Origin of the sequence: Thermogemmatispora sp. (assembly GCF_019683635.1) — a bacterium.
Classification (GTDB): domain Bacteria; phylum Chloroflexota; class Ktedonobacteria; order Ktedonobacterales; family Ktedonobacteraceae; genus Thermogemmatispora.
In genome coordinates, this window is the sequence record NZ_JADGIA010000006.1 from 1 (window position 1) to 57,024 (window position 57,024).

Annotated in this window: 49 protein-coding genes (1 of these 49 only partly in view); 30 read left to right on the forward strand and 19 right to left on the reverse strand. The window is 61.0% G+C overall.

The window, feature by feature from the left end:
• The 3 genes from IRZ31_RS01510 to IRZ31_RS01520 form a co-directional block, all read left to right on the forward strand.
• The coding region (locus IRZ31_RS01510) for an undecaprenyl-diphosphate phosphatase (protein WP_297148802.1) at positions 1–631 on the forward strand (631 nt) is incomplete at its 5' end.
• A gap of 201 nt (positions 632–832) precedes the next feature.
• The gene (locus IRZ31_RS01515; RefSeq protein WP_297148803.1) at positions 833–1,012 is read left to right on the forward strand and encodes a hypothetical protein; all 180 of its coding nucleotides are present in this window, start codon (positions 833–835) and stop codon (positions 1,010–1,012) included.
• A 281-nt stretch (positions 1,013–1,293) separates the two neighbouring features.
• Complete coding sequence (locus tag IRZ31_RS01520; RefSeq protein ID WP_297148805.1) at positions 1,294–1,506, forward strand: hypothetical protein; 213 nt, start codon at positions 1,294–1,296, stop codon at positions 1,504–1,506.
• Positions 1,507–1,671: 165 nt separating this feature from the next.
• On the opposite strand, the gene fmt is transcribed toward IRZ31_RS01520, so the two are convergent.
• Positions 1,672–2,664 carry a methionyl-tRNA formyltransferase gene (gene fmt / locus IRZ31_RS01525; protein WP_297148807.1) on the reverse strand — a complete coding sequence of 331 codons (993 nt, stop codon included), beginning with the start codon at positions 2,662–2,664 and terminating at the stop codon, positions 1,672–1,674.
• 133 nt (positions 2,665–2,797) lie between these two features.
• Between fmt and IRZ31_RS01530 the strand changes: the two genes are divergently transcribed.
• The 7 genes from IRZ31_RS01530 (at position 2,798) to IRZ31_RS01560 (ending at position 13,650) form a co-directional block, all read left to right on the forward strand.
• Positions 2,798–4,966, forward strand: coding sequence for a tetratricopeptide repeat protein (locus IRZ31_RS01530; RefSeq protein ID WP_297148809.1), 2,169 nt, complete (start codon positions 2,798–2,800; stop codon positions 4,964–4,966).
• A gap of 895 nt (positions 4,967–5,861) precedes the next feature.
• On the forward strand, positions 5,862–7,949 hold the full coding sequence (locus IRZ31_RS01535; protein ID WP_297148811.1) for an LCP family protein: 2,088 nt from the start codon (positions 5,862–5,864) through the stop codon (positions 7,947–7,949).
• A 520-nt stretch (positions 7,950–8,469) separates the two neighbouring features.
• Positions 8,470–9,675: a hypothetical protein gene (locus IRZ31_RS01540; protein WP_297148814.1), complete on the forward strand. Its 1,206-nt coding sequence runs from the start codon at positions 8,470–8,472 to the stop codon at positions 9,673–9,675.
• 91 nt (positions 9,676–9,766) lie between these two features.
• Positions 9,767–10,732 carry a protein kinase gene (locus IRZ31_RS01545; protein ID WP_297148815.1) on the forward strand — a complete coding sequence of 322 codons (966 nt, stop codon included), beginning with the start codon at positions 9,767–9,769 and terminating at the stop codon, positions 10,730–10,732.
• Between the two features lie 93 nt (positions 10,733–10,825).
• Positions 10,826–11,224 carry a RidA family protein gene (locus IRZ31_RS01550; protein ID WP_297148818.1) on the forward strand — a complete coding sequence of 133 codons (399 nt, stop codon included), beginning with the start codon at positions 10,826–10,828 and terminating at the stop codon, positions 11,222–11,224.
• A 5-nt stretch (positions 11,225–11,229) separates the two neighbouring features.
• Positions 11,230–12,771, forward strand: a complete 1,542-nt coding sequence (gene dnaA / locus IRZ31_RS01555) for a chromosomal replication initiator protein DnaA (RefSeq protein ID WP_297148820.1) — start codon at positions 11,230–11,232, stop codon at positions 12,769–12,771.
• A gap of 81 nt (positions 12,772–12,852) precedes the next feature.
• A complete protein-coding gene (locus tag IRZ31_RS01560) occupies positions 12,853–13,650 on the forward strand; it encodes an HAD-IIA family hydrolase (RefSeq protein WP_297148822.1) in 798 nt (265 codons plus the stop codon).
• 259 nt (positions 13,651–13,909) lie between these two features.
• On the opposite strand, the gene IRZ31_RS01565 is transcribed toward IRZ31_RS01560, so the two are convergent.
• Positions 13,910–15,082, reverse strand: coding sequence for an acyl-CoA dehydrogenase family protein (locus IRZ31_RS01565; protein WP_297148824.1), 1,173 nt, complete (start codon positions 15,080–15,082; stop codon positions 13,910–13,912).
• A gap of 228 nt (positions 15,083–15,310) precedes the next feature.
• Between IRZ31_RS01565 and IRZ31_RS01570 the strand changes: the two genes are divergently transcribed.
• From IRZ31_RS01570 to IRZ31_RS01610, 9 genes are all read left to right on the forward strand, one after another.
• Entirely contained in the window at positions 15,311–15,889 is a 579-nt protein-coding gene (locus IRZ31_RS01570) for a hypothetical protein (RefSeq protein ID WP_297148826.1), read from the forward strand.
• 325 nt (positions 15,890–16,214) lie between these two features.
• Positions 16,215–17,507 carry a pitrilysin family protein gene (locus tag IRZ31_RS01575; protein ID WP_297148829.1) on the forward strand — a complete coding sequence of 431 codons (1,293 nt, stop codon included), beginning with the start codon at positions 16,215–16,217 and terminating at the stop codon, positions 17,505–17,507.
• 309 nt (positions 17,508–17,816) lie between these two features.
• Positions 17,817–18,770, forward strand: coding sequence for a Phenylacetic acid catabolic protein (locus IRZ31_RS01580; RefSeq protein ID WP_297148830.1), 954 nt, complete (start codon positions 17,817–17,819; stop codon positions 18,768–18,770).
• Positions 18,767–19,120, forward strand: coding sequence for a metal-sulfur cluster assembly factor (locus IRZ31_RS01585; RefSeq protein WP_297148832.1), 354 nt, complete (start codon positions 18,767–18,769; stop codon positions 19,118–19,120). Before IRZ31_RS01580 ends, IRZ31_RS01585 begins: the two co-directional genes overlap by 4 nt.
• Complete coding sequence (locus tag IRZ31_RS01590) at positions 19,117–19,395, forward strand: hypothetical protein (protein WP_297148834.1); 279 nt, start codon at positions 19,117–19,119, stop codon at positions 19,393–19,395. Before IRZ31_RS01585 ends, IRZ31_RS01590 begins: the two co-directional genes overlap by 4 nt.
• A 184-nt stretch (positions 19,396–19,579) precedes the next feature.
• Positions 19,580–20,377, forward strand: a complete 798-nt coding sequence (locus IRZ31_RS01595) for a Phenylacetic acid catabolic protein (RefSeq protein WP_297148836.1) — start codon at positions 19,580–19,582, stop codon at positions 20,375–20,377.
• 245 nt (positions 20,378–20,622) lie between these two features.
• Entirely contained in the window at positions 20,623–21,432 is an 810-nt protein-coding gene (locus IRZ31_RS01600) for an enoyl-CoA hydratase/isomerase family protein (RefSeq protein ID WP_297148837.1), read from the forward strand.
• Between the two features lie 261 nt (positions 21,433–21,693).
• Complete coding sequence (locus IRZ31_RS01605; protein WP_297148839.1) at positions 21,694–22,308, forward strand: enoyl-CoA hydratase/isomerase family protein; 615 nt, start codon at positions 21,694–21,696, stop codon at positions 22,306–22,308.
• A 237-nt stretch (positions 22,309–22,545) separates the two neighbouring features.
• Positions 22,546–23,094: a hypothetical protein gene (locus IRZ31_RS01610; RefSeq protein ID WP_297148841.1), complete on the forward strand. Its 549-nt coding sequence runs from the start codon at positions 22,546–22,548 to the stop codon at positions 23,092–23,094.
• Positions 23,095–23,262: 168 nt separating this feature from the next.
• On the opposite strand, the gene IRZ31_RS01615 is transcribed toward IRZ31_RS01610, so the two are convergent.
• Entirely contained in the window at positions 23,263–24,612 is a 1,350-nt protein-coding gene (locus tag IRZ31_RS01615) for a sodium:proton antiporter (protein ID WP_297148842.1), read from the reverse strand.
• A gap of 543 nt (positions 24,613–25,155) precedes the next feature.
• Here IRZ31_RS01615 and IRZ31_RS01620 point away from each other — a divergent pair.
• Entirely contained in the window at positions 25,156–25,872 is a 717-nt protein-coding gene (locus tag IRZ31_RS01620) for a carbon monoxide dehydrogenase subunit G (protein WP_297148844.1), read from the forward strand.
• 447 nt (positions 25,873–26,319) lie between these two features.
• On the opposite strand, the gene IRZ31_RS01625 is transcribed toward IRZ31_RS01620, so the two are convergent.
• Positions 26,320–26,826, reverse strand: a complete 507-nt coding sequence (locus tag IRZ31_RS01625; protein WP_297148846.1) for a hypothetical protein — start codon at positions 26,824–26,826, stop codon at positions 26,320–26,322.
• Between the two features lie 140 nt (positions 26,827–26,966).
• On the opposite strand from IRZ31_RS01625, the gene IRZ31_RS01630 reads away from it, so the two are divergent.
• A complete protein-coding gene (locus tag IRZ31_RS01630) occupies positions 26,967–28,733 on the forward strand; it encodes an NAD+ synthase (protein ID WP_363325622.1) in 1,767 nt (588 codons plus the stop codon).
• A gap of 469 nt (positions 28,734–29,202) precedes the next feature.
• Positions 29,203–31,074, forward strand: a complete 1,872-nt coding sequence (glmS, locus tag IRZ31_RS01635; protein WP_297148850.1) for a glutamine--fructose-6-phosphate transaminase (isomerizing) — start codon at positions 29,203–29,205, stop codon at positions 31,072–31,074.
• 290 nt (positions 31,075–31,364) lie between these two features.
• On the opposite strand, the gene IRZ31_RS01640 is transcribed toward glmS, so the two are convergent.
• The 3 genes from IRZ31_RS01640 to IRZ31_RS01650 all read right to left on the reverse strand — a co-directional run bounded on the left by IRZ31_RS01640 (position 31,365) and on the right by IRZ31_RS01650 (position 34,613).
• On the reverse strand, positions 31,365–32,462 hold the full coding sequence (locus IRZ31_RS01640; protein WP_297148852.1) for a lytic transglycosylase domain-containing protein: 1,098 nt from the start codon (positions 32,460–32,462) through the stop codon (positions 31,365–31,367).
• A 351-nt stretch (positions 32,463–32,813) separates the two neighbouring features.
• Positions 32,814–33,824: a hypothetical protein gene (locus IRZ31_RS01645; RefSeq protein ID WP_297148854.1), complete on the reverse strand. Its 1,011-nt coding sequence runs from the start codon at positions 33,822–33,824 to the stop codon at positions 32,814–32,816.
• Positions 33,825–34,040: 216 nt separating this feature from the next.
• A complete protein-coding gene (locus tag IRZ31_RS01650) occupies positions 34,041–34,613 on the reverse strand; it encodes a TetR/AcrR family transcriptional regulator (RefSeq protein ID WP_297148856.1) in 573 nt (190 codons plus the stop codon).
• A 268-nt stretch (positions 34,614–34,881) separates the two neighbouring features.
• Here IRZ31_RS01650 and IRZ31_RS01655 point away from each other — a divergent pair, with 268 nt between their 5' ends.
• Positions 34,882–36,189 carry a cytochrome P450 gene (locus IRZ31_RS01655; protein ID WP_297148857.1) on the forward strand — a complete coding sequence of 436 codons (1,308 nt, stop codon included), beginning with the start codon at positions 34,882–34,884 and terminating at the stop codon, positions 36,187–36,189.
• Here the strand turns inward: IRZ31_RS01655 and IRZ31_RS01660 are convergent.
• Entirely contained in the window at positions 36,186–37,649 is a 1,464-nt protein-coding gene (locus IRZ31_RS01660; protein WP_297148859.1) for a glycoside hydrolase family 57 protein, read from the reverse strand. The genes IRZ31_RS01655 and IRZ31_RS01660 overlap by 4 nt on opposite strands.
• Before the next feature lie 11 nt (positions 37,650–37,660).
• Complete coding sequence (locus tag IRZ31_RS01665) at positions 37,661–38,974, reverse strand: glycosyltransferase family 4 protein (protein ID WP_297148861.1); 1,314 nt, start codon at positions 38,972–38,974, stop codon at positions 37,661–37,663.
• A gap of 1,017 nt (positions 38,975–39,991) precedes the next feature.
• On the opposite strand from IRZ31_RS01665, the gene IRZ31_RS01670 reads away from it, so the two are divergent.
• Complete coding sequence (locus tag IRZ31_RS01670) at positions 39,992–40,852, forward strand: serine/threonine-protein kinase (protein ID WP_297148862.1); 861 nt, start codon at positions 39,992–39,994, stop codon at positions 40,850–40,852.
• A 143-nt stretch (positions 40,853–40,995) separates the two neighbouring features.
• Here IRZ31_RS01670 and IRZ31_RS01675 read toward each other — a convergent pair whose 3' ends face one another.
• On the reverse strand, positions 40,996–41,847 hold the full coding sequence (locus tag IRZ31_RS01675; protein ID WP_297148864.1) for a PIG-L family deacetylase: 852 nt from the start codon (positions 41,845–41,847) through the stop codon (positions 40,996–40,998).
• 445 nt (positions 41,848–42,292) lie between these two features.
• Here IRZ31_RS01675 and IRZ31_RS01680 point away from each other — a divergent pair, with 445 nt between their 5' ends.
• From IRZ31_RS01680 to IRZ31_RS01690, 3 genes are all read left to right on the forward strand, one after another.
• A complete protein-coding gene (locus IRZ31_RS01680) occupies positions 42,293–43,102 on the forward strand; it encodes a PhoU domain-containing protein (protein ID WP_297148866.1) in 810 nt (269 codons plus the stop codon).
• A 240-nt stretch (positions 43,103–43,342) separates the two neighbouring features.
• Entirely contained in the window at positions 43,343–43,930 is a 588-nt protein-coding gene (locus IRZ31_RS01685; RefSeq protein ID WP_297148867.1) for a carbonic anhydrase, read from the forward strand.
• A 261-nt stretch (positions 43,931–44,191) separates the two neighbouring features.
• On the forward strand, positions 44,192–45,373 hold the full coding sequence (locus tag IRZ31_RS01690) for a HEAT repeat domain-containing protein (protein WP_297148869.1): 1,182 nt from the start codon (positions 44,192–44,194) through the stop codon (positions 45,371–45,373).
• On the opposite strand, the gene IRZ31_RS01695 is transcribed toward IRZ31_RS01690, so the two are convergent.
• Positions 45,360–45,794 carry a 6-carboxytetrahydropterin synthase gene (locus tag IRZ31_RS01695; protein ID WP_297148870.1) on the reverse strand — a complete coding sequence of 145 codons (435 nt, stop codon included), beginning with the start codon at positions 45,792–45,794 and terminating at the stop codon, positions 45,360–45,362. The two genes, IRZ31_RS01690 and IRZ31_RS01695, sit on opposite strands and share 14 nt — an antisense overlap.
• A 147-nt stretch (positions 45,795–45,941) precedes the next feature.
• Positions 45,942–46,655 (reverse strand): SDR family oxidoreductase, encoded by a 714-nt coding sequence (locus IRZ31_RS01700; RefSeq protein ID WP_297148872.1) that lies wholly within the window; start codon positions 46,653–46,655, stop codon positions 45,942–45,944.
• A 259-nt stretch (positions 46,656–46,914) separates the two neighbouring features.
• Here IRZ31_RS01700 and IRZ31_RS01705 point away from each other — a divergent pair, with 259 nt between their 5' ends.
• Both IRZ31_RS01705 and IRZ31_RS01710 read left to right on the forward strand, forming a co-directional pair.
• On the forward strand, positions 46,915–48,186 hold the full coding sequence (locus tag IRZ31_RS01705; RefSeq protein WP_297148874.1) for a glycosyltransferase: 1,272 nt from the start codon (positions 46,915–46,917) through the stop codon (positions 48,184–48,186).
• A 171-nt stretch (positions 48,187–48,357) separates the two neighbouring features.
• Complete coding sequence (locus tag IRZ31_RS01710; RefSeq protein ID WP_297148876.1) at positions 48,358–49,623, forward strand: DUF4388 domain-containing protein; 1,266 nt, start codon at positions 48,358–48,360, stop codon at positions 49,621–49,623.
• Positions 49,624–49,785: 162 nt separating this feature from the next.
• Here IRZ31_RS01710 and IRZ31_RS01715 read toward each other — a convergent pair whose 3' ends face one another.
• On the reverse strand, positions 49,786–51,282 hold the full coding sequence (locus tag IRZ31_RS01715) for an aldehyde dehydrogenase family protein (RefSeq protein ID WP_297148877.1): 1,497 nt from the start codon (positions 51,280–51,282) through the stop codon (positions 49,786–49,788).
• A gap of 8 nt (positions 51,283–51,290) precedes the next feature.
• Positions 51,291–51,425 (reverse strand): hypothetical protein, encoded by a 135-nt coding sequence (locus IRZ31_RS01720; protein ID WP_297148879.1) that lies wholly within the window; start codon positions 51,423–51,425, stop codon positions 51,291–51,293.
• A gap of 239 nt (positions 51,426–51,664) precedes the next feature.
• Here IRZ31_RS01720 and IRZ31_RS01725 point away from each other — a divergent pair, with 239 nt between their 5' ends.
• Complete coding sequence (locus IRZ31_RS01725) at positions 51,665–52,195, forward strand: peroxiredoxin (RefSeq protein WP_297148881.1); 531 nt, start codon at positions 51,665–51,667, stop codon at positions 52,193–52,195.
• A gap of 235 nt (positions 52,196–52,430) precedes the next feature.
• Here IRZ31_RS01725 and IRZ31_RS01730 read toward each other — a convergent pair whose 3' ends face one another.
• From IRZ31_RS01730 to uvrC, 5 genes are all read right to left on the reverse strand, one after another.
• Complete coding sequence (locus IRZ31_RS01730; RefSeq protein WP_297148883.1) at positions 52,431–52,730, reverse strand: hypothetical protein; 300 nt, start codon at positions 52,728–52,730, stop codon at positions 52,431–52,433.
• A 516-nt stretch (positions 52,731–53,246) separates the two neighbouring features.
• On the reverse strand, positions 53,247–54,026 hold the full coding sequence (locus tag IRZ31_RS01735; protein ID WP_297148884.1) for a HAMP domain-containing sensor histidine kinase: 780 nt from the start codon (positions 54,024–54,026) through the stop codon (positions 53,247–53,249).
• A 236-nt stretch (positions 54,027–54,262) separates the two neighbouring features.
• The gene (locus IRZ31_RS01740; RefSeq protein ID WP_297148886.1) at positions 54,263–54,475 is read right to left on the reverse strand and encodes a hypothetical protein; all 213 of its coding nucleotides are present in this window, start codon (positions 54,473–54,475) and stop codon (positions 54,263–54,265) included.
• 161 nt (positions 54,476–54,636) lie between these two features.
• Positions 54,637–54,954: an FmdB family zinc ribbon protein gene (locus tag IRZ31_RS01745; RefSeq protein WP_297148888.1), complete on the reverse strand. Its 318-nt coding sequence runs from the start codon at positions 54,952–54,954 to the stop codon at positions 54,637–54,639.
• Positions 54,955–55,267: 313 nt separating this feature from the next.
• Positions 55,268–57,024: the 3' portion of an excinuclease ABC subunit UvrC gene (gene uvrC, locus IRZ31_RS01750; RefSeq protein ID WP_297148890.1), read on the reverse strand. It continues 232 nt past the right edge of the window; 1,757 of the gene's 1,989 nt are visible here — the last part of the coding sequence; its start codon lies beyond the right edge, outside the window; its stop codon occupies positions 55,268–55,270.

The window sequence follows — 57,024 nt, forward strand, 5'->3', positions numbered from 1 at the left end:
AGGCACCGAGGAATGGGTGAGCTGGTTGATCATTATCGGCTCGATCCCGACGGGGATTCTGGGGGTCTTTCTGGAGAAGCCGCTGAAGCAGCTCTTCGCATCCCCTGTTATTGCCGCCACCTTCCTGGTGGTCAATGGTTCCCTGCTCTTCTTTGGTGAGGCCTTGCGCCGCTATCGAACGGCACAAGAGGAGCGTCGTCAGGCTAGTAAGGATGCGAAGACTCTGCTGCGTCCTCTGGCCTCGCTCTCCTGGAAAGAGGCGGTGCTGGTGGGCCTGGGCCAGTCCCTGGCCTTGATCCCGGGTATCTCACGCTCTGGCGCTTCGATGGTGGCCGGTCTAGGGGTACGCCTCAGCCATGAGGACGCGGCGCGCTATTCTTTTCTGCTGGGAACGCCCATTATCTTTGCGGCGGCTGTTCTTGAAATCCCTCAGCTCTTTGGCCTTTCAGGCTCCGTCTTACTGCTGGTCTTTACGGGCATGGTACTCTCGGGGCTAGCAGCTTACCTCAGTACTAAATTCTTACTGAAGTATTTTGAGACGGGTAACCTCTATCCTTTTGCCGTCTATTGCTGGATCGCTGGCCTGGTTGGGCTTGTTTTGCTCTTCTTCGTATTGCACACCGCTTCCTGATTAGGTAGAATTGCTTAGAGGCTGTGGAGGGAAGGAAGCTGCTGTCGGCAGGGGTTTGCCCTATCGGTGGTGGCTCCCCCCAGCCTGGCAATGGTCCCCGTTCTGGAGGAGAAGAGTCCTGTCGTCAGCCCCGACAGGGCTTGACCCCGCGAACCGAGGTCCCTATTTTGAACTTTTGAGGAAAAGGTAGGAACACCGCGTATGAAGAACCAGTATCTCTTTTATGCCGCTCTTGCTGTAGGTATTATTCTGCTCATCCTCGGCGCTGTGTTCGAGGTAACTCATCATCCTACGCGCGGCCTGGTCGGCCTGATCGTCGGTGCGATCCTGCTGATCGTTGGGATCGTCGGTATGGTGATGGGGCGGCCCAAGACGGCCTAGTTGGGCCGGCCTGGCTTGTTGTCGGCGTGTGCTTGCTGCCGCCTCTTTCCGACTGGATGGACGGGGTGGGCGTGCCTTGAAACGCTAGGCAGGCAGGGGGGACAGGAGTAGCCCCGGAAAGTAGAGGGCTGGTTATCCGGCTAAGGCTTCCTGTTGCCCCCTGGCCTCTTTCCTGGCCAGGTAGGGCTGCGGCCTATCTCGTAGGCCCAACCAGAGCCAGATCTTTCTTTGCCACAAAACAAGTGACCTATTTCTTTTTTCTCTCAGGAAAGGGTGGAACGATGAAGAACTCTTCCAGTCCTACAGTCTTTATCCTGGCGATCGTGGTGGCGATCCTGGCGTTGATTGCCGGAATCTATTATCTGATCCCGGGCATCCCCCATCTGCTCGCCTCGCCGCCGACCGCCGTCCATGTAAAGCATGCGGTGCTCTTTTTTGCGATCGCCGTTATCTGCGTCATTGGCGCTCTGGTAACTCGTCCCCGGGCTGCCTGATTGCTGGCTCACGGAGCGGGGCAGGGAAGAAAGATTTCCCTCCATCGGCGTCCATAGCAGCGGCAGGCAGAGAGAAGCGATTGATAGCTCTCTCTGCCGGTTTTTGTTGGTGTTTCCCCGTTTCAGTTCTGTCTGCCTCCCAATGGGGCGCTGGCCGGAAGCAGTTTAGCTGGAAGACCCGAGCACGCTGCCGACGATCTGAGGGTAACCGCGGAGGAACTCAGCAGCACTGACCGCTTTGCGCCCTTCCAGCTGCAGGTGGCTCACCAGGAGCCAGCCTTCCCCACAGGCGATGGCCAGCAGCTCCTCGCCGGCATGCGTGTGCCGATGCACTGTTCCAGGGGGCAGGCCCGTTGGAAGGCGGCTCTGCTCCTCGCTCAGGGCCGTGGCCTTTAGAATCTTGAGCAGCTTGCCACGCCAGAACGTGTAGCTGCCCGGCCAGGGGGTATAAGCGCGCACCATGCGCTCCAGCCAGATTGCAGACCGCTGCCAGTCGATCTGGCCATCCTCCTTGCGCAGCATGCGGGTATAGCTTGCCTGGCTCTCGTCTTGGGGCTGAGGCGTGATCTCGCCGGCGATCCAGCGTGGCAGTGTCTCCAGCAGAGCCGTTGCCCCCAGCTCTGCCAGTTTCGCGCTCAGCGTCTCCGCGGTATCATCGGGGGCGATCGGCAGACGGCGCTGGTGGAGAATGGGACCGGTATCGATGCCAGCATCGAGCAGCATGATGGTCACGCCGGTCTCGCTCTCCCCCTGCAGAATGGCCTCGCTGATCGGCGAGACGCCGCGGTATTTAGGCAGCAATGAGGCATGGATATTCAAAGTGCCATAGCGCGGCTGATCGAGCACGGCCTGCGGCAAAATCTGGCCGAAGGCCGTGACAATGTAAAGGTCGGCGCGATAAGCCGCCAGGGCCTCAATCGTTTCAGGGCGCTTGAGCGAGCCAGGCTGCCAGACGTGTAAGCCATGAGCAAGCGCAACCTGTTTCACTGGCGAAAAAGCCAGGTGGTGACCACGGCCAACCGGTTTGTCGGTGCGCGTGATCACCGCCACAATCTCGTAGCCCTCTGCTAAGACGGCCCCAGGTCTGGCTCCGCGGATCAAGGCTTCCAGGGGAGGCACGGCAAACTGGGGGGTGCCCATGTAAATCACTCGAAGCATAGGTCGACTCATCCTTCTCCCTTCTACGCGAATTACGTCCCTATAATAGCATTTTCAGGCTATCCGCCCCTTGAGGCGTGCCAGTATGGTATACTGCACTCACCACAAGTGAAACGTCGAGGTACAACGTTGTATGCAAGGGTGGGAATACAACAACCTGGTCTCGGGGGGCGGACAGACAGGCGGGGGAACGCCGCCCTTATCCGCTGCTCTTCAGCCAACACCTCAGCGTCGGCAGCAGTTCACATTCGGGATCTATTCGACAACACCTCCAGCGACAGAGCCTGAGTGCATTCTGCAGCGCGCCGATGAGGTGAATGCGGTGAGGCGCATGCTGAGCAACCCCAATACCAGCGCTGTCTTTCTCACTGGTGAGCCGGGGGTCGGTAAATCGACGCTGGCCGCGCTCGTCTATAAGAGTATCCAGACAATGGCCCAGGTGGCAAAGGAGCCTCCGCTGCAGCCGCGTTACTTTGTCTGGCTGAGCATTAGCTCGTTTGCCAATCTACCAGATGTCATTGCCGCTATCCTGCGCAGCATCAACGTTGACACCTCTACTTTCTTTCTGCTCAAGCCTGAGCAGCAGATCGCGGCGCTGGTGCGCGCCTTGCGCCGTCCACATGAGAGTGCCTTCATTGTCCTTGACCAGTTTGAGCAGCTGCTGGACCCGGAGACGGCCCAGGGACTGGTCGGGCGCGGAGCTTTGGCGGCCTTCTTTGAGATGCTCCAGATGGATTTGGGCACAAGCCGCCTCTTGCTGACGAGCTATCTGTCGCCCTATGGACCCCTCAACGACGATGAGAAGCGCGTGCGCTCGTATCTGGTCTCGCGGGTCAGTATTCCCGAGGGGGTTTCCTTGCTGCTGCAACGCGGCCTGCAGGGCAGCTATGAGGATCTCTCTCTGGTCTGGCAGCGCTGCGGTGGCCATGTCTTTGCCTTGTTGCTCGTCTGCGCCCTTGTACAGCTCTCGGGAATTTCTCTGTCCTATCTCTTGCACGCCGCCGAGTATCAGCCGCTCTGGAGCGGCGATGTAACCCTCCAGACTATCGCGGCGCTCTATCGCCATCTCTCTCCACTGCAGACCTTGCTCTTGCGCGCCCTGGCGCTCTTCTCCGAGCCGGTCCCACTGACGGGAATCGTCACTACAGTCACGGGCCAGTATGCTTCAGCACATGCCCTGCGCTTTGAGCAAGAGCTGCTGCAGCTGGCGCAGCTTTCGCTGGTGCAGTGCTCTCTGAATGAGGCAGGGATCACCTGCTACGATCTGCATAGCCTGCTGCGCCAGTATGTACTCGCTGCCTACCTGGAGGGGAACGATCTTCTCCATAGCGAGGCGCTGGAGAACATGCTGGGCCTGCGTAGCCCTTTGCTGGAGGCCCTGGCCGGCCTGAAACCAGATGAGCCGGAGGCCCGCGAGATCGCTCTGGCGAACAGCCATTTGCAGGTTGCGGCCTACTACCGTCGCCTGGCTCTGGAGCAGTGCCCGCCTCGGGAACAACGCACGGGCCTGCAGGACGTGGTGCCGCTGTTACACGCTATTCGCCACCTCTGCCTGGGCTGGCGCTGGCAGGAAGCCTGCGATCTGCTTTTCGACGAGAGCTTGCATGAAAGCCTCATGCGCTGGGGAACGTGGAATACATTGATGAGCATGTATACGGGGATGCTGCCACCCAGCGGCTTGCTGACACGCCACGATGAGGGCCTGGTCAATAGTCATCTGGGCTTGCTCTATGCTCGCCTGGGTGAGTATGAGCAGAGCCAGCTCTGCTATGAACGCGCGTTCAGCATTCAGCAGGCCCTGGGCGACCAGCACGATGCGGCGGTAACGCTGGTCAACATGGGCGAGCTGTATCGCAGCATGGGGGCGCTCCAGCAGGCCCAGACCTATTTCGAGCAGGCGCTGCTACTCAATCGCCAACTCGCAGAGCCTGACCCTGAGATCGAGTGCGTGGCGCTGCATAATCTGGGCCTGCTCTGCCAGACGCAGAAGCAGTATCAGCAGGCTCTGAGTTATTATCAGCAGTCGCTGAAGCTGGCGCTGCACACCCAGGAGCGCTATGATATTGGCATGATTGTCACCAACATGGGCATGCTGCTCTATGAGCAGGGAAGGCAGGTCGAAGGACTGGCCTTGCTCTTCTTTGCTGTACAGTGGCGCCAGGCTCTGCAGGACCCAACGGTGAGCACAGTCGAGCTGTTTCTCAATACCCTGGAGCAGCGCCTGGGGGCGGAGACCTTTGCCGGTTTGCGCCAGGCTGCCCTGCTGCAACAGGAACAGTTGCTTAGCCAACTCTTTGCCTGACCTGAGCTGAGCATGCCTGCTGGGCTGACGATCGCGAGTTGGTGCCGGCGCCGCCGTTCATAGCCCAACGGGTTCCTGGAGAGACCTGGCCGGTTGCCTCTGGCCAAAAAGGTTCTGTTTGCAAACTTGCTGGAATAGCATGCGTTATAGTAAGTGACTACGAATCAGCGACGCTTTCCTATCCGGGACCAGGGTGGCGTCCATCAGCGCTGCTGCGTTGGCTTTGCCGGGCTGTTCCGCTGCCAGGGCTATAGGGCTGTGGGCTGGCGAGAGAGGCTATTGCCCTGGTGGGCGCTGGATGGCCGTCCCGCGCAATAGGGTTCGCTGGCACCTGCTCGTTTGACGCGCTTGCTTGCTCGGGCAGGTTGCAACCTGAGACAGACGATACCTCGCTTTCTGGCTAGCCATTGGCCAGGAGCAGCTTCTTTCACGGATGGGTCTATTCTGCCGATACGGGGTCCAGTCAGCAGGAGGGTAGGTCAGGCTAGAACGCCTGCTTTGGCTGACCAGTCTGCTTGTTTACCGTGAGCAGTAACACTTGCTTTCTCCTTACGGGGTTGCTTTTGCTATCCTGCAGGATAGCCATATTTGACGACGGCCACGGGAAACGACTTGCCAAAGCGTTGTACTTAACAGTACGCAAAGAAGAGGTAAGGCCCTGTCACAGAAGGAGGGCTACGACTTACTGAGGAAGCAGATAAACGAGCCAGCGAGACTAGAAACTGCTGCTAGGAAATTAGGAGAATGAGGTGGGCGGTAGCAGGGCCGGAGAAGCACAAGACTCCTGTACTGGAGTGAAGTGAATTGGAGCAGCATCAGTGCTGTGCGCATGTGAGAATGTAGCGCGCATGCCAACAAGGCTCTCTGCTAGGAAGTTGTCAGGAAGTGAGTTTGAATGACTGCGAAACGCCAGTTTATCAAGAATCCGGCTCAGATTCTCAATGAGCCTGTTGAGCAGGAGCCTCAGTCGGGTCTGTGGTCGCCGAACGGCGGGCAAAGGGGGGGAGAAGCCGCGGCGCAGGATCAGCAGGCGGGACCGACTGCCACACGGTCAACAGGTTCGGGTCTCTGGCAGAAGAATCCTATGGGCGGACCGCCGATGCTCTCTCTGCCTGGTATTGCCGGGCCTGGGGCCTCTTCGCCTCTTGCAACGCCTGCTGGCCAGTCACCAAACGGAACCGGCGACCTGCCTCTGCCACTTTCTCAACAGGGTCTTCCGCCCTTCTCTCTGAATCAGGTTTCGTCGCATCAAACGGACGCCAATGTTCCTCTGAATCGCCTGCCCGATCTGTTGCAGCAGGGGCTGGCTCAGTCGCAGCCCTCGTCTGCCTTCGGAGGGCCACTCAGCTCGCCGGGCCTGGGTCCCTGGCCAGCCGCACCAGGTCTTAGTGGCCCCGGCTCCATGCCTGGTGGAATGCCGGGTTATCCTGGTCAGGGGGCTGGCCTGGCCTCGGGTCCAGGAACGGGGCCGCTAGCTATGGGAGGGGCGATGACGGCTCCTCCGACGACACCATCAGCTACTCATCCTGTGTCGTTGCCGGGCCTGGGTAATGGTCTGCCAGCAGTGGGTGCTACGCCGGGCGCTGACTGGCCGTCCTCGGGCGGTTGGGGAGCGCCTCCTCAACCGGTACCCCACCACTCAGCTCAGCCAGCCAGTCCCTCGCTTCCTCGCCCTGCCAGGAAGGGACAGGCACGGCGGCGCCGCTTCCCTCTCTGGGCGCGGATCGTGGCCGTGGCCTGCCTGGTGATCTTCCTTCTCACAGGTGTGGCGGTGGCTTACTATTACTATGCCTTCGCTGGAACTGTCAATAATATTGTCGGTCAGCAGGTCCCGCGCCTGCGCGGAGATAGCGGTTCCGATACGTCGCAAAGCCAGAGCGGTGGCTCGATCCTGAGCGGAGGGCGCTTTAACATTCTCTTGCTCGGCAGTGATACCGATGAGAAATTCGCTGGTCACTATATTGCCCAGACGGATATCGTGGTGACTATTGATCCGGCCACCCATAGCGTCGGCATGCTCTCGATCCCCCGTGATTTCTGGCTGCCAATCCCCGGGGTCGGCATGGGCAAACTGGATGAAGCCTATGGCTACGGAGGCGTGGCCCTTTCGCGCGCTACGATCCATGCCGATTTTGGTATCCCGATTGATTACTATGCCTGGGTTGGCCTCGATGGCTTTGTCAAGGTGATCGATACGGTCGGCGGGGTCGATGTCGATGTTATGCACCCCATTACCGACGATACCTACCCCGATGATGTCGGCAATACGACCGGCGATATCCATGCCTACAAGCGCCTCTATATTGCGCCAGGACCGCAGCATTTGTCAGGTATCCAGGCCCTGGAATATGTCCGCTCGCGCCATGCCGATCTGGTTGGCGACTTTGGCCGTTCGGCCCGTCAACAGCAGGTGCTGACGCAGCTGAAAACCAAACTTGATAACCCCGAGATTTTTGGGAAATTGCAGGAGATCGCCCAGGACCTGAATGGATACGTGAAGACCGACCTCTCTTTGACTCAGGTGCTGGAGCTGATGAATTTCGCTCGTACGATCAATGCGGCGAGCGTGCAGCGTGTGACCCTCGGCCCGCCTTACTCACATGCCGCTACAGTGACGCGCAGTGGTCAAGCAGTCGATGTCGAGATCCCCAACTGTGATGCTCTGCTGCCGGTGATTGCCAAGATGTTTGCTCTGGGTGACAAGGCTCAGTGCAATATTGGGACAGCCAGCAATCCTTCGTCGTCAACTGTGGCTCAGGCGACGAGCAAGACCAGCAACAGCGCACTCTCGACGGTGCAATCTACCTCGGCTGTGGCTGACAGCGCACAAGCTAGCAATCCGCTCTCCACTGCTGGTCAGATGGCTAATCTCGGCCTGATGAGCCTGCAGGGCGGCAGCAGCGATAACCTCTTAGGTATACGCAGCCTGCTTGACTTGATGCTGGCGGTAGTCTGTGAGTCGCTGGATGCGGCGAAGGTCTAATCTGGTCAGCCAGTGGGCCACGCCTCCGGCGTGGCCGCTGCCTGATCTTGGATCTGATGCCTGCCTCGAAGCTCGCCTTTATCCGGCAGGAAGATATGTATTACCTGCCAGGTCGGCGAGACGAGGCGGGCCTCTGTGACGATTCATAAGAGTGGATGATCATGCCTGGCTGGTGGAGCATGAGAGAGGAAAGGACAGGTCTGTGGGTACTGATTGCACAAGATCACAGCACAGGCTTGCTTGCCTCGCCTTGCTACCCCGGAGGACGCTCGGCGAGCGCAGCCGGCGCTGAGCCTGGGGCTGGTATGCCAGCGTCCGCTCGCGCCTGCCGGGTGGGGAGATAGTAAGAACCTCGTAAGCTGGCAGAATTATAGCAGGGCTATAGACGTTGGCTGCAGGCCCGCAAGCGAGAGAGGGGCGAAGCGAGGTAGCTACAGCCTTGCCTTCCAGCGGTCCACCCCGGGCATTATTCTGACGTACGAGCGAGTGAGCGAGCGGTTCAGAGAAGAGAAGAAGAGCGATGAAGAAGCAGAGCATCTCGTGGCGCCTGGGCATCTTGCTATCATGCCTGGTGGTTCTGCTGCAGGGCTGTCTCTGGTTTGGAGGTGGCAACAGCGAGTTCAAGCAGACTACCGTCGGGAACCGCCAGGTGGGAGTCAATCAGAACCCAAACCTCTTCAAAGGGAAGATTTACTTCACCATCGATCATAACCTGTGGGTCCTGGATGGCCTGACCAATAGCTTAAAGCAGCTCACCAAAGGTCAGACCGTGAGCGATCCGGCGGTCTCGCCTGATGGTAAATGGATCGCCTTCACAGTGCGTTTCAAGAACTATTCCGACATCGAGTATATGTCGGTCAACGGTGGCCCGTGGCATATGTTGCTCGATGGCAATGGCCATTACTACTTTGTGCCTGGCCTGGATGTCCCCAAGGATGATTTCAAATGGAATGCCCAGCCACGCTGGGCCCCTGACAGCAAACACCTGCTCTTCCTGAGCGATTTCCAGAAGGAAGACTGGTATCAGTACACGCACTACGATGCGCCGGTGCTCGACCTGCAGATCTATGAGATGTCGATCGATGAGCCTAACAACTACAATGCGGTCCAGGATGTAGCTTACGCCTATGTTGGCGATGGGGGGGACAGCGATCCCAGCTTCCGGCCTGGGCACCCTGACCAGATTATATATACCCACTATGCCTACGATAACACGCACACACAGCAGGTGATTCAGCTCTTCATGGAAGATCCCAATGAAATTGCGCGTAAGCCTCACGGTACCTACTATCCTGGATTGCCGGGCTTCGATCCGGGGATTGCGATCACTCCGTCCAACGTGCAGTGTTTAGAGCCGGCCTTCTCGCCTGATGGTAACACCATTGCCTACATCCGGCGTGAGTCGGACGGGCAAATGGGCCTCTACGTCATGCCCACTCCGGAAGGCGTTACCACGAACCCGAACGATCCGACGGTGGAAAAGCAGGCCCTCTTGCCTTACCAGCAGTCCAAGCTGCTCGTCAAAGGGGAGTTTGTCAGCCAGCCCGTCTGGTCCCCCGATGGGAAAGCCATCGCCTACTTTTTCTACTCCAATGAGGAGTTTAATCTCTGGCTGCTCAAGCTCAATTACAATCAGAAGACCAAGACCTACAGTCCCGCTGGCAGCCCAATCCAGCTCACAAGCGGTGGTGTCGATGGCGATTCTCACCCATTCTGGACGGCGTGAGTGTTTTGATGATATACTTACCCTACGCACTATACTGGGAACAAATAACGATTCTTTGATATCACCTTGCCGGGGGATCTGAGGTAGAGCTTTGAGTCAGCTGGAAGGCACACTCATCGCGGGACGCTACGAGATTCGCGAACATATTGCTACCGGCGGCATGGCCAGCGTCTTTAAGACCTGGGACCATCGCGTGGAGCGTATTGTCGCCATCAAGGTGCTGCGTTCGCTCGATAAGAATGACCTGCGCGCCGTGGAGCGCTTTCGCCGGGAGGCGCGCGCGGCGGCAGCTCTGGCCCACCCGAATGCTGTGACCATCTACGATTTTGTAGAGGAGGGCGGGCAATATTTCCTGGTGATGGAGTACATCCAGGGTCCCACGCTAAAGCAGCTGATCACTCAGCGCCGCCGCCTGCAGGTGCGGGAAGCCTTTGAAATCGCCTGCCAGGTCTGCTCAGTGCTGCAGGTGGCCCACGCGCGCGGCTTTATCCACCGCGATATTAAACCTCAGAACATTATGCTGACCTGGAATGGGATCACGCCGCTGTCCCACGATTTGAGCAGCGGCCTCTGGGTCAAGCTGACAGATTTTGGGATTGTGCGCGTGGCCGAAGATGCTGGGCTGACGAACAGTGGTATCGTGCTCGGGACGGCGGATTATCTGTCGCCGGAGCAGGCACGCGGCGAGACGTTGACAGCCTCCTCCGACTTGTATTCGCTCGGCGTAGTGCTTTTTGAAATGCTGGCCGGGCGCCCGCCGTTCGTGGGGCCGACCGCAGTCTCGATCGCGATGCAGCACGCCTCTACCAATCCCCCGCTGCTGCGTCAGTTCAACCCCTCATTGCCGATCAGTGTGGAGCGGGTGGTGATGCGCGCGCTGGAAAAAGAGCCGGAGGAGCGCTTCCATTCGGCCATCGAACTGCAGCAGGCTTTGCGGGCCTGCTTGCGTGAGCTGGTGCAGCAGGGGCATCCCGCTGTGGCCTCTCCCTGGCAGGGCCTGCCCTCTCCCGCTGGCGGTGGTGGCCCGCTGTTCCCACCGCAGCGCCAGTATCCGTGAAGAAGGATTGGTCCCGTCGGTATCATACTCTTAGAAGAGAACCTGGATGAGAAGGAGGGCGCTCAGGCAAGCGCCCACGGTTAGAATTGCTGTATGGAACGAACAAAGGTTAGTACCACCAGTGCACCTGCCGCCATCGGACCGTATAGCCAGGCGATCCGCTGCGGCCAGTTTATCTATACCTCCGGACAGATTGCGCTCGATCCCGCCAGCGGCGAGCTGGTGGGCGACGATGTGGCAACCCAGACCCATCGCGTGTTGCAGAATCTGCAGGCTGTGCTGCAGGCTGCCGGCAGCTCTCTCTCGCGGGTGGTCAAGACAACCGTCTTTCTGGCTCGCATGAGCGACTTTCAGGCAATGAATGCGGTCTACGCTACCTATTTCTCCGAGCCGGCGCCAGCCCGCTCAACGGTAGCCGTGGCCGAGCTTCCGCGTCAGGCTCTGGTCGAGATCGAGTGTGTGGCGCTCGCTGAGGGCCAGGCGGGAGAGTGATCCGCGTGAATCCAGCCACGCTCTGGCACAGGGCGCTCCAGCGCCTGGAGCTGTTGCCTGTCGATGTTGTGGCCAGGGTCTGGCTGCGCACTGCCCGTCTCATGCCCGTTGCTCCCGCTCACGGGTTGCCCGCCACAACAGGGGAGGCAGAAGCACTCTCTTTCTGGCTCCTGGTTCCCGATGCTCTGGCCTGTGCTCTGATTCAGCAGCAGTGCCAGCCGGCTATCGAGCAGGCCCTCGCCGAGTTGGTTCAGCAGCCGGTGACACTCAGGGTGGTGGCGGCGAATGATGCTCCCCGCGAGGCTCACGCTGATGAGGAGATGGAGATGGCCGCTATGGAGGACCGCCAGAGAATAACGGAGACGTTTGTCGCTCGACACAGCAGGGATGACTCTACTCCTCCTTCTCCCTACTATGATTACGATCTGCCCAGCAAGCCACCTGTGCATGCGACGCATGACTCTGCGCTGCCGGAATCGCTGGCTGGCGGAGCGCCTTCCTGGGAGCAGGAGAGTGCAGGGGCGATGCCCAACCGGCTGAACCCGCGCTATACCTTCGACGCCTTCATTGTGGGCAATAGTAATCGTCTGGCCCACGCCGCTTCCTACGCTGTGGCGGAGGCCCCCGGCGAGGCTTATAATCCGCTGTTCCTCTATGGAGGGGTCGGCCTGGGCAAGACCCATTTGCTGCACGCCATTGGTCATAAGGGCGCTCAGGCCGGCCTCACGGTGCTCTACGTCTCGTCTGAGCAGTTTACGAACGAGATTATCAATGCGATTCGCTATCGCACCACTGAGGAGTTTCGCGCAAAGTATCGCTCCGTCGATATTCTGCTGGTCGATGACATCCAGTTTATCGCTGGCAAAGAGTCAACGGAGGAGGAGTTTTTCCATACCTTTAACAGTCTCTACGAGATGAGCAAGCAGATTGTTATCTGCAGCGATCGCCCTCCAAAGGCTATTGTGAGCCTGGAGGAGCGACTACGCTCGCGCTTTGAGTGGGGACTGATCGCCGATATTCAGCCACCTGATCTGGAAACGCGCATGGCGATTCTGCGCGTCAAGGCTGATATGCTGCATTATCCGGTACCTGATGAGGTCATCGCCTATATCGCCAGTCGCGTCCAGACCAATATTCGTGAGCTGGAGGGCTGCCTTAATCGTCTGATGGCCTACCAGCAGCTGCACCGTACCGAGCTGACGCTTGATGTGGCGCGGGCGGCGATGTCATCGCTGGGCAATGGATCGCGCGAAGTGCAGCTGAGTGGCAGGCAGATTGCCCAGGCGGTGGCTGATTACTTCCATATCCCGCTGGAGGCCATGTGTGGCAAGCAGCGCGATAAGCAGATTGTCATTCCGCGTCAGATTGCCATGTATCTGATTCGCCAGGAGACCCAGCTCTCACTGCTGGAGATCGGTCAGCTCTTCGGTGGACGCGACCATAGCACGGTGCTGCATGCCTGCGAGAAGATCGAACGGGCTATGCAGCTTGATCCTGGCCTGCGCCGCGATGTGGTCGCCATCCGCGAGCTGTTGCTACCGCGCTGAGCCGACTCGCTAGCTAACTGTGGGTGGGTTCGGCCTGGAATCCTGGCTTGTGCTTTGCCGAACGTTACGGAAAGAAGGTCTATGCTGCCTTATACGACCTACCTGATCGATCTGGACGGCGTAGTTTACCGTGGGAACGAGCTGCTGCCAGGCGCGCGCGAGTTCGTGCAGTGGCTGGAGGCCAACGGTAAAAAGTATATCTTTTTGACGAATAATTCGTTCGCTACGGGTTCGCAGATTCTGGCCAAGTTGGAACGCCTGGGCATCCCGGCCACGCCCGAGCACTTGATGAGCGCGGGCCAGGCGGCAATGCAGAATATTGCCCGACGGCTGCCTGGAGCACGCGTCTATATTGTGGGCGAGCAGCCGCTGGTGGAATTAGCGCAGGAGTATGGCCTGACGGTGGTGGAGGTTGATGCAGAGGAGGCTGATGTGGTACTGGTCGGCCTCGATCGCTTTTTCGATTATAGCAAGCTAACCTGCGCGGTGCGCATTGTGCTGGCCGGCGCGCTCTTTATTACCATCAATCGCGATCCGTTGTTGCCGATCGCCGGCGGCGGCTTCCTGCCGGGCTGCGGAACCCTGGCGGCAGCTATCGAAGCCGGTACCGGCGTGACTCCGGAGGTGGTAGGCAAGCCGGAGCCGATGCTCTTGCTGGAGGCAATGGAGCGTCTGGGCAGTAAGCCAGAGGAGACGGTAATGATTGGCGATGGCCTGGATGTGGATATTCTGGCCGGCCAGGCCGCCGGCACCCATACGATCCTGGTCCTCTCGGGCCGCAATAACCGCGCCGATATCGAGGTCTCGCCGATTAAGCCCGAGCACGTCTATGAGAACCTGGCTGATCTGCTGCGCCAGTTGCAGCAAGTAAAGTCCTGATCGCTCAGCACTACGGTCTGTTTACTCTTTTCCTGTCGTAGGGATCTCCGCGCCGTGGAGATCCTGCTCTTCTTTTTTGGTGGGTGGGTGGCCGATTTACAAACTATGCTATTACTTTGGAGACTTAGAACCTTAAAGGCACTCCGGATGGATGGATGGATAGAAAGAGGGATCAGCCTGCTCATGCTGATGCAGCCTGGCAAACTGATCTCTCCTTCTGGGCCTGGCCACAACTCTGGCTGTGGCAGTCTGGAGAATGCTAGTCCCAGGTGCCGAGGTGGACGTAGCCCTTTAACAGTGCACGGGCGATAATGTAGTGTTGAATCTCGTCCGTCCCCTCATAGATGCGCGTGACGCGCACATCGCGATACCAGCGCTCAATAGGCAACTCCTTAGTGTAGCCCATGCCGCCGTGAATCTGGAGGGCGCGATCGACCACGCGGTTGACCATATTCGAGCCGTAGAGCTTGGCGATGCTGGCCTCGTAGCGGTTGTCCTGTTTCTGATCGGCTTTCCAGGCGGCATGGAGCGTCAGCCATTTGGTTGCCTGGATCTCTACCGCCGAGTCGGCCAGCATCCACTGAATGGCCTGGCGCTCGGCGATGGGCTTGCCAAAGGTGACGCGCTGGCGGGCGTAATCGATGGCCATCTGTAGCAGGCGCTCAGCGGTTCCGACGGCGCGTGCGGCGATCAGCCAGCGACCCTGACCGATCCATTGCATGCCCAACGAGAAACCCTGGCCGACCTCGCCCAGCACGTGATCCTCGGGCACGCGCACGTTATCGAAGAACAGCTCTGCGGGCGACCAGCCGCCCATTGTGGGAACGGGGCGTGAGGTCCAACCCATCGCGCGGTCCACCAGGAAGCAGGTCACGCCGCCCTTCTGGGGAGGCTTCTCGCGATCGGTGACGGCGAAGACCATCGCAAAGTCGGCCTCATTGCCGTGAGTAATGAAGACCTTCTGGCCGTTGATCACCCAATGGTTGCCCTCTTTGACGGCGGTCGTACGGATTGCCGAGGGATCAGACCCGGCTCCCGGCTCGGTGAGGGCGAAACAGGAGATGCGTTTCCCCTCGATCACCGGAATCACGTATTCCTGCTTCTGCTTCTCGTTACTATAGTGCAAAAGAATATTGTCGACGCTGCCACCGAAGCTAAAGGGCACGATGGTGCGTCCTAGCTCCATCTGGATAAGGGCAGTCATCACCGACCCCAGGTTGGCGCCGCCGTACTCCTCCGGCGTGTTGATACCCCAGAAACCCAGCTCCTTAGCCTTGAGCTGCAAAGCCCGGTAACGCTCTGGCTCGATTCCCGTCGGATAGCGCCCTTCATTGCGTAAGACCTCATGCTCCAGCGGCATCAGTTCACGCTCAACAAACTGGCGCACGGTCTGCTGAATCAGCTTCTGCTCCTCTGTCAGAGAGAAATCCACGCTGGCCTCCTTGTCGCGCACTCAGGGGACACTTCATCTCAGGTCGCCCTGGCAAAGATTATAGCACGCGACTCGGGGGCAGAAGTGTTGCGTCCCAGCCCCGGCCTGTTCGGACGCAATGCGTTCTTGCTGCTGCTATCAGCGATGGTAGCAAGGGATTGCGGGGGAACCTACCTGAATAGCAAGCGTGGGGCGTCCAGGCTCATGAAGGCAAGAAAGGAGTGGCTTATGCGTGCAATTCGTGATTGCGCTGATCTCCCCTTGCACTGGCGCGAGGGAACTCTCCGCTGCTATCGGCTGCAGGCGGGAGAGGAGACGCTGGCGCTCATCAGCTTCCAGCGGCTTGCAGGCACCGCAGCCCTGGCCGAGGTGGCCGAGGGACGTTTCTGCTTTGAGCGCCGCGGCCTCTGGCTGCCTCAAGTGGCGATTCGTCAGGACGATGAGCGCGGTGAAGAGCTGGCCATCTTCGAACCTCAGCTGTGGAGTCGCGACGGAGTCCTCATCGGCCTGCATGGTCCCCTCTATCGCTGGAGTCGTGTTCATGAACAGCGTGCCGGGGAAGGCGCCGTACCTGGCCCCTGCTGGGAGTGGCAGGATCTCACCGAGCGCCCCCTGCTGCATTTCAGCCAGCTCATTTGCCTGCCGCACATGCGCATGAGCGGGGTGCTGACCATTGAGCAGGCAGCCGCTGGGCTGAGCCTGCTGCCACTGCTGGCAACACTTGGCTGGTACCTGCTGGTGCTCTACGAGCATGGTGCTACCAGGCCGCTGCCCGAGGTTCATTCTCCCCTCCCCCGTCAGGGGTAAGATGGCTGCTGAAAGAGGGAGACGGGGCAGGACCGACCCAGCGTATAAGTAAGCCCCGGCAAGGGAGCTGCGGGGCCTGTTCTGCCCTCTTGTCTTTGACCCTGGACCCCCTGGCCGGTGCTTTCCTCTGGGAAGGAACATGGAGGTCAATGCAAAGAGCGCCGGCCTCAGCTCGATGAGGAGAAGGCAGAGCCAGCGCCAGGCGCGTCGAGCAACGGTGCAGGCCCGTTATGATATACTGGCTGTAGTGTAAGCAATCATCGCAGATGAATCACTGGCTCCCCTAAAGCTAGCCTGGGAAATCGGAAAGGAAAGTCGCTTCTCTATGGATAGTCAACAGGGTCTGCAGTTGCCACCAGACTTTTTCTATCATCGCCTGCCCAATGGCTTGGAGATGATCGGGCAGTATATGCCTAGCCTGCGATCGGTGACGTTTGGCTTTCAGCTCGATGCCGCGGTAATTCACGAACCAGAGGATAAGAGCGGACTGGCTCACCTGTTCGAATATATGCTATTTCAGGGGACGAAGGAGAAGGATGCTCGCACGCTGAATGAGGCCTTCGAATCGCTAGGCGCACGCAAGGGAACGAGCACGTCGCTGGAGACAACGCAGGTCTGGGCCCAGATTGTCAATACCAAACTCGATGCCACGCTGGATCTCTTCCACGAAGTACTGCTGATGCCGACCTTCCCCCGCGACGAATTAGAGCAGATGCGCAATATTATCCTGCAAGAGATTCGGCGACGCGACGACGAGCCAATGAGTCGCATCTTTGATCTGGCCCGCTTGCACTTCTACGCTGGCAGTGCCCTCGGACGCCCGATCTACGGAACTGCGGAGGGCGTGCGCGCACTCCAGCAGGAGGACCTGGTAGCCTTCTGGCAGGAACGCTACCGCCCCAATAATGCCCTGCTCTCAATCGCCGGCAATTTCGACTGGGAGCAGGTTGTGGCCAAGATCGAGCGGCTCTTTAGCGACTGGCAGGGGGCGGCCAGCCCTTCGCCGGAACAGCATCCGCGCCCCTCTAACACCGTTGTCCTCGAACATCAGGAGGGAAAGCAGGAGCACCTGGGACTGATGGTGCCTTTCCCGAACTACACCCATCCCGACTATTACGCAGCGCAAATCATCGGCGAGGCCCTCGGCGGCAATATGGCCTCGCGGCTCTTTGTCGAGGTACGCGAAAAACGCGGCCTCGTCTACAGCGTGTCGGCGGGCCTGAGCAGCAATAAGGCCATAGGGTCCTTGCGTATCTATGCTGGCACCACCCCCGAGCAGGGGCATGAATGTCTGGCGGTCATCCTGAACGAGCTGCGACGCCTGCGCGAGGAAGGTCTGACCGAGGACGAGCTAGAGCGCGCCCGCGTGCAGCTCAAGAGTGAGCACATTATGCGCAGCGAAGGGTCGGGCGCACGCATGAGCGCCAATGCTCGCTCGTGGTGGTATGAGCGCCGCCTGCGTACACCTCACGAAGTCAAGGAGGCTATCGACGCTGTGACCGCTGAGCAGGTCATGCGCGTACTGCAGGAGTTCTCTCCATTGCAGCCACTGACGGTGGCCGCCATCGGCCCGCTGAGCTCCGAAGAGCTGGTGGGTGATCTGCTGCCGTTCTCCTGAGCGGCGGTAAGCGATTTGTTGCTGCCAGCGCTATCTTGACTTTCGTTGACCCTCGGCGTACAATTTGATATGTCCATATGGATATATGGCTGGAAGCAAACCCTGGCTACCCTTGGGGAAGAGCCAGCGGCGACCTTGTCACTCGCTGGCCGGGCTGCTTGCCCAGCCAGCCGGTAGACTTGGCGGGCAAGCAGGTTCTGGCGGTGAGAGACGAGGGCCAGAGAGGAGAGGAGTGGGTTAGCAGGCAGAAGGCGAGGCGCAACGAGGGGGCCGGGAGTGGTTTCGTTCCAAGAGCAAGGAGCAACAGCTATGGTCGCACCAGCCCTGCAGAGCGAAGAAGCTCTTTTGAATCGTATCCGCAGGCAGCAGCTCGTCGAATCGCTGGAGCACATGAGTCCGCTCTATCTGGAAGGGATCAAGCGCATCCTGACGGTCTCTGCCGATACCGAGCTGATCAGTGCTCCGGCCTATTATCATGCTGCTGTGCATGCCCCCACCTTGAACGCCTTTGGCTCTGCTGTGTCCATTATTCAGGATGAGCTAGGGCACGCGCACATTGCCTATCGCCTGCTGCGCGACCTCGGTGTTGACACCGAGCAGCTCATTTTTGAGCGTGATCCGCGCCAGTTCAAGTACCCCTATGCCTTTGATGTGCCGCTTGATAACTGGGTAGAGCTGATTGTCGCCAATGCCTTCTACGACCGGGCTGGCTATGTGTTGCTCAGCGACATCTATCACAGCACCACCTTCGGGCCCTGGAAGCGGGCGCTGGTGAAAGTGGACAAAGAGGAGACCTTTCATCTGCGTCACGGCGAGCAGTGGATGCGGCGTCTCAATGCCACGCCGGAAGGTCACGAGCAACTGCAGAGGGCCGTCGACTGGATGTTTCTGCTAACTGTCGAATGGTTTGGCCTGCCCGACGATCTGAAAAAGCACAGCGAGCAGCTGGAGTACGGTTTCAAAGGGCACACCAACGACGAGTTGCGCCAGATCTGGATGTCGACGGCGGTGCCGCTCTGCGAAGAGCTGCAGCTAAAGGTACCTGCGCACTACGATCCAGAGCAGCAGAAATATGTCCTGGACTGCCCTTTCCCGGCCCATTTCGACGCCAAAGCCAAGCGCTGGCTATTGGAGGAAGGCCCCTGCAGCTGGGACGACGTACTCAAGCGCTGGAAAGCGCGCGGCCCGGCTAACGAGGAGTTTGTCGGTCTGATTCAGCGCGGCAAGCGCGAGATGCTACGTCTTTTGGAGCAAGAGCCATGACGGCGGTCTATCCATCGCTGCGTACGCATCCTGCCGACGATCCCAGTTGTCCGGCCCTCTGGGATGCCCTGCGCGAGGTGACCGATCCCGAGATCCCCATCAGCGTCGTCGACATGGGGCTGATCGTCGACCTGAAGCAGCACGGCGGCGTCGTCACCGTGAAGCTGACCTTCACGGCCCTGGGCTGTCCCGCTATGGATTTCATTATGGATGATATTCGGGAGCGTCTCTTGCGCGAGCCGGGGGTGCGCGAAGTGCGCATCGAGGTGGTCTGGGAACCCGTGTGGAGCAAGGAGCGGCTGAGCGAGGAAGGCATCGAGCTGATGCGTACCTGGGGGATCTCGGCATGAAGAGCATGAATAGCGATCCGCAAGCCCTGTCTGGCGCTGGGGCGGAAGCCGGCCTCGGCCCGGACCAGCCCCGACGTGAGGCCCTCAATGAGCGGCGCGTCTGGCATGTCTACGCACGGCGCAGGTACGATGAGCCGCTGCACGAGATCGGCAATGTGGTGGCCGACGATGTGGAGCTGGCCCGGGTCTATGCGCGCAGCATCTACGACGAGTTTACCTGGATCGAAATGGTGCTGGTGCCGCGCGATTGCATTGTGACCGTGATTGCTCCCTGACCCGCCCGGACGGCCTGGCTCGCTGGAGTGGAGGGACCCCTCGGCCTGGAAGGAGAGGCAGGCGTCGCTTCAGCGAGGTCTGGGGTACATCTGAAAAGGGCTGAGAGGACAGGATGGCCACGCCGCGCTATTGGAGACGGTTGTGGCTTCCTCCTCAGCTGCAAGGTAAAGTGAGCTTGGTGCTATGACTGGTACTGCTGCTGCACGCATCGATAACGCGGCGCTCTTCGCGGTGCTGGCCTCGCTGGCGGACAACAAGCAGGCGATGGGACGGCGCTATGCCTACTGGGCCAATGGAGCGCCCGCCCTGGAAGCGGCTGTGGCCGCCGCTGCGATGACTCAGGATGAGATCGGCCACGCGCGCACGCTGTATCCGCTGCTGGAAGATTTCGCTCAGGCCGCTGCTGACCCTCGCCAGGTGGCTCCCGAAACGCGGACGCTGCGCTATCATCTGGCCTTTCTCGATGGCGAATTCGCCAGCTGGTCCGATTTTGTGGCCACGAATTTCCTGCTGGATGGGGCGCTGACGACCTTTTTCGAGGCCGCGCAGCACTCGGCCTATGAGCCATTGCGGCAACGTGCCCGCAAGATTGTGCAGGAGGAACAGGTGCACCGCGCGCATGCTGAGGGCTGGGTGCGACGCCTGGCGAAGGCCGGAGGCGCGGTACGCCAGGCCCTGGTCTCCTCGCTGCAACGCCTGTGGGAGGAAACGCTCTGCTGGTTCGGCCCCGATGATGACCCGGTGATGAGCCAGCTCTATCGTGAAGGCTTCATCGATGCCCCACCGGCAGAGCTGCGCAGCCGCTACCTCCAGCGAGTGATGCCTCTGCTTGAGGGCCTCGCCATTGAGATGCCCGCCCGTTTCGATCCCGAGGGCAAGCGCTGGCTGCCGAGGGAGGCTCTTCCCTGGGAACGCTGGGAGGCCGAGAGCCGCCGCCTGCGTCCCGCTCTCCATGAGACGACGGGGGAGGGCCAGCCATGAGCGAGGAGACTGGTTCTGGGTGGGCACATGTTGAGGAACCCTCGCCCCGTAGCGGGCGACCGCGCTGTCCTTTCTGTGGCTCGACAGAGACAGAGCTGTTCTCTCTCTTCGGCCAGCAGCTGTTGACAGCGCAATATTATTGTAACAGGTGCCATACTCCATTTGAGTATATCAAGGGCGATGATGTCCTTGAAGATGCGAAGGCGAAGCTGACTTCGTCTGAGGAGTAGAAAGGAAGAGCTGCGATGACAACGACGACAGAGCGCGAGCGGACGCTGGTCAACTATAGTGTGAGCGACGGGGTGGCCATCATCGAGCTGACGAATCCACCGGCCAATACCTACAGCTATGAGATGATGCGCCAGCTTGATGAGGCGATCCTGCAGGCGCGCTTTGATGAGAACGTCCATGTGCTGATCTTGCGCGGAGCAGGTGAGCGCTTCTTCTGCGCCGGGGCGGATATCAGCATGCTCAATTCGGTCTCGCCGACCTACAAATACTATTTCTGCCTCCACGCCAATGAAACCCTGCTGCGACTGGAGCAGACGCCCAAGCTCGTGATTGCGGCCCTCAACGGTCACACTGTCGGCGGTGGTCTGGAGATTGCTCTGGCCTGCGATATCCGCATTGCGCGGCGCAATGCTGGCAAGATCGGCCTGCCGGAGGTCTCACTCGGTGTCCTGCCTGGCACCGGCGGAACCCAGCGCCTGGCGCGGGCTTTGCCGAAGAACAAGGCCATCGAGTTAATGACCGAGGGCAAGCTGATCAGCTTTGAGGAGGCCCAGGAGCTTGGCCTGGTCAATTATATCTATGAGTCTGAGAACTACTGGGAGCAGGTCATGGCCTACGCCAAGCGCTTCTGTCCACCTAATAGCGCCTCGCGCACGGTCGGTCGCATCAAGCGGGCTGTGCAGTCGGGCGCGGAGGTTGCGCTGGCTGAGGGCCTGGCTCTGGAGCGGGAGCTGCAGCAGCTCTGTTTCCAGAGCGAGGATGCAAAGGAAGGGCTGGCTGCCTACATCGAGAAGCGCCAGGAGAAGCATTTTACAGGACGCTGAGACCAGATCTCCATCGCCACGCCAGATAACCAGCCTCTATCAACGACCTGGCTCAGCGATGTAATCGGATCTGCCCGCTGTGGGAAGAGTGCGACGGCGGCAGCGCGGCTTGGCGTAAGGGCCTGTCTGCTCTGCGGTGGTGGTCGTGCTCTTCCCAATCCTACCGCTTTACGCCTGCGGTTCTGAGGTGCTACAATATTCCTCAGCTTCGGCTTGGCGTCTTTTTTTCGGCAGATGCAAGCAAGCAAGCAAGGAAAGACTATGGCGGAGATTCATTTGCGGGAGCGCGATGGCGTGCTCTGGCTCATTCTCGATCGCCCTCCGCTCAATATCTTGACGATTGCCACGCTGGACGAGATCACACGTGCTTTGCGAGCTGCTGCGCAGAAGCCGCCACGCCTGCTCGTCATCACGAGCGCGGGCGAGCGGGCGTTTAGTGCAGGCGTTGATATACGTGATCATCTCGATGGGCGTGAGCGAGAAATGCTGCGTGCGGTCTACGACAATTGCGCGGCTTTTGAAGAGCTGCGGAGCCGAGGAATCCCGACGGTAGCCCTGGTCAAAGGCTATGCCCTCGGTGGTGGCTGTGAGTTAGCGGCCCTCTGCGATACGGTCATCGCGCGCGAAGACGCTGTCTTTGGCTTACCCGAAGTGACTCTAGGAGTTTTCCCACCGGTAGCTGCCGCTTACTTTCCCTCTCTGATCGGCTATCAGGCCACCATGCGTCTCATCTTGACCGGCGAGACGCTTAAGGCAAGTGAGGCCTTCCGCCTTGGTCTGGTGCATCAGGTATTGCCGTCGCGGCGCTTCCTGAGCGAGGCCGAGGAGTTACTGGTGATGCTGGCCACGCTAGGCCGCTGCCAGTCACGGTCGTGAGAGCCTTCACGACGCAAAACCTCCCTCTGAACTTCTCCGCCACCGGCTTGGCTCCCTTGATTGCCAATGGACAGGCCAGCCCCAGGAGACGTAAACCCTGACCCTGACCCTGCTGTGGCCAGAGGAACTTTCTGACGGCTTTCAGCGTCCTTCCCATGAAGGGAAGGCAGCAGCCTCTGCGGAGCTGCCCTAGTGAGCTGAGCAATGCAGAAATTGTTGGGCGTAAGGAGATCATGTATGCGTCGTAGCAAGGTTTATGGTATTCGTTGCAGATCATGGTGGTTTGTCATTGTTCCAGCCTTAGTGGCGCTGCTGATGGGACTGAGTGCCTGTGGCACTAACGCCTCAACGACCAGTGCGGCCAGTCAAGCGACTTCCTCGCCGACGAAAAGTGTGTCCACACCCACGGCTACGGTTGTCAAAGGCTATGGCACCAGTCATGGCTGTCCCAGCGATGCGGTGGTCAATACGCCATTGCCGGCTCAGGCGGTGCTGGTGAAGAGCACACAGAACGGGCAGACAATCAAGGTGCGCCAGGGCACGCTGGTGGTCTTTGAGATGCCCTTTGGCCAGCGCTGGGAGACGCCGGCAGGCTCTCAGGGAGTACTGGAGCTGCAGCAGCCAGCGGGTTATGCCTCTCAAGAGACTCACACCTGCATCTGGCGCTATGTAGCCCAGGGCACTGGTCAGAGTGAAGTCGTCTTTACTGCTCGCGCGCTCTGTCAACCACATCAACTCTGCCCGCAGTATGTTCTGCGTCTCTCCTTCACCATTACTGTGCAGTAAAGCGTGTGGCGAAATAGAATGCTGAAGACGCCGGCGAGTCTGGCGTCTGGCGCAGCGCTCTACTTTGTCTGTCTGCTTCGTTAGAGAGCGTGGCTTGCCGCCGGAGCGACCTGGCCCTTTCCTGAGCTGTGCTCGTCGCTTGGACAACAAGGGGCCAGGAAATGGATCTTAGAGATCTTCTGCAGCCTGCTCAGTTCCCGGCCTGTCGGGGGCTGCAGGCGGTCGCTGTTCTGCATCAACATCAGGGTCGGTGTGGGCCTGGTGATCACGCAAAGAGGGAAGTCCGAGCAAGAGCCAGCGCATACTGAGTCCCTGGACGAGCAGCGTGAAGAGTACAACCGCACCAGTAGAGGCCAGGATGAGAGGACGCTGCGGCAGCGTCAGCGGCAGTGCCAGGGCCAGAGCGAGCGAAAGCGCGCCGCGTAGTCCTCCCCAGAAGATTACCAGTTGCCAGGCGAAAGGAAGCATGCCCTTGCGTCCGGCAATGGTCAGGCCGGAGCGAGCAGCCAGCAGCAGAACGAGCAACAGGCGTGCCAGCAGCACCACACCGATGGCAAAGGCTGCGCTCAGCAGACTGGCCAGAGTTCCCCCTGGCAGCGGTGGCAGCGCCAGCGGATTCAGCTGGACACCGATCAGCAGGAAAAGCAAGGCGTTGGCGATGAAAGCCACGACGCTCCAAAAAGTGTCGACCGCGGTGCGTGTGGCGACGGACATGCCGATGCGCCGGCCATAATTGCCGAGGAGCAGACCGGCCACGATCACTGTAATGATGGCCGAGAGGTGGAGGCGGTCCGCCAGCAGGTAGAGGCCGTAGGCGGCGAGGATCGTGAGGCTGATCTCGCTCAGGGCATCGTCGATGTGGCGGAGCAGTTGGCAGAGCAACCAGCCGCCGACGAGGCCCAGAATGATGGCTCCCCCGCCCTCTAACAGGAAGAGCAGCAAGTCCATAAGGGGCAGAGGCAGGCCCGCCGCGGCAGGCAGGCTTGGCTTCCCTGAAGAGGCCAGCAGGGTGACGGCCAGGAAAACCTGGTAGAGCGCGCCCGCCATGCCGTCGTTGAAAAGGCTTTCGCCCTCGATAATCACCGAAAGACGCTCGTCGAGTTGGAGCTGGCGGAAGAGGCTCAGCACAGCCACCGGATCGGTAGGTGACAGAATGGCTGCCAGCAGGAAAGCGGCTCCCCAGTCCAGTCCTTCCAGCCAGTGGAGCAGGGCAGCGATCAGACAGAGCGAGAGAAGCAGCCCCGGGCCCGCGAGAAAGAAGATACTGCGCCACTCGCTCTTGAGCAGTTGCCAGTTTAGTGACCAGGCCCCCTCAAAAAGCAAGGCTGGCAGGAAGACGAAGAGCACCAGCTCAGGGTCAAGCTGCAAGGGCGGAAGAAGATGAAGCGCGCTTAAGAGCAGTCCGACGATGACCAGACCCAGGGTATAGGGAACGGCGACCCGGCGTGTGACCAGGATGGTCGCAAGGGCAATCAGCAAGAAGAGGATAAGGTAGCTCTCCACCAGTGGAATCGGCATCTAAAGCGGCTCCCCCTTTCTTCAGACGAAGGGCAAGCGTGCCCGTCTCGCTGCGCGCCTGGCTCGCTCTGTTCCCCTCTGATCCGGCTCGGCCTGCCCGTGCTGAACTGGGTCTGATCCGCCTGCTTCAGCCAGCGCAGGCGTTGCATGGGCGTAGAGGCAGCAGGAGGCAGCGCAGGGAAAGCTGGCTCTACATTGAGCGGAGCGGGCAAGACAAGACAGCGCGCAAAGAAAAGAGGAATGCCGGGGCCGACCAGACTTCCCGGCACTCCTCAGTTTATGAGCGAGAACGCAATATGTGCTTCCGATACTTATCCACTTTAGTATAGGAGAGGATAGCTGGTGCTGGCAAGGGGGCGCTGCGCCCAACGGGGTGCTGCAGATTGGTTGAGCGTGTGACCAACCCTTTCCAAGCGGCCAGGCCATGAAAGCAGATGGGAAGGGGAGGCAAGAATTTTCAGAAAGATCCCCGATCCGCTTGTCAGTGACGACCTCCTCTTCTATAATGAGGGCGGCAATTATTGATCTTTAAGGAATTATCCTATGGACGTTGAGGGAGCATACACACTCCAGGCAACACCTGAAGAAGTATGGAAATGCCTGATGGATCAACAGATTCTCCGCCAGGCTCTGCCCGGAGTGGAGCACCTGGAGGCCCTGGACGAGAATCGCTATGCCATCAGGCTCGCTGTCAGGCATGCACCGCTGCGAGGCAGTTACGAGGGGATGGTCACAATCTCTGATCAAGACTATCCTCACTGCTATCGCATCGCCGTCGAAGGTGAGAGCCGCCACGGCCCGGTGCGGGGAGAAGGTTGGGTGCGTTTGCTGCGGCGCGAGCACAATACCGTTGTCTCCTATCAGGGAGTCTTGCAGGTAGGGAGGACTGGTCTCTTGCCCGCGCCCGTGCTGCGCGGCACAACCAAAATGCTCATCCAGCAGTTCTTCCTGGGCCTGGCGGATCAGCTGCGCGCGATGCGCCCGCCTGAAATCGAGGAGGCTGCCGAGTCAGCGGCCCAGCCAGACCAGGTGAGCGCTCAGCATCAGGAGAGGGCATGGTCGCCAGAGATCGTCAATGCTGCTGGATCAGGTCTACAAGCCAGGGGGAGAACGCCGCTCCATAGTCTGGTGCGCCGTCTTCACCTCGGCGGTGGTGACCCGCGAGCAGAAGAGCGCTGGGTTCAGACGATCCGCCGTACGGCTATGCTGGCGGTCTTGCTCTTGCTCGTCTGGGTAGGAACCAGGCTGCCACGGCGGTAGTTGTGCTGGCTTGATGGCCCACCCGCCAGGTTCTCTGTTCCGGTTCTCAGGTCGGTCAGGTATTGGGAAGAGGGAAAGGCGACTTTCCTGGCCTCTCATCGCGCTTCCTGATCTGGCGCTGCCTGGTTCCTCTCCTCTCTATCCGCAGGGCGAGCGAGCGTAATCGGAGCGGAGAACCTGCTGGCAGCGTGCGGCAAACACCACACCAAGCAAAGGCGAGGGTGTCCGTCAGTTGCTCTCTCGCCATGCTATTGATGTGCTTACTTGCGGTCATCTGCTGCTCTGCCCTGCCAGACGCTGCCAGAGATCACCCTTCCTTTTCTTCCTCTATTGATCGCTGTCTTGTTCTCCGCCACCTGATTGCTCTCGGGCTGCTCTAGAAGCAGCCAGTTTGCCTTATGGGCTTTGCTTTGTTCCTGTCTTCTGACCGGAGGCTTGTCCAGCGGCCTACTGGCGATGGCCGAGGTAGGTGCGTACGCACAGCGTGAAGAGCAGGTAGCCCAGATAGAAAGCGATCAGGTACTGAAGGAGATCGAAGACGCCCGCTAAGGGGCTATCCCAGACAATGTAGCCGCTTGCCGTCGCCGCGCGGGCGTAATCGAAGAGTGCGCGCAGCAGAGGCGTAGCTACCAGGAGGGCAATCGCTACCCACTGCCAGGAATGGCGACGCCAGAGCAGCCAGATGGCCAGATAGCCAATGCCCCCGTAGATAAAGATATCAGGAATATAGAAGGGCAGAGGCAGATGGAGAACCAGGCCCGGAAGCGTATAATGCCACAAATGGACATAATAGGCCAGGAGATCGGCCAGCATATTGATCACTGCCATCCCGAGGCCGCCTAACAGTGCCGCCAGCGTCGGCACGCGTCCGGGCCGGGTGAAGAGCAGCACGGCCAGGTAGACCACCAGGATAAAGGGCACATCCAGCACAAGATAGGCTACCAGATCCATCAAGGGGAAAGAACCTCCCAACGCTGAGTCAGTTGTAATATTATGGTAAAAATTTCGCCACTCTGCCAGCCGCCGGCGTTACCTGCGAGCGCAGTTGCAATCGCAGTCGCAGCGCTGGCAAGGAAGGGAGCCTTCCCATGCATATCGTACCCCTGCGTATTGCGCTAGCGCAGATCAACGTCACGGTCGGCGACCTGGACGGTAACGCCGAGAAAATCTGGACGGCTATGCGTGAGGCGCATCAGGCAGGTGCGCACATTGTCTGCACACCGGAGCTAGCGCTTACTGGCTATCCGCCCGAGGACTTACTGCTCAAGCCGGGCTTCGTTTCTGCGAACCTGCGCCGTCTGCAGTGGCTTATTGAGCGTAGCCAGGAGCTGCCTGGCCTGACAGCAATCATCGGCTATGTCGATCGTGACGAAGACATCTACAATGCGGCAGCGGTCATAGGCGATGGGCGCCTCTACGGCACCTATCATAAACACTATCTGCCGAACTACGGCGTCTTCGACGAGTATCGCTATTTCCAGGCCGGGCGAACGGCGCCGCTCTTCCTGATCAATGGCGTCCATGTTGGCATTACGATCTGCGAGGATATCTGGTATCCGACTGGCCCTTTGACTCTGCAGGCCCATGCTGGTGCCGAGGTGATTATCAATATCAATGGTTCGCCCTATCACGCCGGCAAGCGCCATTTCCGTGAGCAGATGCTGGCAACGCGAGCCGCCGACAACGGCCTCATTGTGGCCTACCTGAACCTTGTTGGTGGACAGGACGAACTTGTTTTTGATGGCGGTAGCATGGTGTTCAATGAGCAGGGCCGGCTGATAGCCCGCGCCAAACAATTTGAAGAAGATCTCCTGGTCGTTGATCTCGACGTCGCCTCTGTCTTCCGCTCGCGGCTGCACGATCCCCGCCGGCGCCAGGAGCGACTGGAGCTGCGCCCCGAAGAAGTACCCGTGATTGTAGTCTCATCTGAGAGCACGTCTCCACCAACGCTGAGCGGGCGCCCGCTGCTTGGCACCGGCCAGCGTATCGAGCCGGCTCTGGAGCGGCTGGCGGAGATCTATGCGGCCCTCGTCTTGGGAACGCGCGACTATGTGCGCAAGACCGGTTTCAGCAAAGCGATCGTCGGACTCTCGGGAGGCATCGACTCCTCCCTGACGGCAGTCATTGCCGCTGATGCTTTGGGACCCGAGAACGTCCTCGGTGTTTCTATGCCTTCAGCCTACTCCTCCGAGGGGAGCAAGACCGATGCCCGGCAACTGGCGGAAAACCTGGGCATCCAGCTGATCACTGTCCCCATTGAAGAGATCTTCCGCACCTCGTTGCGCGTCATGGCGCCGGCCCTGGGCGAAGGCGACCACGGCCTGGCCGCCGAGAATCTGCAGGCACGTATTCGCGGCAACATCCTGATGACCATTTCCAACAAACTGGGGCCGATTGTGCTCACCACTGGCAACAAGTCGGAGATGGCCACTGGCTACAGCACTCTCTACGGCGATATGGCCGGCGGCTTCGCCGTTCTCAAGGACGTACCCAAGACCCTGGTATACGAGCTGAGCCGCTACCGTAATTCATTGGGTGAGCGCCCGGTCATTCCGCAGGCAGTTTTGGAGAAAGCGCCCTCAGCCGAGCTGCGTCCGGGCCAGAAGGATACTGATAGCCTGCCGCCCTATGAGCTGCTTGACCCTATTCTCCAGGCCTATGCTGAGGAAGATCGCAGCTTTGAGGAGATGGTGGCGATGGGTTTCGACCCGGCCCTGGTCGAGCGCGTCATGCAGCTTGTCGATCGGAGCGAGTACAAGCGCCGTCAGGCTCCGCCGGGGGTGAAGATAACACCACGCGCTTTTGGGCGCGATCGTCGCCTACCGATTACCAACCGCTACCGCGATCGTCCCGAAGCATAGGGACCGGTGCAGTACTGCCGCTTCCCGAGGCGACTGGCGTCCTGTGCCGCTGAGCGCCAGCCCTGTGCCCCTGACCGATGGGCCGAGAGCAACCGGTTAAAAAAGCTGTCAGGCACGTTCCTTCTATAGAGGTTATCCGATCTGGTATACTTAGAACTACCAACCGGTGCTTTGATCGTCCCAGTGAGTAGCGCAAGGGCCGGGCTGCAGGAGGGGCCACGGCTGACGAGGTGGGGGCTGTTCGGACAATCAGCGGGGAGCCCCCAGGGGAGATCACTTCCCTGTGAAGGGAGCGTACAAAACTGGCTGGTAACGGCCAGGACAAAACGCTCTCAGTGATATAGCTGGAACAGGGCTATTCTGGGCGGAAGAAAGCATCGTCCAGGCACCGGGGACGACTTTCCGCGACAGCCTGGAGCAAACCTGTTCTCTCTATACCACATCACAGACGGAAAGGATACCCTGCCTCATGTGCGGGATTATTGGCTACGTCGGTGCCGCTGGCACCGATGTTACTTCCATTTTGCTTGACGGGCTACGTCGACTTGAATACCGGGGCTATGACTCTACTGGCATCGCTGTTCTGACTGCCAGTGGTGAATTGCAGGTCTGTCGCCGCGCAGGCAAGCTGGCCAATCTGGCGGCAGCGGTTGAGAATGGGGCTCGTCCCGCCCCCGGTTCACTGGGTATCGGCCATACCCGCTGGGCCACCCACGGGCGCCCCAGCGATACTAACGCCCACCCGCATGCCGACTGCGATGGGCTAATCACCGTGGTGCATAACGGCATTATCGAGAACTATGCCGAGTTGCGCCAGCGTCTGGAACAGGAAGGCCACAGCTTCCGCTCCGAGACCGACACTGAGGTGCTGGCTCATCTCGTCGAGCGCGCCTATCGAGGCGAGGCGCAGGGTGATCTGCTGGAGGCCGTGCGTCTGGCGCTGCAGCACGTGCGCGGCTCCTACGCCATTGCCGTCCTCTGTCGCGAGCAGCCACAGCTCCTGGTTGGGGCGCGCTACAACGGCCCCTTCCTGGTAGTGGGCCTGGGCGAGCGCGAGCACTTCCTGGCCTCCGATATTGCCACCTTCCTCAAGTATACGAGGCGCGTCGTCATCATTGACGAAGGGGAGCTAGTGGCGCTGCGGCCCGAGGGCCTCACCATTCAACGTCTGGATGGCACCTTTGTCGAGCGGGCCCCGACCACCGTCGAGTGGGACGCCGAAGCCGCTGAGAAGGGGGGCTACCCTCACTTCATGCTCAAAGAGATTTATGAGCAGCCAGAGGCTCTCAAGCGCTCGCTGCTGGGGCGCGTTCGGGCTGGTCAACTATACCTGCCCGAGTTGGAGACGCTCCAGCGCTCAGGGGCCTTGGAGAAGGTCAGGCGCATAGTCATCGTCGCCTGCGGTACCTCCTATCATGCTGGCCTGGTAGGCAAATACGTCATCGAGCGCTGGGCGCGTCTCCCCGTCGAAGTCATCACGGCGGGCGAGTTCCGCTACGCTGATCCTCTGGTTGGACCGGACACCCTTTGTATCGCTGTCACCCAATCGGGAGAGACCGCCGATGTGCTCGTCAGCACGCGTCAGGCACGGGAACAGGGGGCGCCGGTCGTGGCCATTACTAACGTGGTGGCCAGTGCTGTGACGCGGCTGGCCGACGCTGTGCTCTATATTCAGGCGGGACCGGAGATCTGCGTCGTCGCCACCAAGACTTTCATCGCCACGCTGGCCCAGCTCTACCTGCTTGGCCTCTTCCTTGGACTCCAGCGAGGCACCCTACATCCCGAGCGAGTCGCCGAGGTCTTGCAGGCCCTGGAGCAGCTGCCAGCGCAAATTCAGCGGATTCTCGACCGGGCTGCGGCAGCGGATGACCCCATTGCGCCACTGGCCCGCGAGCTGGCTCCGCTCCACAGCGTCATGTTCATCGGGCGCGGCGTGGGTTATCCGACGGCCCTGGAGGGCGCTCTCAAGCTCAAGGAGGTTTCCTACATCCACGCCGAGGGCTTTCCTGCTGGAGAACTCAAGCACGGCTCCATCGCCCTGCTTGATCCCGAGACGCCGCTGGTGGCCATCGCCACGGCCTCGCACGTCTACGAAAAGGTGGTCAGCAACATGCAGCAGGTGCGTGCGCGTGACGCGCGTGTAATCGCGGTGGCTACCGAGGGAGACGAAGCCATTCGTGAACATGCCGATGTGGTACTCTACGTACCGCCGACGCTGGAAGAGCTAAGCCCGGTGCTGGCGGCGATTCCCCTCCAGCTCCTGGCCTATCACACGGCGGTTGCTCGTGGCTGCAACGTCGATCAGCCGCGCAACCTGGCGAAGTCGGTCACAGTGGAGTAGCCAGGGGATGCCTGGTCTGGAGCTGCCAGCGCAGTTCACTCGCCAGCCGGTCTGATGATCCTGCCGTCTGGCATCCAGGGGGACAGCCGGGCAGTGCCGAACAACAAGGGTCCGCTTCCTTTTAGGGGAAGCGGACCCTGTTCGTTGCGAGATGGTTGCAGCCGGAGGATCGTGAAGGAAGAAGTGTCGCAGGGTTAAAGGGTAAAGAGAATCTGCTCAGTGCAACAGTGGGCATTGCCGGCTGCTGGGCTGCTCGGAGCGAGACTATACCTGATCCGTGCATAGCTGGATCAGATGCCCATAATGCGATAGACGTAGTTCTGGGTTTCGGCTGGCATGCAGCTCAGCCAGGCGCCGCCACAGGCGTTCAGGGCGTTTTGCAGGTTGCCGGAGCCAGCGTTGTAGGCGGCCAGGGCTTTGGCGTAGTCGCCGCCGTAGCTGCGGGCATAGCTGGCCATCAGACGAGCAGCTCCGCGCAGGGCCTCAACTGGATTCCAGGGATCAATGCCCAGGCCAGCGGCGGTACTGGGCAGAAACTGAGCGATGCCCACGGCGCCCGCGGGCGAGACCGCGTATGGGTTGAAGCCGCTCTCGACATTGATCTGACGCACGAAGTAGACAGGCGAGATGCCGGCGTCGAGGGCAGCTTGCTGGGCGACGAGGACATAGGGGCTGTTAGGAATGGTCATGAATGGCAGATTGGCTGGATTAAAATTGAAGACCGGCGTGCCTCCTCCGTTGTTGGCGTCCGCGGGTTGCTGGTGAGCGGCAATCTGCCAGGCAGTTTGCTGATTCTGAATCCACTCTCTGATTCCGCCGAGGAGAGGGACGGCGTTTCCCCCGGCCAGCGGTGAGAGCGTAAGCATCGTCGCCAGGATCGCCATGACCAGCACTGTGAAAATAATGCCCTGACGCTGGCGGACGCTCAGACGGCGTGGATTCACCGGCTCCTGCACTGGCTGCCGGGGACGCTCGGCGGGAATAACCACCATACGGCGTGGCTGCTCCAGCGTCGCTTGCAAAGCGGTGAGCAGATCAGCTAGATTGCCAGTGGTCTGAGGCTGACGCGGCAGCTCAGCGAGCTGGTCGGTCGTCACTGAGCCTTCTACCAGGACCGATGTTGACAGTGGCTGAGAGGCCACAGCGGGTGGTGAGGCTGGCAAGGCTGTTGACTCGGACCCCGCACCTGGGGAGATGGCCAGGTATTGATCGGTCGTCGGCGTCAGCTGCCTCCGCAGCGGCTCCGTGGTGAAAGGAGCAGTGGCACCGGAAGCACCGGGCTGGCCTTGAGGGAGCGAGCGGCTGGATGTTGTGGAGAGCGGCCCGGTCGCCGGCAAAGAAAGCGGCCCAAAGGGGGCGAACTGACGAGGGACCTGCTCACCAGGCATGGCTGTGGTCTGCGTTTGGAATGGAGCCTGTACTCCTGAAGCCGAACCTGCTAAGTGCACTCCTTGTGCCTGCTCGCCCGCCGACTCAGACTCTCCAACATCCTGAAACGGCGGGAACGGGCGAAACTGCGGCATGTCTGATCAACCTCGCTGCTCTGCTGACGTTTTACCTGGTTGTGAGTCTACCTGCATAGACCAATGTGTGTCAATTTAGCCACGCGCAGGAGCAGCGCAAATTAGTACCAAACTCCCAAGCACCGGCCCCAGTCTTAACCCGGACACTCGATCTGATCCAGATAGAGCTAATGCCGCTAATATCAAATAAAGGGCAGGGCTGAGGTCCGCTCAGCTTCAGCTGGCTGATAGCCGGGCGCCTGTCTCGGAGGCGCTGGCCCCGAGCAGCTCGCTGGCCTGCCAGGCGCTAAGGTTGAGGCGCAATGCTGTGAGAATAGCCTGCTGGGTTGGCGTTGTTGCCTGGAGCGAGCTATCTGGTGGCTGCCTGGAGAAGCCCACATAGAGCAGAGTGCGGGCCAGGCTGAGCGCTTCATAGTAGTTGGCGGTGGCCAGAGCCTCTAAGAGCACAGGCAGGGAGAATTGCAGGCGCCGGCGCGGCAGCAGGCGCAGCAGATCGCTGCTGTCAGCGACGACACTGTTACGCGCCCAGGGCAGGGCATCGTAGTCGCTGGCAATGGCCTGGGGGCTGGCGATTGCTCTGACGAGCAGACGCACGGCTCGCTGAGGAGCCTCGGCGCGCAGCAGGCGTGTCAGCGCGCTGGCGGCCCCCAGGCGAACGATGGGAGCCTCGTGAGCCTTGAGCAGGGCTGGCAGACGGGTGCGCACGGACGGCTGATCGCCAGCAAGCTGCGCCAGGGCGAAAGCCAGCCCTGCTCGGGCGCGGGGCTCCTCTTCCTCTTCCAGGCGGCGCAGAAGGAGGGGCAGCAGCTGCTTGCACCCCTCGGGGAGCCAGGAACTCAGATAGAGACTATGCAGGCGCAGCTGAGGCTCGGGGGCCTCCACTAGCTCCAGATAAAGGGGCAGGCCCTGTAAGAGGGCGCGGCGCAGGCTCTCTTGCGCGCTGGCCGTACCTTCCGCACTCGACAGCGCTGACCGATCGCACCGATCGCGGGCCAGCTCGGCCAGCAGCAGCACGAGCGCAGCCCGGTCCGGCAGCTCCGGCTGACGCAGCAAGTTCAACAGGGCCGTCGCAATGGTTGCTTTGTCTTCTTCCGACCAGTCGCTCTTAAAAAGCCGGTAGAGGATAGCGCTACGGTGCGGCAGATCGTTCCAGGCTAGCTGCTGGACCAGAGAAAGTGGCGCCGCGAGCGCCCCGGCTTCGCTTGGTGTTTTCTTCTCGCTCTTCATGGTGGGCTCAAGCTGTCGCGTGGTGGGCCATCTTCGAAGCCGCCTATCCTGCCCATGACTGGCAGAGCAGGCACAATATCTTGAACATATTTTCAGGATCTCCCTCTTATTCTCAGGCCGCCCGGCCAAAACGGAGAGGGTAATAAAGAACCAGACAGACTTAGATGATCAAGAGGCGCTGATCAGGTGGAGAAGTGCCGACAGTGGGGCAATCAGTCAAGCCGGGTCGATGATGAAAGCAGAGGTCAGCGTCGGTTGCACGATTAATTGACGATAGATCTCTCCCATGTGCTCAGGAGAATAGGGCATATCATGCTCGATCCACCACTGGATGAGAGCAATGGAAGAAGCAACCAGATGGTGGGCGGCAATTTCTGCTGGCACCGGGCTACCCGGACGCGGCTTGTTCTGGCGCAGGACGTTTTCGCTACCGCGCTGAATCACATGTTGAACAAGCGAGGCCGGCCCGCGACTCCCCAACAAAACCCGCACTACTTCGCTGTGGTCCGCCACATAGCGAAAGATGAGCTGACCGACAGCCGCCGGCTCCTTGCCCGACTGTTGCCCAAACAGGATCTCCAGCAGCTCGTTAATGACTACATCTGCTGCATCACGCAGTAGTTCATCCTTATCGCGATAATGACGGAAAAAGGTAGCATAGCCGATATCTGCGCGCTCGGTGATGTCACGAATGGTGATGGCATCGTAGCCTTTCTCAGCAATCAAAGCCAGTAGTGCCTGGGCCAGCAAGTTCTGCGTGCGCTTCACGCGCCGATCCCGGACGTGCATGCTCGGATATACGCCTCCCCCAGTAAAAAGGACTGCTCGCCGCGCCATAACCAGCAAACGGCAGAGCTTGCCGCCTGTACCGTGCTATTATAGCACGTCCGGCCAGAAGGCGCGCGCCGACCCTCAGCAGCGGGCCGGCCTCTCGCCTCCCCCCTCCCACAGATTTGATATTATGAATATACTATGATATACTATGTATCATAAAGGGCGAAGGTCAGAGACCCAGCTTCATGAAGTAGAGGTCCAGAGATGAGAGGAGAGGCCAACAATGGAGAACAGCATTGCAGCACCTGAGCGAGAGCCGGAGCCAGCGGAGCAAAGTGCAGAGCGGCCCTGGAGGGGGGAGCAAAAGACGGCGCGTTGTTTAGAAAGAGCTGAGCCGGCGGTTGAGTGCGACCAGGCGGGAGTCTGGCACGTACGCGCCTTCAGAGAGGCCAGAGCTATCCTGCGCAGCAATGCCGCACGTCAGGCTGGTTTTAAAGCCGAAGTATTGGCGCGGCTACCTCGTCTGATGCGCCTGCCGCTGCTCTTCAGCGACGGCCAGGAGCACCAGCAACAGCGGCGGCAGACGGCCCGCTTTTTCGCGCCGCGCGTCGTCAGCGAGCAGTATCGGGAGCTGATGGAGGTCCTAAGCGAGCAGCTAATTGAGAAGCTACGACGGCGGAGGAAGGTCGACCTGAGTCGGCTGACGCTGGAGATGGCTGTGCGCGTCGCTGCCGAGGTAGTAGGTTTAACCGACAGTCTGCTCCCGGGCATGGCGCGCCGGCTGGAAGCCTTCTTTCGCTATCCCATTCAGCACCTCAGTCCTGACCCACGGACCTGGCTCAATTTTCTGGGCCTGCAGTGGGCGGTTCTACGCTTCTACTGGCTAGACGTGCGCCCGGCGATTCGGGTACGACGCCGGCAGCCGCGCCAGGATGTCATATCTCACCTGTTGGCCCAGGGCTATAGCGAGCGAGAGATTCTGACGGAGTGCGTCACCTATGGTGCTGCCGGCATGATCACCACGCGCGAGTTCATTGGCGTGGCCGCCTGGCATCTGCTGGAGCAACCGGTCCTGCGCCAGCGCTTTTTGCAGGCTCCGGCGGAGGAGCGCCTCGCCCTACTGGAGGAGGTGCTCCGCCTGGAGCCTGTAGTGGGCCATCTCTATCGTCGAACCAGCCAGGAGCTGATACTCGCCGGCCCTGCTGGGGAGGAGCAGGCTCGTATTCCAGCGGGGGCCTTGATTGACCTGCACATTTATGCCATCAACGCTGATGAACGTGTTGTAGGAGCGCAACCACGGCGGCTCTGCCCGGGGCGGACCCTGCATGAAGAGCGCGTTGCGCCCTCGCTTATGGGTTTTGGCGACGGCGTGCACCGCTGTCCCGGGGCGCCCATTGCCTTGCAGGAAAGCGACATCTTCCTGCGGCGCCTGCTGGCCCTGCCGGGACTACGCCTTGAGCGTCCGCCCCGGCTGCGCTGGAACGAGCTGATCTGTGGCTACGAGCTGCGCGATTTCATGGTCTCACTAGACGAAGAAGGTGGCTCCTCGCCTCCTATGGAGATGGAGAGCGCGGCGACCCGCGAGCCTTAAGCCTTCTGCAGCACGTAGCCGGCCTCCAGCAGGGCTGTCCCCTGGTCCTGGCCTGGCGTGACCGCGGAGCGTGTGCGCGCGCTGCGTGCGGTGCTGGACCGTGCCAGACGGGCGCGCAGACGCTCCTGGCGCGCCACCGTCGTCGGCAAATATGGCTCCATCGCCCGGATGGCATTCAGATAGACCTGCTGCTGCTCCCGAATCACGCCGTCCGGTCCCAGCTCCCACCACTCGCGTGGCGTAAAGTAAGCCGAAACCTCCGCCTCGGGGCCGCTGCGCCCAAACCACTGGATCAGATGCAGATTATCGGACTGGGCCAACCAGATAGCCAGATCGAGCAGCTCTGGATTCTCCGTCAGGCGCGCCATCCCGTAGACCTGGCCCATGAGCTGAAAAATCGTTTGCTGGGCGCTATTGCCCAGGAAAAACTCCATGCCGCCGCTGCCAGCCCAGGTCGTCGGATAGACCGGTAAGGGCAGATGATAGGCGCGCTGCTGGAAGCGGGCGATCAGCTCGCTGGGTGTACGCGTCTGCACGCCACGGCGGGCCAGCTCGGCGGGCAGGGCGCGCATAAACTCGAAGATGCCGCTATCGACGCGATGGTGCTCGCCGAAGGTCTCATAGTCCCATCCGAGGAGCAGGAAATCGCCCCAGGTATGGGCAATCCAGTCGGCGTAAGTGTCAGCATAGAGCGGGTAGCCCGACCATGAGCGATTAGAGAAGCGATAGCCCACATCGTCGCTCAGATCGAGATGACGCGCCAGCAGATAGGGGCCGCGCTCGCGATCACCCACGACGGTGTTGCGGCTGCGATGATTGCCACTACTGCGCCGGCCTGGAGCCGTCGGTGGACGGTAGGCTTGGGGAGGCAGCGCATAGGGCTGCTCCTCGGTGTAGTGGTAGAGATGGGTGCTCTCGCGCCAACCCAGCACCCAGGGGCGGCCATCCATCAGGGCCCCACGGAAGCCGGCCAGGTCCAGCGCATGATAAATTGTCACCGACATGCACATCTCAGTCGTGTCAGTGACCTGCGGGCGCTTCCCAAAGATACGCTCGATCTCATCGGCCATCCATTGCATGCGGGCAATGAAAGCCGGCAGGTCAAGCAAAAACAGGAAGCTGTGGTACGGCTCCACGCCGATAATCTCCACATTCTCATGCGCTACCAGTTCGCGGAAAAGGTCCAGCAGGGCGGGGTCCCAGGCTTCGGCTTGGCGCAGAAACGAGAGCGAGAAGCCGATCGAGAAATGGAGGCCCTGGCGCACCAGGTCCAGAAACATGCGTGTTGCCGGGTAGTAGCAGTAGGTGGCCACCTTACGAAAGTAGCGCTCGTTCATGCGCTCATCGAAGAGGCAGCGCACTATATCCTCGATCGAGGCGCCCCGCGGAATTGGCTGCGCGGGCAGCTTGAGACGGCGCGGCTGATGCACCACGGTATAAATGGCAAGCTCAGCAACCATAACCCGAACCCCTACTTCAGCACGATGTTCTGTTTTCGTGCCAGAAACTCCAGCTTACTGATGAGATTTTCAATGACCTGGTCCCAGAGGAATTGCTCAGCCGTGCGGAAGCCCGCGCAGCGGATGCGCTCCTGCTCCTCGGGATGGCGGCCCAGATGGAGCAGATAGCCGACGATCTCATCGGGATCATCGGTCTCGGTCACAATGGCGTTTTCAAAGGAGATGGCGTAGTCCTCGCCGGTGCAGCCGGTGACGGCGATGCCGCGGGCGGCCATCACCTCCAGGGCTACCAGACCGAATGGCTCATGACCGCTGTTGGCGAGGGTGGCATCGGCGGCGTGATAGATGCTGCGCACGAACTCCTCGGGCAGGAAGAAGCGGAGATTATAGATGTCGGCAGGGCCGGCGTTGGCAACCGCCTCGATGCACTGCTCCAGAGTGGGACGCTGGGCGATAACGTCGCGGATCACCAGCCCACGATGATAGGCATGACTGAGCACCTCGGCCCCATGCGGCTCGATGCCGCCCCGGACAAAGAGGGTCACAGGGTGGCCACTGTGCTTGAGACGGGCGACCGCTTCGATGGCCATCATCCAGCGCTTATCAGGATCGAAGCGCCCAATCTTGAAGAGGAAGAGACGCCGCGGGTCGCCCTGGCGCGCAATCTCACGCAGGCGCGTGGCGATGGCCGGATCGACCGGGGCCAGGTGGCGGGCCGGGATGCCGTTGGGGATCACCAGCGGGTTGACGCCCAGCTCCCACATCTTGTGCTTCATGTACTTGCTGACCGTGCAGAGCGTGGTCACATAGCTCAGGCGGCCCCAGTTGATGCGATGCAGCGACATCAGACTATTGAGGTTCCAGAGCATCAGGACGCGCTGGCGGATGCCAAACCAGTGGAGCAGGTCGGAGATGCGACACATCACCTCGGCAGTATGCCAGTCTTCGCCCATGATCACCACCAGCTTCCCTTGTTCGACCGCCGGGCGCGCGATTTCCTCGTAGATGTGCTGGGGAACGCTCTCGTTATAGTCGTAGAGCTTCTGCTCCTCACCATCATAGACGCCGTTGGGATAGTATTTGCTGACCCACTGCGACCAGCGTTTCAGGATCAAGCGACCGTCGACGCGTCGCTCCACCGGGGGCTTGTAGGGGTCACCGATGAAGATGAGGTGAGTGGTGTAGCCCTGAGTGGCCAGGGCCTCACTCAGCTCAGTGACCCGTGTACCCAGGCCGCCGGCGGTCGAGTAGACGTCTGGCCCCTCAAAGCATAACAGCACAAAAAGTGTGTTCTCTGGCGAGATAGCTCCCTCTAGTTCAATCATAGCTGGTCTGTCCTTGTTGTGTTCTGTTCTAGTAAGAAGAAGGGCTGGACTGAATTTGACTTTTGGCTTGCTTTCGCTTCCCGTCACCTTGCTGAGAGGCTGGCATGCTGACCGGCTAGGGCCAGAGCGACATGAGCCAGGGCGACATGGCTAAGCAGTCAGCAGACCCAGCCACGACCAGAGCGGTCGATCGATCGGTCGGTCAGCAGACAACTGGTGCACCTGGTCCTGCTGGCGCTATAGGTGTGCCCTCAGTTCCTCTCTCCTAACCTGCCAGCTCTGTCGGCCAGCCGGCCTGTGGGCGATGAGCAGGGCGGCGACCGCCGTTGCGTTGCTGCCCGCCTGGCCCGCAAGACAAGGAAACGAGCCGAGAAGCCTTCGATCGGTCTCGGTCTTCCATTGCGATCCCGTGCGTAGTCGGGCGCGATGAGCGGCTTTGCATCAGCATGCCTGGCGCACGTGCACGGCATGAATGGGTGGGCGCGTGCGCCTGCGTGCATGTATGAATCGTCTATGAGTGGGGTGACTGCGGCTGTGTGTCGTCGACACTCCTTCCTTGGGCTGTCGTCGCTGGTCCGTCAGAGGGAGAGGCGAGGCTCTCCTTGGGTTGCACCAATGTCTACCCTGGCTGCGGGCCGATGGGAAGAGACGGCGTCTTTGCTCAAGCTGGCCTTGCGTCTGGCCTAGAAGCGGGCAGTGCTGGAAACATCGCCTCTGCTCATGTCTAGTATACCATCTCCTCTGCAACAGCAATCGGCCAATTCTCTCATGGTCTAAGCCCCCTCCTCTTGACTGCGGCGACGGCTCAGGTGGGACAGGCTTTAGCTTTGGCCTGGCGCTGACGTCTTCTTAATATTAGAGGCACTGCTCAATCAGCTCTGAATTGCGCTTCACTTATGGTGAATGGCCATTTCCGCTTTCCATGTAGGAATTCTCTACAGAAGCACAATTATCAAGTGAGGTACCTTGTTGAGAAGCGATGAATGAGGTGCCGCCACAGCTCAGGAGAGCGAAGGAATGATGTGTGTGAAAGAAAGCGCTGACGAGAGTGAACTTGAGCCTGGGACACGGCTTGGCAACTATTCCCTGATCCGTCAGCTGGGGGAAGGAGGGATGGCACGTGTCTATCTGGCGCGTCAGATCTACATTGAACGTCTAGTTGCCATCAAAGTGCTGCGTCTGCGGACCTCGCTCCAGGAGGCTGAAGAGCTACGGCGTGAGGCCAGCCTCCTGGCCGGGTTGCCGGCTCATCCTCACATTGTGCAGATCTACGAGTTCGGCTTTGCTGGTCCTGTGCCCTATCTGGTGATGGAGTATGCCCCCTATGGCAGCATGCGCAGCTACTGTGGAAGTGGGGTCTGTCTCTTACCGCGCGAGGCCTGTCGCTATCTTCTACAAGTGGCGGCGGCCCTGCAGACCGTGCACAATTATGGGCTAGTGCATCAGGATGTCAAACCTGACAACCTGTTGCTGGCCAGACCGAACCATCTCCTGCTGAGTGACTTTGGCATTGCTGCCTCGCTGCGCCTGGCGCGTCTGAGAGCGAGCCGCACACTGGTTGGCACCGCGGCCTACATGGCGCCTGAGCAGTTTGAGGGGCGGCCCAGCATGGCCAGCGACCAATATGCCCTGGCGGTAGTCCTGTACGAGTGGCTCTGCGGGACGCCGCCCCTGGTTGGCTCATTTATTGAGCTGCAGCAGCTCCATCAGCGCAGAATACGGCTCCCCTCTCCGCGGGAGCATGTGCCTAGCCTGCCGCCGGCCATTGAGCCGGTGCTGGAGCGGGCACTGGCACGCGAGCCGCGACAACGCTATCCCAGCGTCTGGGCCTTTGCCAGGGCCTGTGAGTGGGCCTTGCTGGGAAGGGGATCAGTATGACTGACGACCACGGTATGCACGAGCCGGCGCCGTGGCCAGCCTGGCTCTGGCTAGCTGTGGCCAGGCTGGGCTAGGGGAGTCCAGTCGGTTCCGGCTAGTCCTGTTCAGGAAAGGAAAAGAAGGCGCCGGGCCGGGACCGGTTGTTAGCTGTGGATGTGGGCGAAGAGATCATTTTCGCCCGGCAGATCGGGGCCGACGCGTGTAGCGGCGAGCTGGTAGCACTCGTACCCCCGCCAGCGGCGCTGGATCTCCTGGGGAATGCGGGCCATGATCCCCACGGTCCCGAGCTGTGTCCGATGGCAGGCCCAGGCGCGGTCTTTGAGATCGAGCACCGAAGACACATCGAGAGCGACGCTGATCTGCTCATCGGGAATGCCGAGCTGATCGAGGTCGCTGCCGCGCAGAGCAGTCCCCTCTAAAGAAAGATCTTGCTCTTTGAGCCATTCGGCCAGGGCCTGAATGCCGCTCCTTGGAAAGCCGGTATAGTAGAGCTTCGAGACGGCGTGAGCCGGTCCTAGTTCGGGATACTGGGCCTCGTCAGCGGCGGCGTAGAAGGCGCCGGTGACGTAGCGGTAGACGGCGATATGGTCGGGATGGCCGTAGCCGCCGGTTTCGTCGAAGGTCACCATGACCTGGGGGCGGAAGGCGCGAATAATGGCGACCAGCTTGCCGATGACGTCGGCAGGGGGCGCCTGGATGAAGGCTCGCGGATCATTATTATCTGGCGTGCCCGCCATGCCTGAGTCGCGGTAGTCGAGAAACCAGAGGTGCCGAATGCCCAGGACGTCGGCGGCGGCGCGCAGCTCTTGTTCGCGCACCTGGCCGAGGTTCTCCGGCGTGGCGAGGACAGGATCAGCGATTTCTCCTACTTCTCCCCGCGTGGCGCAAACCAGTCCGGTCTCAACGCCTGCCTGTCCGTAAAGGATGAAGGCACCGCTCATGCTCCCTTCATCGTCGGGGTGGGCAAAGACGCCCAGCAGTCGCCGTGTTGCCATGTTCTCTCTATCCTCTTTGTACGAGCTAGCTGCGTGGAACCTGCTCTACTCTAGCACCGCCGCCGCCTGCTGTCAATTGTAGGCGCCGATCCACTGGCTGGCTGGCTGGCTGCAATGCTTTTCGCCTATCCCTAAAGGTTAGAGGAGGAGATTGCAATAATACTCTATCTTTTCGGAGAAAAATGTGGTACACTGAACGGGGTGAGGGCCTGCGGCCATCGCAGCCTGCCCTTATGCTGGCAGATGACCGGTCGGGTCCGGCGGCAGCAGGGAAGCGCAGATCGCAAGGCGGCAGGTCTTGGCCAGCTTGCTCGTTTGCTTGTTGGCTGGCTGGCTGGCTGACTGGCTGGCCTGGTAGGCTAATCCATTCTGGGTGCTTGCTGCCTGCTTAGTTGCCTGCCTGCTTTTTTTTAGGCGAGCTGACTTTGTGCAAGGAGAGAGATTGATGACGAGAACGTTGCTAGATAAAGAGCTACAGGAGTTGGATGAGCAGATCAATCAGCTTGGCGCGATGGTTGATGAGGCGCTCAAGAACGCGCTCGATGCCTTGAGGACGGGAGACCAGGCGCGCTCGGGCATGGTCATAGAGGCGGATGCGCGTGTCGATAGCTTGCGGGCGGCTATTGAGGAGCATACGATCCGGCTGCTGACCCTCCAGCAGCCGCTGGCGGGGATGGACCTGCGTTATCTGACGGCGGCTCTCTCGATCGCCGGGGATCTGGAGCGCATTGGCGATGGGGCGGCGGGCATTGCCACCATCATTCTGCGCATGATGCCGCTGCGGGCAGAGGCGGCCTCGCAGGTGGAGGTCGATAGCCGTCTGGCCGATGGAGACACTGGCAATGGTCCTGGGCCGGCTCAGGTGGCAGGGCGGCAGGAGCATCATCGCGGCGTCAGCGAGGCCTCGATTATGCAGGGCATTCTTGACCTGGGCCAGGAGGCGCGACGGGTGCTGCAGGGCACAATGCAGGCTTTTGCGCAGCGCGATGCGGCGGCGGCCCGTCATCTCTGGCAAGAGGATGACGTGGTCGATGTGCGTTATCATCTAGTGCGCCATGATCTGATGGCCATGCTGGCGGGGGCGCAGGCGATTCCCGCCCTCCAGAGCGACCCGCGCATTCTGCAGCGCGCGACGTACTTGCTCTGGATCGCCCACAAGCTGGAGCGCGTTGCTGATCACTGCACCAATATCTGTGAGCGCATCGTCTTCATCGTCGAAGGCGAGGCGGCAATTGCTGAGCGCGAGCAGGAGTGAACTAGCTGACTAACTGACTCTGGCGGGAACTGTGGACTGGGCAGGCTCCAGCGGGGCCTGCTCGTTGCACGTCTCGGGCGACTGTGCTACACTGAGACTCATCCATCCATCCGTCCATCCATTCACTCACTTACTGACCTGCCTGCTGGCCTTGTGAGGGAGGATGCACTGTGTGGGCGACGCTGGAGCCTGTGGAGGTACCGCCGTGCAGAGCAGGAATATCGGCGAGAGAGGCATATTATGCTGGATGAGGTTCTGGAGCATAATCAGCGCTTTGTGGCCGAGCATCAATTGTCGCCGCTGAGCCATTTGCCCCGGCGGCGGACGGCAGTGGTGACCTGTATGGACTGCCGTTTGGTGGGCCTGCTGGAGCAGGCGCTGGGGCTGGAGCGCGGCGATGTGGTTGAGCTGCGCACGGCGGGGGCGACGGTGGCCGTGCCTGGACGTGAGGGGGAGGGAGTCAATAGTGATCTGGTCCGCTCGTTGGCGGGGGCTATCTATTTGCTTGGCGTGCGTGAGGTGCTGGTGATCGGTCATACAAACTGTGGCCTGGCCCATGTCGATCCGGCGGCCTTGAGCGGCTCGATGCAGGCGTTGGGGGTGGAGCCGCAGGATCTGATTGAGCGCTATGGTCTGGGTGACCAGGCCGGTCTGGTGCGCTGGCTGGGGGCCTTCTCCCAGGTGGAGGAGAATGTGCGCGAGGTCGTGCACTTTATTCGCAACAGCCCCTTCCTGCCCAGGTTGCCGGTACATGGCCTGGTGATCGACGTGGTCAGCGGCAAGCTGGAGCTGGTCGACCGCGACACGCGCCCGGGGCTTGCCAGCTAGAGCTGGTGCAGCTGTCTACTGAGGGATGAAGGAGCGCTGGCGTGGCTGGCGCTTTTGTCGGGTCACGCCGCTCCAGACCCTGGTGCGCCTCCGCAACTGATGCGTCGGGCATAGTGGGCCAGGGGGAGCGGGGTGAAGGGAAGCGGAGCGGTTGGCAACTGTGGTCTGTACGACAGCTCGAAAATCTGCTATAGTGGGAGACACCTCCAGGTTGATAGTCAGGTAGCGTTTCTAGCTTTTGTGACCAGGATGGCAGAAGCGTTGAAAGACAGAGATGCTTCGCCGGAACCAGGCGCTCAAGAGAAAGTTCAGCCGGGTTATCTTGGCCCGACGCCTCCGCCCGGTCGCCCGCCGGCCAAAGGGCAACGTATCTATGTAGAGCGACCGGAGCAGTTGCTCGACGCTGTCGAGATCTTACGCACGGCCCCCATCATTGGAGTCGATGCCGAGTTTGTCCAGGGTCGCTCGCGGCTCCTGGGCGAGAATGGTCCTTCTCATCGCCTGGCTCTGCTGCAGTTGGCGATCGATGGCCAGTGCTTTGTGATCGATGCCTGGCGCCTCGCTGATCTCTCCCCTCTGGCGGTGGTCACCGAGAATGCGGAGATCAGTATTCTGCTGCATGGGGCAGGGGCTGATCTGCACGTGATGGCCGAGCGCGGTCTGAATGTGGCGCACTATTTTGATCTGGAGGCCGCAAGCCGCTCGATCTTCGGCCAGAACGAGTCGTCACTGGCGGCGATGTTGCAGCGGGCCTTTGGCATCCATCTTGATAAGAGCCTGCAGCGCACCGATTGGGCGAGGCGTCCGCTGCCGCCGGCGATGGTGGCCTATGCGGCGCGGGACGCTGAGATGACGCTGGCTCTCTACTACTGGCTCGATGAGCACTATCACGATATACTGGTGCTTCATGAGTACGTTGGCGAGCTGGAACCAGTCGCCGACTGGATTGAGCCATTTCTGCGCGGGTCGTCGTCGCTGCCCGCCGAGCTGGCGGTGGCCGAGGCGCGCGCGAAGGGGCTATTGAGCGAGGAGCAGATCTACGCCGATTGCCGCGCTGCTCTGCTGAGCCTGCGCCATCCCATGCGCCGCAGCCGGCTCCTGCGCCTGATCGCCGATCTCTCGCTGACCGGCCTGGCGCCCGAGCTGGAAGCCTTGCTCAAGGCGCCGACCTCCGACGAACGCGCCGCCGCCGCGCGGGCTTTGGGCCGCTTGGGGCACCAGAGCAGCCGCGAGGCGATTCGTTCCCTGTTGCAGGACCCTGTCTATGATGTGCGCAAGGCTGCGCAATCTGCCCTGCGTACCCTCAATTCGTCTCCTCGTCCGTTGACCGCGCAGCCGACCCGCCTCACCGATGGCGCCCGCAGTTGGACGATCGGCGAGAGCGACGATACGGCCAACGACAGCGATTGGAAGGCCCGCCTCCGCTCACTTATGGATGAGTGAGTGGGTGGCGCTCGCCTCGATAGCTGGCGCTGTTGTTATCTGTCTCGATGAGCCTGACCTCGTAGAGCAGGCCCGGCGGAAGGGCCGCTTCCAGCCGCTCCCAGAACTTGATGACCAGATTCTCCGTGGTGGGAATGCTCTCGCGCAGCCAGGGCACGTCGTAATTGAGATGGCGATGGTCGACCTGGTCAACGATTTCGCGGTGCATGATCTCGCGCAACTCGGCCAGGTTCATGAGCATGCCCGTGCGTGGGTCTGGCTCGCCTCGCAGGGTGACCTCCAGAGTGTAGTTATGCCCGTGCCCGTTGGGATTGGCGCATTTGCCGTACAGTTCCCAGTTTTCGCGCTCGCTGAGGGCCTCGCTCCAGAGTCGATGCGAGGCGCTGAAGCTGGCGCGACGTGTTAAGTAGACCGTTGCCATAATCCCGTCTTGTCTCCCGTCTTGTCCACTCACTGGCCGACTGCTGGTAGATGAGGGACGGCCAGCTACCTGTCGGCTCGTCTCTTGTGACTGGTTCCTCTTGCTCTGCTTGCCTCCCTCGGCTGACTGGCTCTCTCAGCTCGCTCGCTAGGCGTTGCTGTAGATCTCCAGGTTGGTGCCGCTGAGCATGCGCCCGCTGTCGTCGGCCAGGAAAAGCAGGATCTCGGCCATGTCCTCTGCGCTCATGCCGGGCTTGAGGTGCGGTGCAGCCTGGCGCAGCATGTCGGTGTCAACTGCCCCTGGACTGACGGCGCAGACGCGGATGTTGTGGCCTTTTCCTTCCAGTGCCAGGATCTCGGTCAGGCTGGCGACACCTGCTTTGGAAACGTTGTAGGCGCTCAGGCCGGGGAATTTTTCGACGCCCTTGACTCCCGAGAGCGATGAGATGTTGATGATCACCCCCTGGCCCTGCTCGGCCATCAGGCGGAAGGCCGCCCGGCAGCACAGGAAGGTACCGCGCAGGTTGACGCCCAGAACACGGTCCCAGGTGGCCGTGTCCATTTCGCGAAAGGAGCGTACGGCCACGATGCCAGCGCTGTTGATGAGAATGTCAACGCGCCCGTAGTGGGCGCGGGCCTGCTGAAAGAGGTGCTCGACATCTTCTTCGCGAGCAACGTCTCCTGCGATGGCAAGAACCCGGCCCCCCTGGCGCTCGACGAGGGCGCGCGTCTCGTCGAGATGCTCTGGTGTGCGGCTGAACAGGACAAGAGAGGCTCCCTCACGCGCGAAGCGCTCGGCGGTGGCGCGCCCAATGCCCCGGCCTGCTCCGGTGATGACGGCGACACGATCTTTGATGCTCATGTTCGGAATTATAGCAAAGGTGGGCAGGCTTTTTCATGCTCTCCCGTTGTGGCTCTGCCGGGCCGGAGAGAGCTGGTGACGGCGCCGCCAGAAAGGGGGATTTGACAGCGACCAGGCTTGTGGCGCACAATGCTCCTGATGAGGGCGAGCGCGCGGGGAGGGACGGCTGAGGCTGGGTGTGACAGGGTGGGTGCGGCCTTGCTGGCGGAGGTTGTGAGACTTGCTCTCGTTTTTGGAGGAGGCTAAGGTAGCGAAGACGATGCGACTGGCGCTGATTGCTCCCTGGGTGGTGGTGCCACCGATCATCGGTGGGCTACAGATCCGCTTTCATCAGCTTCAGTCTCTGCTGGCGCGCCTGGCAGGTGCGCAGGGGCTGGCCGTCTGGGACCTGCGCGAGGGCGGCCCGGTCTCGTTGGAGGAGCCGCCGCTCTCCGATCCGCGACGTCCCGAGCTGGCGGCTTTTGTGCCACCGCACGGCGTCCGCGCACTGGGGCTGCGCCTGCGCCATCTGTGGCCGGGCTATGTGGCTCCCTCGCTGGCTGACCAGCGCCGGCGCTTGCTGGAATGGCTTGCGCAGCAGCAGGCGACGCATGTTGTGCTGGTTCATCCCTATGCCAGCGAGCTGGCGCCGATTCTGAAGCGACGTGGGCTGCACGTCTTTATCGATTGCCATAATGTTGAAAGCGAGCTGGCGCTGCAGCTGGCAGAACTGGCCGGCTCAGCGCGCGAGGCAGAGGAGGCGCGGCTGCGCCATCTGGTCTTTCGTCGGCGTGAGCGCCGCTGCTTCCCGGCTGCCGATGAGGTCTGGCTGCCGTCGGAGGAAGATGTCTGCCGTCAGCAGCAGGTGTGTGGTACCGGCGCGAGGCTGCGGCTGCGCGTTGTGCCGAACGCTCTCGATCTGCGTCAATATGAGCCGCCGCGGGCGCGGGCGCCGGAGGCTACCGAGGCTGGAGCGGAAGCCGAGGCCGAAGCGGAGGAGATGCTGGATATCGTCTATCCGGCGGAGTTCGGCTATGGTCCCAATGTGGAGGCGGCGGCCCTGCTGAGCGAGCGCATTCTACCCGCCGTGCGTCGTCGCTGTCCGCGGGCGCGCCTTGTGCTGGTTGGGCGCGATCGCTATGGGCTGGTGGCCTGTCTGCGCCGTGAGCCGGAGGTCGTCGTCACTGATACCGTTCCTGATGTGCGTCCCTATCTGGCGCGGGCGGCGGTTGTGCCGGTGCCGCTGCGGCATGGTTCGGGCACCCGTTACAAGATCCTGGAGGCTCTGGCGCTGGAGCGGGCCGTGGTCACGACGCCGCGCGGAGCCGAGGGCCTGGCCCTGCGCGATGGTGAGCATGGGCTTGTGCGCGAGCTGGGGGACTTCGACGAGGCCATTGTGACCCTGCTGCGCGATCGGCAGCTGGCGCGTCAGCTTGGGCGCAACGGGCGGCGCCTGGTTGAAGAGCGCTATTCCTGGGAGGCCCTTGTGCCACTGCTGCGTGCGGCTCTGGAGGGAAGCGGGCGGACGTCGGGGCAGGACGGTGCTTGTTGAAATGACTTGGCATCTGTTATAATGCATCAAGTGTACTCTCCGCAGCAGCAAACGGAGATTGGGACGCTGAGGCACTGGCTGGCTAGCTGACAGGCAGAGAGACGGACGGGCCTGGCCGCGGATGACGATAGGACAGGTGGCGAGGAGGCAAGTCCCATTCGAGGGAGAACTATGACGACGAATACCAGACTCTTGCAGGGGTCGCTGAGAGATTTCGGGCTGGTTGAAATTCTGCAGATGATGGAGCTGGGGTCGGCGACGGGTGCCTTGCACTTGAAGCACGAGCAGGGGCGGGTCGGTATTCTCTATTTCAGCGATGGCAAGATCGCCAACTGCTCTGAGCTTGATCCTTGCGCGCTGACGCTGGGCGACGTGCTCCAGCAATTGGGGATGGCCACCTATCAGGAGGTGGAGTTTGCCTTTAACCAGCAGCTGCAGGACGCTTTCGGGCGCCGCATTGGCGAGCGCCTGATTGCCATGCGCGTCATTAATGAGCAGCAGCTCTACGAGGCCCTGCGTACGAAAGCGCTCTGGACGGCGCGCGAGCTGGCCCTCTGGCGTGAAGGCACCTATGAGTTCATTACGAGTCCCAAGAAGCAGGCTTTTCTGCCCTATGGAGAGCAGCCGCTCGACCTGGAGATTGTGCGCGTGACGATGGAGATGGTGCGCTATGCGGATGAGTGGGAGCAGCTCAAGCTCTATCTGCCCAATGGGATGCGCACCGTGCTTCAGCTGGTGCCGGCGATTCCCTACCCGCTCAGCTTCAACGGGCGCGTGATCGAGGTGCTGCAGCGGGTGGCGATCCATCGCTGGGTGCGCAAGGTCGCCACCGGCCTGCGCCGGCCCGAGTTGGAGGTGGCGCGCGATCTGGCGACGCTCGTGCAGCAGCGGCTGATCGTTCCTTTGGCCGAGGAGCCGCATCCACCCTCACGCGGCGCGCGGACGGTCCGCCTGCCTGGCCCCGCCGAACGGATGCGTATGGAGAGCTTCGAGCTGCTGAATCTGATCAGCCGCATGGAGCAGGATTGGTATAAGCGCAAGAGTCCGGTCGAGCAGTTGCCGGCCCTGGTGCACTATATTAACTGGACGATGGAGGCCCTGGCCGAGACCTGCCGTGCCAATGGGACCGATCTGGACCCCAATACGCTGGAGGCCCTGCTAACGCGCGAGCATCTGCGCTATATGGGGAACTATAAGTTCATTATCCAGAATAATCGCATCGAGGTGGAGAATTTCACGGCCCTCTGCCATGAGGTGCTCCACGGTGATCTGCAGCGCTCCAAGGAGTTCTACGAGGAAGCGCTCTCGGTGCTCTCGCGCATCTTGCGCGTGATCTTTGAGACGATTAACTCGCGCGTGGCCTCGCTCTATGAACGACTGGAGAATCAAGAGGTCTGGGAAGCCTTCTTCTCGCTCTTTGAGCCGCCTCAGAACTGAGCCTGAGCCGCGCTGGCCTGGGGAAGAGAGCGACAGAGAAGGGCAGCGGCGCGGCGGAGCAGGCGCTGCTCGTCGTCCAGGACCGGCGTGATCCGGTTCGCTTCCTGGAGCCGCCAGGCCGCTGCCCTGTGATTGGGCTTGTTCGCTGTAGAGGAGGGAAAGCTATTCGTAGACAACGGCGACGGTCTTGACCTCGCTGTAGTCGGCGACGGCGTCAGGCCCTAGCTCGCGGTGACCGTTGCCGCTGGCCTTCATTCCTCCAAAGGGCATGTGGATCTCCGAGCGGGTGGTGGGGGCGTTGACGTAGATCAACCCAGACTGAATGTCGCGCATAGCACGGAAAGTGTAGTGTGTGCTGCGCGTGAAGATGGCCGTCGAGAGGCCGTAGATCGTGCTGTTGGCGACGGCGACGGCCTCTTCGTAGGAAGCCACCGGGATGATGGAGACGAAGGGACCGAAGATCTCTTCGCGGGCGATACGCATCTCGGGCTGCACCTCACCGAAGATGGTCGGCTGATAAAAGGCCCCATCGCTGTATTCTCCCTCACGCAGCGGATTGCCCCCGTACAGAAGCCTGGCCCCTTCACGCTTGCCCAGCTCGGTGTATTCGTGCACTGCCTGCACGCGCCCCCGGTTGACGAGCGGCCCCATGTCGATATCTTCGCGCAGGCCATCGCCGATGCGCAGGCTGGCGGCGGCTTCGATGAGGCGCTCGCTAAATTCGGAGACGACGGCGCGGTGGACGATGACGCGGCTGGTCGCCGTGCAGCGCTGGCCGGTGGTGCCGAAGGCTCCCAGAGCGACGCTGGCGACGGCACGCGGCAGGTCGGCGTCCTCCAGCACGATGACCGCGTTCTTGCCGCCCAGCTCCAGCGCGCAGCGGCGCAGGTCGCGACCGCATAGCTCTGCAACGCGTCGTCCGACTTCGGTCGAGCCGGTCAGGGAGATCATATTGACGTCGGGATGGCTGGCCAGGGCTTCGCCCAGGGTGCCACCAGGCCCGGTGACGACGTTGAAGAGGCCGTCGGGAAGACCAGCTTCCTGCAGGATCTGGGCCAGTTTGAGGGCCAGCAGGGGGGTGTCGCTGGCGGGTTTCAGGACAACGGCATTGCCAGCCTGCAGGGCGGGAAAGGTTTTCCAGGCGGGAATGGCTAGAGGGAAGTTCCAGGGGGTAATAAGACCAACGACGCCTAGCGGCTGGCGCACGGTCAGATAGAGCTTGCCACGCTGGACCGAGGGGACGGTCTCGCCTTCGGCGCGCCAGCCGTCGCTGGCGATGTAACGGGCGACATCGATAGCCGTCTGAACTTCTCCCCGCGCCTCGTTGAGGATCTTGCCCATCTCGCGCGTCATGAGGACCGCCAGCTCTTCCTGACGCGTCTCCAGGATCTGAGCCGCCCGCAGCAGGATCGCGGCGCGCTGGGGCGCAGGTGTGGCCGCCCAGGCGGGTTGCGCCTGACGCGCGGCGCGCACGGCCTCATCAAGGTCAGCGACGCTCGATTGCTGGTAGTAGCCAATGATTTCGGAGAAATGGGCCGGGTTGGTGCTGACAAAGGTGGCCCCGCTCGCCGAGGGGCGCCACTGGCCGCCGATGAAGTTATAGAAGACCGGCGGCTCGCTGCGCGCCGGAACGTCTGTCTGGACGTGTGGCTGTGTCATAGAAAAGGTCACTCCTCGCTGAGAATCGTCACATTCACGTCATCCTGTGAAAACAGCACGGGATCGGCTTTGATCAGCGGCTGGGGCTGCTGACTGCTCGCGGCTGGCGCTGGCCGGCCTGGCCGCGGGCAGCCGATCCTCATTATAGCATACCAGCTCCTGTGCTTCTGATCTGAACGAGCCAGCCACTGCTGAGCCAGGCCAACCTGCTCGCACCTTGACCCAGGCTGCTCGTCTGACCTAGATTCTCTACGTGTGAATGGTCTGCATAGTTCGGAGGAGGGACCGACCTGGTCTGCAGGCCGAGGGAGGCTACGCTGACGTCCCCGCGTCTCGGAGGGCGGTCGCTCTTCTGTGAAAGAGAACGAAAGGAAACACGCGCATGAGCGGAGCAAACACTGCGGAGCAGCGAGGCAAAGTGCAGGTCGGTGACCTGGCGCCAGACTTCACTCTGCCCGATCAGGCAGGTCGTCCGGTCAGCCTTCACGACTTCATCGGCAAGTCTGTTGTTGTCCTCTACTTCTATCCCAAGGACAATACACCCGGCTGTACCACAGAGGCGATCTGCTTCCGCGATAGCTATGTGGTCTTTAAGCAGGCGGGGGCTGAAGTCATCGGCATTAGCTCGGACTCGACCGAGTCGCATGAGCAGTTTGCCAATCAGCATCGGCTGCCCTTCATCCTGCTGAGCGACCAGGGGGCTGCCGTACGCAAGCGCTATGGGGTACCGACAACGCTCGGCCTGCTGCCGGGGCGCGTGACCTATATTATCGACAAGCGCGGTGTGGTGCGCCACATCTTCTCATCGCAGTTCAACCCCGAGAAGCATGTTGAGGAGGCCCTGAACATCGTGCGGACCTTGCAAGAAGAGGAAGGGGCCGGTACCTCGCAGGCTCCTGCCGGGGAGGGCTGAGAGCAAACCTGAGCTGAGCGCTGGCAGCCCTCAGCCCTACGGGCAAGCCAGCGACAGCGGGATTCCGATCACCGGCGCCGGTCGCAGGAACGGACAAAAGAGAGCGCGGCCCGGCCTTCTCTCTCTGCTCCTGCTCCGGCGAACCAGAGCAGGTGGTTGGGGGAGGAAGCCGGGTCGCGCTTTGTACTGGGCGTGCGTGCACCCACATCGAAGGCGATGAGGATGAGGGGAGAGCTTAGGCCGTCTCGATGGTTGGGCTGCCGCTGCTTGGCTCGGCGCGCGGCTGCTCCGCGGCGGGAGCCGACTCGCTGCTGTAGTCGCCCTCCTGAGCTGGACGCTTGAAGACATAGTAGGCCGAGGTTGAGGTCAGGGGCTGAATGCCCACCAGCTCCCAGCCTTCGCGGCCCAGGCTGCTCAGATAGCGGCGCACGAAGGCGCTGCGTCGCTCGTTGCCGATCAGCGTCTCCAGACCTTCGCAGGAGATGCGCCCACGGGTATCAATATAAGCGACCTTATAGGCCCACTGCTGTGGCATAGCGCTGACTTACTCCTTTCAGCTCGCTCGCTAACTTGCTCGCTTGCTCGCTGGACCGCAGCCTGGATGGCTGAGGAAAGACCAGGCCAGGCGCAACGGGCGCGGGGTCGATGGGGCCTTGCCCTCTGTCTGGCTCTTCTGCTAAGCAAAGGACAGGGCAGGTGTGCGACCCGTGGTAGTCGAACCATGCCGGACCCTTGAAGCCACATCCGGTGGCTTCCCTGGCGCCGGGCAGGCCGATCTGACGCCTCGCACGCTTCTGTCAGAGAGTACGGCCTGCCCGCCAGACACCGGGGCCTGCCGGGTTCCACAATGCAACAGGCTCCGGGCAGGGGGGCATGGTCCGCTTCCCCGGGCCTTGCCGCCCATGAAACAGTATAGCCTCGCGCCAGACGGAGCGCACCGTCAGAAGGCCGGGGAAGAAGGCCGGGAAACCCCCCAGGCCGGAACCTGTTCAAATCACCAGGGAGGGGCGAGAAAGAGCAAGGCGAGAGGGAAGGTGAAGCGGCGACAGGGTCAGGAGGGCAGGGGGAGATCGAACGAGAAAGTGGTGCCCTGGTCCTCGGCGCCGGGACGCTCCAAACGCAGCGTACCGCCGTGGGCCTCGACGATGCTCTTCGTGATGTAGAGGCCCAGACCCGACCCTTGACGGCTGCGCGCTGTCTGCAGGCGCACGTAGGGGCGGAAGATGCTGTTGATCTCCGCTGCCGGGATGACACGCCCCACATTGTGAACGCTCACGCGTACCAGATGCTCCTCTGGCTGACTCACACGGACGGTAATGGTCGTGTGCTCGTCAGAGTACTTGATGGCGTTATCCAGCAAGTTGCCGACGGCCTGCTGCAGGCGCTCGCCGTCCCAGCGACCGACGAGGGGCGTCTCAGGAACCTCGACTTCGAGGCGGTGGTAAGGGGCCAACGGGCGGAACTGCTCAACCAGCTCGCGGATCAGCGCTACGATATCACACTCGGCCAGCAGGAGTTTGAACTGGCCGGTAGACAGGTAAGAGGCGTCGAGCAGGTCATTGACCAGGCGTTTGAGGCGCTGAGCCTGACTGATAATGATAGCCGTGCCACGCTCGACCGTCTCGCGGCGGCAGTTGGGGCGGGCGATCATCTGGGCATAGTTGATGATGGGAGCGAGCGGGCCACGCAGCTCATGAGCGATCATCGCGGTAAACTGCTCTTTGCGCGCTAATTCCTCCTGAAGGAGCATATTGGTTCGTGTCAGCTCATCTACTTGTTGTTGCAGCGCCCTGACGACCTCTTCCTGCGACTGCTTGCGGTGAGCTCGCATGCGTGTGGCCTCCCTACTCGCTCGGTGGCTAATACATCGTTAAGTATACACTTAATCTACGTGGCCGGCGGTTGAGGCGGAAACCACTGGGAATTTTGGGGGAGAGAGAGGTGAAGAAGACGGGCTTCCGCTCTTGGGAAGAAGGCGCGCCGCTGTCAAGAGGGGCAGGCAAGCGTAAGCGCTTGCTGCCTCTCGACAGCTGCAATGCGTGTCAATTCCTTCCTTCTTTCCTTCATTCATTCTGCCGGAATCAGACCCAGGTCGCGTAGCTCTTCCCTGGCTCCCTCGCTCAATTGGGTGAGGTCGAGGCTGGGATCGGCATGGGCGATCAGGTGGCGCAGCCGCTCGATAATCTCCTGGCGGGTGTAGAAATCGCTCGCCAGCCACAGCTCGCCAATGGTGATTTCGATCTGTCGGCGCTGCAGAGCGGCCAATGCCGATTCGGCCATGCGTTGTCTGCTCCCTTCGTGATGTTGCAGCTCTGCCTGGCTGCCTGAGCCGTGTCGAGCTGCTCCCTGCCGCGCAGCTTCAGGTCAGTCAGGGAGGTGCGACCACCGTTGTGGTGGCCTGCTAGCTAGTGTTGGCGAGGTGGATGCTCACCCCGACTGGCTCAGGAGCCGCTGCTACTGGAGGCTACAGGGGCCTTACTGCTCCCGCTTCCCTCGCTTGTCGAGGAGGAGCTGCTGCTCTCGCTCTCGCTGGACTTGCTGCTCGTGCTATGTGACGAGCTAGCGCCGTTTGAACTACTGGAGCTGGTGTAGTCCGTTTTATAGAAGCCGTGCCCCTTGAAGACAATCCCCGTAGGGAAGAGCACGCGATGGATCTCGCCGCCACACTGTGGGCAGACTGTTAAAGGATCGTCCGTGATTTTCTGCCAAATCTCGAAACGATGCTCGCATGCCCGGCACGCATATTCATACGTGGGCATAGGATGCTGTCACCTCCGCGCCAGAACATGGCTCAACACTGGAGAACGAAACGAAGAAAGGAGGTCTGGTGATGACTTCCTTTCCCTACATAAGAAACAGGAGGGAAAGCGTGGCCGCTTTCCTCCTTACCTGGCAAGAGAGCGTCTGCTCAATGTAAGAGATGCTCTACATTAAATAGTAATCGCCAATCTCTTCGTTGTCAATCGAAGGCGTGGAGTGCTAGCGCTCGCCGTGCAGCGTCGGCAGCGCGTTGAGGGCCGCAAGCCTGTCCTCGGCGGTTGGCCTGCGGCTCTCCTCTCTCTGCCCGTCTGCTCAGGAGCTGCCGATATACTCCTTGACCTTCTCGGCGGCGGCGCGTGTCATGCCCTCGACGGCGGCCAGCTCCTCGACGCTGGCCTCGCGGATGGCCTGCACAGAGCCAAAGTGCTTGAGCAGGGCCTGCTTGCGCCGGGGGCCGATGCCTGGGATTTCGTCGAGCTGCGATTTAAAGGTGCGCTGACTGCGCAGCTTGCGATGGTAGGTGATGCCGAAGCGGTGGGCCTCGTCGCGGATGCGCTGCAGCAGATAGAGGCCCTGCGAGGTACGCGGCAGGCGCAGCGGCTCGGCAGTTCTGGGGAGATAGATCTCCTCGGCAGTGGGCAGGCGACTGTGGGAGCCTTCTTCTTTGGCCAGGCCGATGATGGGCACTTCGACGTGCAGCTCCTGCAGGACCTGCAGAGCGGCGTTGAGCTGGGCTTTGCCGCCGTCGATGACGATGAGGTCCGGCAGTGGCCAGTCGTGGCTGAAGGCGGCTACCTGCCCTTCGGCGTTCTCGACGCCGGCGCGCTCGTCGTCCACGTTAGAGTTGGGGGCGCCGGTATCGGCGGCGTCCCGGCTCGGGGCTGGCTCGCGGCGGAAGCGTCGGCGCAGGATCTCCTGATGGCTGGCAGGGTCGTTGGCGCCTTCGACGCTCTTGATGCGGAAGCGCCGGTACTCCGCCGGCTTGGGGCGCCCGGCCTCAAAGACGACCATTGCGCCGACGGCGCTGCTGCCCTGGATATTGGAGATGTCGTAGCATTCGATGCGGTAGGGCGGCGCCGCCAGGTTGAGGGCGGCCTGCAGCTCTTCGAGGGCGAGCTGCGTCTTCTGGCTATCGCTGAGCCATTTGATGCGTTGCTGCTCCAGGACCTCCTGAGCATTCTGTTTGACTAGCTCGATCAGGCTGCGTTTCTCGCCGCGCCGTGGAATGCTCAGGTTGATGGCCTTGCCGCGCCGGCTCCTGAGCCAGGCCAGCAGCATATCGCGGTCGTCCGGCTCGACTTCGAGCACGATTTCGGCGGGGATGTGGGGCGCGCTTTCGTAAAATTGCTGCAGGAAGGAACTCATGATTTCGCCCGGGCTGCTATCGCGAGTGCCCTGCAGGATGAAGTATTCGCGCCCGATGAGCTTGCCGCCGCGGAAAAAGAAGACCTGGGCGCAGGTCTCGTCTTCGGCTCCGGCCAGGGCGATGACATCCTGATCTTCTTGCCCTTCGGTGTTGATGATGCGCTGCTTCTCCAGAATATGCTCGACGGCGCGGATGCGGTCGCGCAGACGGGCGGCCTCCTCGAAGTTGAGGGCCTCTGCGGCCTCGTACATGCGAGCCTCTAGCTGCTTGAGCACTTCCTCGTGTTTGCCTTCGAGGAAGAGGATGACCTGCTCGATGATGGCGTCATATTCTTCGCGCGTGACGTGGCCAACGCAGGGGGCCAGGCAGCGGTGAATGTAGTACTGGGTGCAGGGCCGGCTGAGATATTTGGGCTTCCAGCCCGGCGGCGTCTGGCCGTTGCGCGGCGGGGCCCAGGCGCTGCCGTCATAGCGGCAGGTGCGGAAGGGAAAGAGCTTGTTGAGCAGGTCAAGGGTGGCGTCGACGGCGCCTGAGCTGGTGTATGGCCCAAAGTAGCGGTTGCCGTCGCGCTGGTAATTGCGCACGCGATAGACGCGCGGAAAGTCCTCGCTCAGGGCAACTTTGATGTAGGGATAATTTTTGTCGTCACGCAGCAGGACATTATATTTCGGGCGATATTGTTTGATGTAGTTGCTTTCGAGGA

Bases quoted from the DNA above. Each gene is read 5' to 3' on its own strand.
- IRZ31_RS01620 (WP_297148844.1), top strand. From the start codon at position 25,156: ATGGACGTTGAGGGAGCATACACACTCCAGGCAACACCTGAAGAAGTA.
- IRZ31_RS01540 (WP_297148814.1), top strand. From the start codon at position 8,470: ATGAAGAAGCAGAGCATCTCGTGGCGCCTGGGCATCTTGCTATCATGC.
- IRZ31_RS01560 (WP_297148822.1), top strand. From the start codon at position 12,853: ATGCTGCCTTATACGACCTACCTGATCGATCTGGACGGCGTAGTTTAC.
- IRZ31_RS01655 (WP_297148857.1), top strand. From the start codon at position 34,882: ATGGAGAACAGCATTGCAGCACCTGAGCGAGAGCCGGAGCCAGCGGAG.
- IRZ31_RS01650 (WP_297148856.1), bottom strand. From the start codon at position 34,613: ATGCACGTCCGGGATCGGCGCGTGAAGCGCACGCAGAACTTGCTGGCC.
- IRZ31_RS01665 (WP_297148861.1), bottom strand. From the start codon at position 38,974: ATGATTGAACTAGAGGGAGCTATCTCGCCAGAGAACACACTTTTTGTG.
- IRZ31_RS01590 (WP_297148834.1), top strand. From the start codon at position 19,117: ATGAAGAGCATGAATAGCGATCCGCAAGCCCTGTCTGGCGCTGGGGCG.
- IRZ31_RS01570 (WP_297148826.1), top strand. From the start codon at position 15,311: ATGCGTGCAATTCGTGATTGCGCTGATCTCCCCTTGCACTGGCGCGAG.
- IRZ31_RS01670 (WP_297148862.1), top strand. From the start codon at position 39,992: ATGATGTGTGTGAAAGAAAGCGCTGACGAGAGTGAACTTGAGCCTGGG.
- IRZ31_RS01520 (WP_297148805.1), top strand. From the start codon at position 1,294: ATGAAGAACTCTTCCAGTCCTACAGTCTTTATCCTGGCGATCGTGGTG.
- IRZ31_RS01745 (WP_297148888.1), bottom strand. From the start codon at position 54,954: ATGCCCACGTATGAATATGCGTGCCGGGCATGCGAGCATCGTTTCGAG.
- glmS (WP_297148850.1), top strand. From the start codon at position 29,203: ATGTGCGGGATTATTGGCTACGTCGGTGCCGCTGGCACCGATGTTACT.
- IRZ31_RS01535 (WP_297148811.1), top strand. From the start codon at position 5,862: ATGACTGCGAAACGCCAGTTTATCAAGAATCCGGCTCAGATTCTCAAT.
- IRZ31_RS01675 (WP_297148864.1), bottom strand. From the start codon at position 41,847: ATGGCAACACGGCGACTGCTGGGCGTCTTTGCCCACCCCGACGATGAA.
- IRZ31_RS01575 (WP_297148829.1), top strand. From the start codon at position 16,215: ATGGATAGTCAACAGGGTCTGCAGTTGCCACCAGACTTTTTCTATCAT.
- IRZ31_RS01695 (WP_297148870.1), bottom strand. From the start codon at position 45,794: ATGGCAACGGTCTACTTAACACGTCGCGCCAGCTTCAGCGCCTCGCAT.
- IRZ31_RS01615 (WP_297148842.1), bottom strand. From the start codon at position 24,612: ATGCCGATTCCACTGGTGGAGAGCTACCTTATCCTCTTCTTGCTGATT.
- IRZ31_RS01710 (WP_297148876.1), top strand. From the start codon at position 48,358: ATGACGACGAATACCAGACTCTTGCAGGGGTCGCTGAGAGATTTCGGG.
- IRZ31_RS01705 (WP_297148874.1), top strand. From the start codon at position 46,915: ATGCGACTGGCGCTGATTGCTCCCTGGGTGGTGGTGCCACCGATCATC.
- IRZ31_RS01645 (WP_297148854.1), bottom strand. From the start codon at position 33,824: ATGAAGAGCGAGAAGAAAACACCAAGCGAAGCCGGGGCGCTCGCGGCG.
- IRZ31_RS01515 (WP_297148803.1), top strand. From the start codon at position 833: ATGAAGAACCAGTATCTCTTTTATGCCGCTCTTGCTGTAGGTATTATT.
- IRZ31_RS01600 (WP_297148837.1), top strand. From the start codon at position 20,623: ATGACAACGACGACAGAGCGCGAGCGGACGCTGGTCAACTATAGTGTG.
- IRZ31_RS01605 (WP_297148839.1), top strand. From the start codon at position 21,694: ATGGCGGAGATTCATTTGCGGGAGCGCGATGGCGTGCTCTGGCTCATT.
- IRZ31_RS01595 (WP_297148836.1), top strand. From the start codon at position 19,580: ATGACTGGTACTGCTGCTGCACGCATCGATAACGCGGCGCTCTTCGCG.
- IRZ31_RS01580 (WP_297148830.1), top strand. From the start codon at position 17,817: ATGGTCGCACCAGCCCTGCAGAGCGAAGAAGCTCTTTTGAATCGTATC.
- fmt (WP_297148807.1), bottom strand. From the start codon at position 2,664: ATGCTTCGAGTGATTTACATGGGCACCCCCCAGTTTGCCGTGCCTCCC.
- IRZ31_RS01730 (WP_297148883.1), bottom strand. From the start codon at position 52,730: ATGCCACAGCAGTGGGCCTATAAGGTCGCTTATATTGATACCCGTGGG.
- IRZ31_RS01685 (WP_297148867.1), top strand. From the start codon at position 43,343: ATGCTGGATGAGGTTCTGGAGCATAATCAGCGCTTTGTGGCCGAGCAT.
- IRZ31_RS01725 (WP_297148881.1), top strand. From the start codon at position 51,665: ATGAGCGGAGCAAACACTGCGGAGCAGCGAGGCAAAGTGCAGGTCGGT.
- IRZ31_RS01680 (WP_297148866.1), top strand. From the start codon at position 42,293: ATGACGAGAACGTTGCTAGATAAAGAGCTACAGGAGTTGGATGAGCAG.
- IRZ31_RS01700 (WP_297148872.1), bottom strand. From the start codon at position 46,655: ATGAGCATCAAAGATCGTGTCGCCGTCATCACCGGAGCAGGCCGGGGC.
- IRZ31_RS01735 (WP_297148884.1), bottom strand. From the start codon at position 54,026: ATGCGAGCTCACCGCAAGCAGTCGCAGGAAGAGGTCGTCAGGGCGCTG.
- IRZ31_RS01660 (WP_297148859.1), bottom strand. From the start codon at position 37,649: ATGGTTGCTGAGCTTGCCATTTATACCGTGGTGCATCAGCCGCGCCGT.
- IRZ31_RS01610 (WP_297148841.1), top strand. From the start codon at position 22,546: ATGCGTCGTAGCAAGGTTTATGGTATTCGTTGCAGATCATGGTGGTTT.
- IRZ31_RS01585 (WP_297148832.1), top strand. From the start codon at position 18,767: ATGACGGCGGTCTATCCATCGCTGCGTACGCATCCTGCCGACGATCCC.
- IRZ31_RS01720 (WP_297148879.1), bottom strand. From the start codon at position 51,425: ATGAGGATCGGCTGCCCGCGGCCAGGCCGGCCAGCGCCAGCCGCGAGC.
- IRZ31_RS01715 (WP_297148877.1), bottom strand. From the start codon at position 51,282: ATGACACAGCCACACGTCCAGACAGACGTTCCGGCGCGCAGCGAGCCG.
- IRZ31_RS01550 (WP_297148818.1), top strand. From the start codon at position 10,826: ATGGAACGAACAAAGGTTAGTACCACCAGTGCACCTGCCGCCATCGGA.
- IRZ31_RS01740 (WP_297148886.1), bottom strand. From the start codon at position 54,475: ATGGCCGAATCGGCATTGGCCGCTCTGCAGCGCCGACAGATCGAAATC.
- IRZ31_RS01640 (WP_297148852.1), bottom strand. From the start codon at position 32,462: ATGCCTGGTGAGCAGGTCCCTCGTCAGTTCGCCCCCTTTGGGCCGCTT.
- IRZ31_RS01530 (WP_297148809.1), top strand. From the start codon at position 2,798: ATGCAAGGGTGGGAATACAACAACCTGGTCTCGGGGGGCGGACAGACA.